This window comes from Rhizobium binae, from assembly GCF_017357225.1.
Classification (GTDB): domain Bacteria; phylum Pseudomonadota; class Alphaproteobacteria; order Rhizobiales; family Rhizobiaceae; genus Rhizobium; species Rhizobium binae.
Window position 1 is genome coordinate 179,945 of sequence record NZ_CP071604.1, and the last position, 56,149, is coordinate 236,093.

Genomic DNA, 56,149 nt, shown 5'->3' on the forward strand with positions numbered 1-56,149 from the left:
TAAGATTGTCGAGGGATGCCCGCTGGCCCTGGCTCATTCTCGTTCCGCGCCGGGCCGATATTACCGAAATCTTCGAGTTGACGCCGCTTGATCAGGTGCTGCTTGCCTTCGAGACGGAACTCGTCGCCAAGGCCTTGAAGAACATCACCGGCGCGACAAAAATCAATATCGGGGCTCTTGGCAATATCGTCCGCCAGCTTCATGTTCATGTCATTGCCCGCTTCGAAGGCGATGCCAATTGGCCGGGTCCTGTCTGGGGCTTCGGGCGCGCGGAGCCCTACGAGGACGGAAAGAGAGACGAATTGACAGCGAAGCTGCGGGAAGCCCTTTCATCATGAGCCATTCGCTTTTCGATTCGGATGTGCCGCATCCGGAACCCAGCAATCTCACGGCCTTTGCCGGCAACGACCTTAATCGCGATTCCGAACACCGCGACGAACATTCCGTCGAAAAGGCACTGGCAAAGGACGGCACCCATATCTTCGCCTTCGCCCGGGACAAGCTGGTGCTGAAACATGACGGCCAGGTGCTCGACCCGCTGTTTGCGCGTTACGAACTGCAGGAATTGCAGCCGAATTGGGACGAGACGGTGCTGCTCGGCTACCGCAAATCAGGCGAGCCGCGCCTTGCCGTTCCCGTCGGCATCGACGTCGACGACCTCGCCAGCCAATACAAGCCCGCCGACGGCCGCACGCTGTTTCGCGAGATGCTGATCGACGAGGTCTTGCTCGGCGAATTCGCACAGGCCGCGAGCCTCATCCGCTGGAATGGGGACAATCGCTTCTGCGGCCGTTGCGGCGCGGCGATGGAGATTCATATCGGCGGCTACAAACGCGTCTGCACCGCCTGCGAACACATGATCTTCCCCCGTACCGATCCCGTCGTGATCATGCTGACGATCGACGAGAGCCGCGGCCTCTGCCTGCTCGGCCGCAGCCCGCATTTTGCGCCCGGCATGTATTCCTGTCTTGCCGGCTTCGTCGAACCGGGTGAGACCATCGAGAACGCCGTGCGCCGCGAAACGCTGGAAGAATCGGGTATTCGCACCGGCCGTATCCGTTATCATGCCTCGCAGCCCTGGCCGATGCCGCATTCGCTGATGATCGGCTGCTACGCCGAGGCGAAATCCACGGACATCAACCGCGACGAGACGGAGCTCGAGGATTGCCGCTGGTTCACCCGCGAGGAGACGCTCGAAATGCTGGAGCACCCTGGCGCCAATGGCAAGGCATCGCCACCGAAAGGCGCGATCGCCCACCGCCTGATGCGCGACTGGGTGGAGTGGAAGCGCTAGCGTCATGCCGGTCGCCCGCTCGGAACGGCTGCTGACGCTGCTTCAGACGCTTCGGCGCTATCGGCGGCCGGTGACCGGTATCGTGCTTGCCCAGGAGACCGGCGTCAGCCTGCGCACGCTCTATCGCGACATCGCCAGTCTGCAGGCTCAGGGCGCGATGATCGAAGGCGAAGCTGGCATCGGTTATGTCCTGAAGCCCGGCTTCATGCTGCCGCCGATGATGTTCTCCGAAGAGGAACTGGAGGCATTGGTGCTCGGCTCGCGCTGGGTCGCCCGCGCCGCCGAGCCGCGCCTGGCCGGCGCCGGCGCCGATGCGCTCGCCAAGATCGCCGCGGTTCTGCCCGCCGACATGCGTGAGATGATCGATTCGGCCGCCCTTTTCGTCGGCCCGAAACGCCGGGATGAAGACAAGGCCGATGTCTCGGCCATCCGCAAGGCGATCCGCCTGGAGCGGATCCTCGAACTGCATTATGGCGACGAGCAGGGTCGCATCTCGCGTCGCCGCGTCTGGCCCTTCGCACTCGGTTATTTCGAGCATGTGCGCGTGTTGATGGCCTGGTGCGAATTGCGTCAGGATTTCCGCCATTTCCGCACCGACCGCATCATCGACATGGCTTTGCATGAGGTGCGCTATCCGCGCCGCCGCACCGTGCTTCTGAAGGAATGGCGCGAGACCCAGGACGTCCCGCTCGAGCGCTAAACACTGCTGCCATAAACTGTCAGCAGTCGGAGTTATAGTCAGTACCAATCGACGACAGGCCACGCGTCCTTGGGGGCGCAAAGGGCGCTGTCGCATCCAGGTTCTCAGCACATGCCGATGCGCCAGAGAAGGAGTACTGATCATGGTAACGCCTCCAGTCATTCAGCAGACCGGCGACCGCTTCGCCACCAATAGCTTTGCCGACATCATTTCGGCCGAAACCTTTGCCGATGCCGGATATTCGGCACGCTCCGGCCTGTTGCAGTTCGCCATCCGTCTTTTCCGCATCGCCGGGAGAGGTCACCCCAAACTCGATGTTGAGGCGACACCGGAATATACGAAGCGCGACCTCGGGTTCATGGATGGGCGCAACCCATTCCGAGAGGATCGCTTACCGCTCTAAGCAGCCTCTAAATCTCGACATTCCGCCCGACGAGACCGGGCGTTGCTCGGCAACGCCCGCTGCATGCTGCTGACATTCATTGGCAGCAGGCGCTCATCCGGCCTTTCACTTCAAAGGGAGAACCGAAATGACCAGCCCCAATCTGATTATCCTCTACGTCAAGGATCCCGGCGAGAGCGCCGGCTTCTACCGCAGCCTGCTGAACCGCGAACCGGCGGTGGAGGCGCCGAATTTTGTCGCCTTTCCGCTCGACGGCGGCTTCACCCTTGGCCTCTGGCGGCGCAGCAAGGTCGAGCCGCAACCCTCCGCCATCGGCAACCGCGGCGAAGTGGCCTTCATGGTGGCGGGAGAAAATGCCGTTGCCAAGCAATACGAGGACTGGCGCCAGCGCGGCCTGCCGATCGCCCAGGAATTGACCGAGCTCGATTTCGGCCCGACCTTCGTCGTGCTTGATCCGGATGGCCACCGGTTGAGGGTTTGTGAGCCGGATAAGTAACAGTCTCGCGAGGCCTGTCGCATGCAGGTCGCCGGAAGCCGCAGCTTCCGGCGACATGCAAAACAACATTAAAGGAGGCCCCGCATCGCATGCCCCCTGTAGACGCCGAGGATGCGCACCTTCTCGGAGAAGAACCGCAGTTCTTCCAAGGCCCGGCGAACGTTCGGATCATTCGGATGGCCTTCGATATCGGCGTAAAACTGTGTCGCCACGAATTTTCCGCCGAGTTGGTAGCTTTCCAGCTTCGTCATGTTGATGCTGTTGGTGGCAAAGCCGCCGAGCGCCTTGTAGAGAGCGGCCGGAATGTTGCGGACGTTGAAAACGAAGGTGGTGACGACCTTTTCTTCCGCCGAATTGCGCTGCGCCCATTCCTCGTCACGCGACAGGATGACGAAGCGGGTGACATTGTTTTCCGTATCCTCGACATTTTCGGCGACGATCTCGAGCCCGTAAAGATCGGCGGCAAGGCGCGGCGCCAGTGCAGCCATCGAGCGGTCGCCGGTCTCCTTGACGAGCTTCGCCGCCCCGGCGGTATCGCCAGCGATGACAGGCTTCCAGCCATGGGCGCGCACGATCTTGCGGCACTGTCCGAGCGCATGGATATGGCTGTGCACTGTACGGATCTCGTCCTTGGTGACCCCAGGCAGCACCATCAGCTGGAAACGGATCGGCATGAAGTATTCGCCGATGATGTGCAGCCGCGATTCCGGCAGCAAGTGATGGATATCGGCAACGCGCCCGGCGATCGTGTTTTCGATCGGAATCATGCCGATATCGGCGTCGCCGTTGTCGACCGCGGTGAACGCATCCTCGAAGGTCTGGCAGGGCAGCGGCTCCATGGTTGGAAACATGTCGCGGCAGGCCATGTCTGAATTGGCGCCGAACTCGCCCTGGAAGGCGATCCTGTTGGTCTTGATGTTCATGATGGTTCCGTCAGTTCGACTTTGCGAGGATGCGCCGCGCTTTTTCAAGGTCGGCGGGAGTATCGACACCGAGCGGAACCGTGTCAACGATCTCCACGTCGATGCGCATGCCGGCCTCCAGCGCCCGCAGTTGCTCCAGCGATTCGCGCTTTTCGAGCGTCGAAGGGCCGAGCGAGACGAATCGCTCCAGAGCCGCACGCCGATAGGCATAGAGGCCGATATGGTGATAGAGCGGCCCCTCGCCGTGCGGTGCTGTCGCGCGCGTGAAGTAGAGGGCGTGCAGGCGGGTGGCGGAGATGGGCGAACCGACGATCTTGACGATATGCGGCGCGGTCTTGTCGTCCTCATTGTCGATTTCGGTCGTCAGCGTGCCGATATCGACCGCTTCGTTCTCGAGCGGGCGCAGAGCCGCGCGCACGGTTTGCGGATCGATCGTCGGCAGGTCGCCCTGAACGTTGACGATGAATTTCGCCTTGCCGGCGGGATCGACTTTCGTCAGCGCTTCGAAGATCCGGTCAGAACCCGACTGATGATCGCTGCTGGTCATGACCACATCGAAGCCGGCGGCGGAAACGGCATCGAACACCTGTTGGTCGTCGACGGCGACGACCACGCGGCCGATGGCTGCCTCTTTGGCGCGCATCGCCACCTGTACGACCATCGGCCGTCCGCAAATATCGGCGAGCGGCTTGCCCGGAAGCCGGGTGGAGGCCATGCGCGCCGGGATCAATACGAGCACCTCGTCTAAATTTGAATCACTCATTGTTCGGGCCTTCTATTCCGGGCTGAAAAGTGTCAAAAAGTCTCACGCATAAGACCATTTAGACAGTTGCAACGATCAGTCAAAAGACATAGGTTCCGCGCGATTTCAAGATGGTCCGGTTCTGGTCTGCCGGCTGCAAGGGGAGCATTGCAGATGAATTCATACGTCAATACGGCCGTGGGAGCGCTGCTCGGAACGATTTTCGTTCTGATGTCGGTCTCCATCGCGTCCGAGGGGATCTTCCATTCCGAAGCGCCGGAAAAGGAAGGTTTCGCGATCGTTGCCGAAGAGGCGCCCGCCGCTGGCGGTGAAGCTGCGCCTGCCGCTGCCGTTCCGATCGCGCAATTGCTCGCTTCTGCAGATGCCAAGGCCGGTGAAGCGGTTTTCAAAAAGTGTCAGGCCTGTCATGACGGCACCAAAGGGGGACCGAACAAGGTCGGTCCCAACCTCTTTGGCGTCGTCGATCGCCCGATCGCCTCGCATGAAGGCTTCGCCTATTCCGCTGCCATGAAGGACTTCTCCAAGGGCGGCTCTGAAAAATGGACCTTTGAGGCTCTCAACAAGTTCCTGACGGCGCCGAAGAAGGACGTTCCCGGCACCGCAATGGGCTTTGCGGGCCTGGCGAAAGATCAGGACCGCGCCAACGTCATCCTTTACCTGCACACGCTCGCCGATTCGCCGGTGCCGCTGCCGGATCCGAAAACCGCGACTCAGTAAGGCGAAGCGCCATCGCATGACAATCAAAGCCCGGCCGCAAGCCGGGCTTTCGTTGTTGATGGGACAAGATCAGGCGCCGAGGAAATAAGCCCAGAGCGAAACGGTAATGGCGCCGAGCGCCGTTGTCACCGAGATCGTCGAGGCGGCGAGACTGTGGCCGACGCCGAAACGATTGGCGATCAGCCAGGCATTGACGCCTGTCGGCACGGAGGAGGTCAGCACGATCGCCGCCGTCCATTCGGGGCTGAGACCGAGGAGCCGGCTCGCTGTCCAGACGCAGCCGGGCAGCAGCAGCAACTTTAGGCCCGAGGTAACGCTGGCGATGCCGAGATTGCCGGAGACGCCGTATCTCTCCAGCGCCATGCCGAGCGAGATCAGCGCCGCCGGGCCGGCTATGCCGGCGATCTGGCCGACGACCGATGCCACCGCCGCCGGCATGGTGAGGCCGGAAAGATGCACGGCCATGCCGGCCGCAAGGCCGATCACCAGCGGATTGCGGATGAGATTGATGGCGATCTGGCGAAGCACGATGACCATGCTGCGGTCGCTTTTGCCGGCGATCTTTCGTTCCGCGTGCTCCATCAACACCGTGCCGGCGACCATCATCACCGGCAAATGCACGGCAAGCAGGATCGACAAAGCCACCAGTCCTTCGTCCCCGACGGTCCGCTGGACGAGCGGCAGTCCGATGAAGACATTGTTGGCGAAGGCCGAGGAAACGCCGGCCAGCACGCCGATCCGTTCATCGCGGTGAAAGAGGCGCGTGGCAGCGATATGGCCGGCCGTCCAGGTGATCGCGACGCCGGAGAAATAGACGATCCAGAGCCGAAAGGGCGAGGCGCCATGGAAATTCGCCTCGGCGATGGTGCGGAAGAGCAGCAGCGGCACAGCGATCTTGAAGACGAATTCGCTGAGCGCATCGCCGACGTTCGATGCCATCAAGCCGCTGCGAACGATGACCCAGCCGATGAGGATCAGGATGAAGATAGGAAGGACGTCGAGAATGATGGCTGACATAAGGGAGGATGCTCTGCGGGGAGGGAGTATCCGAGGTCTAGCAGCAAAAGGCTGGCGTTGAAAACGCAATCGACACTTAGCCGCGCTGGAATGCATCCGCACGCAAAAAAAGCGGGCATGGCCCGCTTTTCCGCTCCGGCCGTGCCGGATATCCGGATCGCGAGGCTGCCAGTTCATCCGTGGTCAGCGCCGCGCCTGTAAGATCGAAGGGATCATCCCTCGTCGCCCGGCTGCAACTGAAAGCTGCTCATGCCGGTCTTGCTGCGAGCATATGTAGGTTTCGAAAATGACGGGGGCATGACGAATAAGCGGCGCTTTTGCGAAGAATGGAGACTCAAATTACCATTTATCCTTCCAAACGGCGGAAATTCCGCTAAGACCGAACCCCTGATATCACAAATCCGGGACTCCCCATTTCATGACTAGATTCGATGTTCTGACAGTCGGCAACGCGATCGTGGATATCATTGCCCGCTGCGACGACCAGTTCCTCATTGATAACAAGATCACCAAGGCAGCGATGAACCTCATCGATGCCGAGCGCGCCGAACTTCTATATTCACGCATGGGACCCGCCCTCGAAGCCTCCGGCGGCAGCGCCGGCAATACGGCCGCCGGCGTTGCGAGCCTCGGCGGCAAGGCTGCCTATTTCGGCAATGTCGCCTCAGATCAGCTCGGCGACATTTTCACCCACGACATTCGCGCCCAAGGCGTCCACTACCAGACCCGTCCCAAGGGTACCTACCCGCCGACGGCGCGGTCGATGATCTTCGTCACCGAGGACGGCGAGCGGTCGATGAATACTTATCTCGGCGCCTGCGTCGAACTCGGACCCGAGGATGTCGAGGCCGATGTCGTTGCCGATGCCAAGGTCACCTATTTCGAAGGCTATCTGTGGGATCCGCCGCGCGCCAAGGAGGCGATTCGCGATTGCGCCCGCATCGCCCATCAACACGGCCGGGAAATGTCGATGACGCTCTCCGACAGTTTCTGCGTCGACCGTTATCGCGGTGAATTCCTCGATCTGATGCGCTCCGGCACGGTCGATATCGTCTTTGCCAATCGCCAGGAAGCGCTGGCGCTTTACCAGACCGAAGACTTCGAAGAGGCGCTGAACAGGATTGCCGCGGATTGCAAGATCGCCGCCGTGACGATGAGCGAGGACGGCGCCGTCATCCTCAAGGGCCGGGAGCGCTATTACGTCGATGCGATCCGGATCAGGGAAGTCGTGGACACGACTGGCGCCGGCGACCTCTTCGCCTCCGGCTTCCTCTACGGCTATACGCAGGGACGGTCGCTGGAAGATTGCGGCAAGCTCGGTTGTCTCGCTGCCGGCATCGTCATCCAGCAGATCGGCCCGCGCCCGATGACCTCGCTCTCCGAGGCCGCCAAGCAGGCAGGGCTTATTTGAAGGCTTCGCCGGGATAGGCGCCCCAGATTTCCGACTGCGCCACCCAGCCGGTGGCGCCGTCGGTTTCGGCGCGGCACCACTCGCCATTGCATTCGCCGATCGTCAGCATCACGCCGGGTTCCAGCTTGGCGATGATCGAGGCGGAGGGCTGCGCCTCGCGGCGCAGATTGACGAAGACGCCCTTGCCCTTTGTCTTCATCCAGGGTGCGGCGATCGCCGCACGCTGGCCTGACAGCAGCGACTGGTTGACCCAACCTTCGGTGCCGTCGGCATCACGGATGCGGCGCCAGTTGTCGTATTCCTGGATGATCTCCACCGGCAGGCCGGATTTCAGATACATCCATGAAACCGCGTAATCCGTTCCAGGGCCGATGCGCAGGTTGACGCGTTTGGATTTGAGCGTGACGAAGCGCGGCAATGGCAGGCCGCTCGGTCCCTTGGCCGCCTGCGCATGGGCAAATTCGACGGGGCCGAGCGATGCGGCCAGAGCGATCGCGAGGGCGAGGCAGGACTTCAGGACTTTGCTGCGCATGGAGGCTTCCGTTTGCTCGAATTCACGGGCAGGCCCGCCTGCACGCGGTCCGGGTTGTGACATTCCCCGGCTGCACCACGAGTTTTGTTTGTCTTCGCGTGCGGGTCTGGTAGAAATTGCCCGGAATGGGAAAATTATCACCCCTCTTGGTTAAAGACCTCTGAACAAGGCACCGCAGGCACCCATGACAGCGAAGAAAAAACCGAAGGTCTACATCACCCGCAAGCTGCCGGATGCCGTCGAAACCCGCATGCGGGAACTCTTCGATGCCGAGCTGAACATCGACGACGCGCCGCGCTCCGTGCCCGAGTTGATGGCGGCTGTCCGGACCGCCGACGTGCTGGTGCCGACCGTCACCGATCGCATCGACGCGGCGCTGATCGATGCGGCAGGGCCGCAGATGAAGCTGATTGCCAGCTTCTCCAACGGCACCGACCATATCGATGTCGAGGCGGCGGCGCGCAAGGGCATCACCGTCACCAACACGCCGAACGTCCTGACCGAGGACACCGCCGACATGACGATGGCGCTCATTCTGGCGGTGCCGAGACGGCTCGGCGAAGGGGCTCGCGTGCTGACCGACAAGCCGGGCGAGTGGGCCGGCTGGTCCCCCACCTGGATGCTCGGCCGGCGCATTCACGGCAAGCGCATCGGCATCGTCGGCATGGGGCGCATCGGCACGGCGGTCGCGCGCCGCGCCAAGGCTTTCGGCCTTTCGATCCACTATCACAACCGCAAGCGGGTCAATCCGGCCGTCGAGGATGAGTTGGAGGCGACCTATTGGGAAAGCCTCGACCAGATGCTCGCCCGCGTCGACATCGTCTCGGTTAATTGTCCGTCGACGCCGGCAACCTTTCATCTGATCTCGGCCCGTCGCCTGGCGCTGCTGCAGCCGACCGCCTACCTCGTCAACACCGCCCGCGGTGACGTGGTCGACGAAGGTGCGCTGATCAAAAGCCTGAGGGAGGGCAAGATCGCCGGCGCCGGCCTCGACGTCTTCGAAAACGAACCGGCCGTCAACCCGAAGCTCGTCAAGCTCGCCAACGAGGGCAAGGTCGTGCTGCTGCCGCATATGAGCTCGGCGACGATCGAAGGCCGCATCGATATGGGCGACAAGGTGATCATCAATATCCGCACCTTCATCGACGGCCACCGGCCGCCGAACCGGGTGCTGCCTGGGCGTTGATTCGGGTCAGACGATCGGGGTCCGAGGCGTAAGCGTCTTCCGCATCTCGATGAAGGTGGTTCTGGCAAAGCCTGGATGTGCCTTCTCGGCGGTTCTCGAAAATCCCCAGGCGGCAAAGACGGCATGATTTTCGGTGAGCTCGATGCGCGTCTCCAGCCGCAAAGCGGCAAGGCCGAGCGCCGCCGCGGTCTGCTCGGCGGTTGCCAGCAGCCGCTTGCCGAGCCCCTTGCCTTGCGCCTCCGGGAGAACGGCGAGCTTGCCGACATAGAGACAGTCGGCCTCCGGCCGCAGGAACAGGCAGCCAATCAGCTTTTCGTCTTCGATGACGACATGACCGATCTCGGCTTCGGCCTTTTCGGCTAGCAACCTCGTCGTCAGCTTGAGGGCGGACGATGGCGGGTCGATCCTGCCGTTCATCGAGGCGAAGGCGGCGAGGATGAGTGCCAGCAGTTCGTCCCAGCGCGTGAAGCTCCGATCCAGGCGGACGATCGTCATACGGCCTGCCCTTGCCTTTCCCGGCGGCGCTTATAGCGTATCGTGTCGAACCGGGCCGCGAGTGCGTCATAGAGCAGCAGCCGTCCGATCAGCGGTTCACCGGCGCCGGTGATCAGCTTGATCGCCTCCATAGCCATCATCGTGCCAATGACGCCGGTCAGAGCGCCGATGATGCCGGCTTCGGCGCAAGCGGGGATCAGCCCCGCCGGCGGCGCTTCCGGGAACAAGTCGCGATATCTCGGATTAGCTGTTCCGTCCTCGCCGGTTTCATAGGGCTTCAGGACCGTCAGCGAACCGTCGAAACGCCCGACCGCGCCGGTGACAAGCGCAATCTGTGCCCCTTCAGCGGCGTCGGCGGCGGCATAACGCGTGTCGAAATTGTCGGAACCGTCGATCAGCAGGTCGAAGCCGGAGAGTTGCCGCTGGGCGGTCTCCGCGCAAAACCGTTCCTCGAAGCGGATGAGCCGCACATGCGGATTGAGCCTGGCAATGGCGAGTGCAGCACTTTCGGTTTTCAATTCGCCGATCGTGCCGGAATCATGGATTACTTGCCGCTGCAGGTTGGAGAGCGACACCCGGTCATCATCGACGATGCCGAGCGTGCCGACACCGGCGGCGGCCAGATATTGCAGGATCGGCGCTCCGAGGCCGCCGGCGCCGATCACCAGCACGCGGGCGGCCTTTAGCCTCTGCTGGCCGGCGCCACCGATCTCGGGGAGCAGGATGTGACGGTGATATCGGGCGATTTCGTCGGGGCTGAGCGGTTCCATGGCGGCGATGCTATCATGACGCCCGACGCCCGGAAAAGCCGCCTCCCTCATCCGAACACCTTTCCGTCGGCGACCGTGAAGAACTGCGCCCGGTCCGCGAGTGCTGAAAACATTGTCTCATCCGTGCCCGTCATGAAAGCTTGGCCGCCGAGCCCGTCGATGAGATCAAACAGCGCGGCGCGGCGGCCCTCGTCGAGATGGGCGGCGATCTCGTCGAGCAGCAGGATTGGCGCATGGCCGGTGAGATTGCCGACGAGCCGCGCATGTGCGAGCACCAGGCCGACGAGCAGCGCCTTCTGCTCACCGGTTGAGCAGCGCTCCGCCTCCATCGCCTTTTCGCGGTGGTGGACGATGAGATCGGCTCGGTGCGGCCCGTCCAGCGTGCGCCCCGCACCGGAGTCGCGATACCGGCTCTCCGCCAGCATCGCCGCATATTCGTCCTCGAGGTCGACAGAGGGGCGGGAGAACTGGCCGTCCATGAAACCCGAAAGCTGCAGCGATGCCGAAGGGAAGGGGGAACTCTCCGGCCTTTCTTCGATCAGCCGGGTGAGCAGGCCGAGCATTTCCTGTCGGGCGAGCGCCATCGCAATGCCGAGGCTTGCCATCTGCTCCTCGATGCCGGCAAGCCAGGAAGGGTCGAAGCGGCCTTCGTCCAACAATTTGTTGCGGCTGCGCATGGCGCGCTCGAAATCGCTGGCGCGGCGGCCATGGGCGGGATCGAGCGACAGCACCAGCCGGTCGAGGAAGCGTCGGCGGTCGGAAGAGGCGCCGGTAAAGAGCCCGTCCATCGCCGGTGTCAGCCAGAGAAGACGCAGGTGATCCGTCAGTTCATCGGCGGTTTTGGCCGCGGTCCCGTTGATGCGAAGCCTGCGGGTGGTGGTCTCCTCACCGGTTTCGACGCCAGTGCCGATCTCGACGTCGCCCTCCATGCCGTCAAGCACGGCAAAGATCGAGAAGCCGCCGGCCGCGCCGACGCGGGTAATATCGCCATAGGCGGCGCGGCGGAGCCCCCGGCCCGGAGAAAGCAGCGAGACCGCCTCCATGAGATTGGTCTTGCCGGCGCCGTTGTTTCCCGTCAGCACGGCATGCCGGCCGTCGAGGGCAAGGCTCACTGCCGCATAGTTGCGGAAGTCTGTCAGCTTCAGACGGGAAAGAGAAACCTTGTGCGGCATCGCGTGTCCGGGTTGGTGAAGCCTGACAGCTATGCCGAAGCGGCGTCGATATCAAGGCTTGCGGCTCGGTTGCCATGGATCACGCGTAAAATAGCCGGCCGGTATTTCCGCATGTTCTCGCAAATGAGCCCCGATTCAGGAACTGTACGGTACGTTTTTCCGGTATGTCCCGAAAAAATACAACCGCGTCGAAGCGATCCGGCGTCGCGTCTCCAGTCGCCGACAGCCTTCGTCATTGCTTCAAACCACCTGGATACCAAGGGCTCCGCCTCATTCTTCCGGGGCCGCTGACGTTACGCAATGCCTGGAAAAAGTCGGTTGAATTTTGCAACTAACGGGTTGAGTTATGCAGTGGAAACGTTATGGTAAATGAACCGTTTGCGTATGAAAGAATGACGAAGTGCCAGATCCGGTCGATATTATCGTTGGTCGCAACATAAGACAGCTTCGCGCCCTTCGCCGGGTTTCCCAGCTCGAGCTCGGGGAAGCCCTTGGACTGACCTTCCAGCAGATTCAGAAATACGAAAAGGGGACGAACCGTGTTTCCGCCAGCAAACTGCACCAGATCGCGGTTTTTCTCGATGTCGAGATCTCGGTTCTTTTCGAGGGAGCCGACATGCCGCAATTCGGTAGCCGCATCGAGCTCAGCCCTGACGCCTATGCGCTTGCCCTGAGTTACGACAAGCTGAATTCACCAGCCGGCAAGGAAGCGGTCAAGACCATCCTCACGCTCATAAGCAGTGGGCAGGCGGCCGAAAACGCCGCTTGATCCGAACCCGCAACAGCTTCATCGCAGCCAATGCAATTTGTTTGAGTTCCTGCTCCGGGCAAGCCTGTGAACAGCGAGAGCTGACACTCCGCGTCATCCGCGTTCGATAAGAAGCGTCAGTGAAATTCGCGCTCGTGCAGCGCTGTCAGCAGGTCGTCCTGCGTCTGGTGGCCGGCATGATAGAGGTCGATCGCGATACTGGCGATCGAAAGGCCCTGTTGGCTGCGAAGCTTGATGTTGCGCTCGGCGCACCATGTGTAAATGGCGCCGGCGAGAACGTCGACATCGTCGTGCTGAGAGGAGAAGGCTGGCGCCATGGCAGTTACTCTTGTTTTGGTTGTTCCCGAACAGAGCGCAACGCCCGAAAGGACGGCTGGGATCGCTCCATCATTCCAAACTGCGCCTGATCCTTCGAAAACCGGTTCCGATCTCCGAGTCATGCGCTGGCGACAGAGACTGAATTCATTTGGAAAACTTGCAAGCACCATTATCCGGCTGCGTTAACGCCAGTCGACTTTCATCCCGCTGCCGTGTCAATGCGGTACAAATTGCTTAGTGCGCCACGCCAATGTGCCAAAACGGCTCGTCATCACGAAAAAGCCGGGGACGTTTCCGTGCCCCGGCCCTCTATTCGGCTTTTTCCGACCGCGGTCAGCCTTCGAAGAATTCCTTCATCCGGGCAAAGAAGCCCGTCGATTCCGGATTATTCTCCTTGGAGGAAATCTGCTCGAACTCCTGCAGCAGCTCGCGCTGGCGCCTGGTGAGCTTTTGCGGGGTCTCGATCTGGATCTGGATATAGAGATCGCCCGTCTGCGCCGAACGCAGCACCGGCATGCCCTTGCTCTTGAGGCGGAACTGTTTGCCGGGCTGCGTGCCCTCGGGCACGGTCACCCGCGACTTGGTGCCGTCGAGCGTCGCCACGTCGAAGGTCCCGCCGAGCGCCGCAGTCGTCATCGAGATCGGGACGGCGCAATAGAGATCGGCTCCGTCGCGCTGGTAGAATTCATGCGGCTTCACCGACAGGAAAATATAGAGGTCGCCCGCCGGTCCGCCGCGCGCTCCGGCTTCGCCCTCGCCTTGCAGGCGGATGCGCGTGCCGTCCTCGATGCCGGCGGGTATGTTGACGGAAAGCGAACGCTCCTCCGTCACCCGGCCCTGACCGTGACACTTCGGGCAGGGATCGGGAATGATCTGGCCACGGCCGTGGCAGGTCGGGCAGGTCCGCTCGATCGAGAAGAAGCCCTGGGCAGCGCGCACGCGTCCAGACCCCTGGCAGGTACCGCAGTTCTTCGGCTGTGTACCGGGCTTGGCGCCCGAACCTGAACAGACGTCGCACGTGATCGACGTCGGCACGCGGATCTGCGCCGTCTTGCCCGAGAAGGCCTCTTCCAGCGTGATTTCCATGTTGTAGCGAAGATCGGCGCCGCGTTCGCGCCCGCCCGACGAGCGCTGGCGCGCCCGGCCGCCGCCCATCATCTCGCCGAAAATATCCTCGAAGATGTCGGAGAAGCCGCCGCCGGCAAAGCCGCCGCCACCGCCGCCCATGCCGCCATGGTCGAAGGCCGCGTGGCCGTAACGATCATAGGCCGCCCGCTTCTGCGGGTCCTTGAGCATCTCGTAGGCTTCGTTGATTTCCTTGAACTTCCGTTCGGCGTCCTTGTCATCCGGGTTCTTGTCCGGATGGTATTTCATCGCCAGCTTTCGGAAGGCGCTCTTCAGCTCTTTCTCGTCCGCCGACTTGGCTACACCCAGAGTTTCGTAAAAGTCCGCTTTTGCCATTAAGGATTAAACCCCGGAAATGGATTTCCGGCTGCCATGGTGAGCAGCCGGATCAGGTGTTGAAGCATTACCACGCCGCCGCGGATTACGCGGACTTCTTGCGGTCGTCGTCCTTGATTTCCTCGTAGTCGGCGTCGACGACATTGTCGCCGCCTTCTGCGGAGGCATCGGCAGCAGCGCCGCCTTCGGCCTGCTGTGCTTCATAGATCGCCTGGCCGAGTTTCATGGAAACTTCCATCAGCGTCTGGGTCTTGGCCTTGATGTCTTCGGCGTCGGCTTCGGTCGCCTCGGTCGCGGACTTGAGCGCGGCGATCGCATCCGAGATCGCGGTGCGGTCGGCTTCGGAGACCTTGTCGCCGTAATCCTTCAGCGACTTTTCCGTGGAGTGGATCAGGCTTTCCGCCTGATTCTTGGCTTCCACGGCCTCGCGGCGCTTCTTGTCTTCGGCCGCATGGGACTCGGCATCCTTGACCATCTTCTCGATGTCGGCGTCGGAGAGGCCGCCGGAAGCCTGGATGCGGATCTGCTGTTCCTTGCCGGTGCCTTTGTCCTTGGCCGAAACCTGGACGATGCCGTTGGCGTCGATGTCAAAGGTCACTTCGATCTGCGGGACGCCGCGCGGCGACGGCGGCAGGCCGACGAGGTCGAACTGGCCGAGCAGCTTGTTGTCGGCAGCCATTTCGCGCTCGCCCTGCGAAACGCGGATGGTGACGGCCTGCTGATTGTCTTCGGCGGTTGAGAAGGTCTGGCTCTTCTTCGTCGGGATCGTCGTGTTGCGCTCGATCAGGCGAGTGAAGACGCCGCCGAGCGTTTCGATGCCGAGCGACAGCGGGGTGACGTCGAGCAGCAGAACGTCCTTGACGTCGCCCTGGAGAACGCCGGCCTGGATGGCGGCGCCGAGAGCGACGACTTCATCCGGGTTGACGCCCTTGTGCGGCTCCTTGCCGAACAGCTGCTTGACGACTTCCTGGACCTTCGGCATGCGGCTCATGCCGCCGACGAGAACGACTTCGTCGATTTCGGCGGCGGTAACGCCGGCATCTTTCAGAGCCGCCTTGCACGGCGCGATCGTGCGCTGGACGAGATCGTCGACCAGGCTTTCGAGCTTGGCGCGGGTCAGCTTCAGCGTCAAATGCTTCGGACCGGAAGCGTCAGCGGTGATGAACGGCAGGTTGATTTCGGTCTGCTGCGAGGAGGACAGCTCGATCTTGGCCTTTTCGGCAGCTTCTTTGAGGCGCTGCAGGGCGAGCTTGTCGTTCTTCAGGTCGATGCCGTTGTCCTTCTTGAATTCGGCGACGAGATATTCGACGAGGCGCATGTCGAAGTCTTCACCGCCGAGGAAGGTATCGCCGTTGGTGGACTTCACTTCGAAGACGCCGTCGCCGATCTCGAGGATCGAAATATCGAAGGTGCCGCCGCCAAGGTCGTAAACGGCGATCGTCTTGCCGTCCTTCTTGTCGAGGCCGTAGGCGAGAGCGGCAGCGGTCGGCTCGTTGATGATGCGCAGCACTTCAAGGCCGGCGATCTTGCCGGCGTCCTTGGTTGCCTGACGCTGCGCGTCGTTGAAATAGGCCGGAACGGTGATGACCGCCTTCTCGACCTTTTCGCCGAGATAGGATTCGGCAGTTTCCTTCATCTTCTGAAGGATCATCGCGGAAATTTGCGCGGGCGAGTAGCCCTTGCCATTGGCTTCGACCCAGGCGTCGCCATTGTCGCCCTTGATGATGCTGAAGGGAACGAGATGCTTGTCCTTCTCGACGGTCGGATCCTCGTAACGGCGGCCGATCAGGCGCTTGACCGCAAAGAGCGTGTTCGTCGGGTTGGTGACTGCCTGGCGCTTGGCCGGCTGGCCGACGAGGCGCTCGCCGTCATCGGAAAAAGCCACCATGGAAGGGGTCGTGCGCGCACCTTCCGCATTCTCGATGACCTTCGCGTCCTTGCCGTCCATGACTGCGACGCAGGAATTCGTCGTTCCAAGGTCGATACCAATTACTTTTGCCATGTCATTCTCTCCTTGAAGCAAGCTGTCGGAACCCCCAGAAGGCATTTCCCTGACAGCCCCTTACGGGATGGGTCTACTTAAGATTACGCAATCGTGATTGCGGTGATGCGGCGTATATAAGGAGCGGTTTTCTGGACTGCAAGGCGGGAAATAGCCCGGAATCCAGCAAAACGAATGTGTTGCCTCCAATTTTGACGGCAGCCGGGAAGAAGGTCTGCCCATAGCAGGGACGCGGCGGATTTCTGCGCATGTTCTGCAACGGCGTGCGGCGGTTTTACGGCAGAGACATGCGGCAGGCAAAGGCCTCGATTATGTAGGCGAATCTGAAGAGGCGCGATGCGTTTTGCAGATCGCGCCTGCTCGCAGGCGCGATGCAAACGTCTCATTGGCCCATGATCAGATCGAGCAGCGTCGTGCGCCGCGGCTGCACCGAAGAGGTCGTCTGCGGCGTCCCGACATCGCCGGGCGGCACAACATTTCCATAGCCGGAACCGTCGCCTTCGGCAATGTCGGCAGGCGGAACCGGACCGTTTCCTGACGGCGCAGTTTGCTGCCGGACGGGCGCCTGCGGATAGCGGTTGGCATTCTCGTTGCCGCCGAAGACACCGGAAATAATGCCGCCGATCGTCGTGGGCGGCGGCGCTTCGGCCGTAACCGGCTGCCCGCCGTCCGGTGCTGCCTGCGCCATCGGCTGGCCGTTGGGATCGCCGATCAGCTGGCCGTTGCCGAAGAGCGGCGCTGGCGAAAGACCCTTGTGGGCGGCGATCATGAATTCCTTCCAGGCCTTGGCCGGAAGGCCACCGCCGGTCACCTTCCTCATCGGCTTGCCGTCGTCATTGCCGAACCAGACGCCTGTCGTGAGGTTGCTGGTGAAGCCGACGAACAGCGCGTCGCGTGAATTCTGCGTCGTGCCGGTCTTTCCCGCCGCTTGCCACCCGGGGATCTTGGCGCTCTTGCCGGTGCCGCTTTCGATGACGCCCATCATCATCGCATTCATCTCGGCGGCGATCTGCTCGGACAGTACACGCGGTGGGCTATCATAGGTATTTTCGTAAAGAACCTTGCCGTCTGCGGTCGTCACCCGGCGGATGACGTGCGGCGTCGCCTTGTAGCCGCCGTTCATGAAGGCAGCATAGGAGGCGGTGAGTTCCATCAGCGACACTTCCGACGTCCCGAGCGCAATCGAGGCGTTCGGCTGCAGTTCGCTTTCGATGCCGAGCCGGTGGGCAAGCTTGATCACCTGGTCGGGCCCGTCGTACATGACCAGCTGCGCGGCGACCGTGTTCAGCGACTTGCAAAGCGCAGTGGCGAGCGTCACTTCGCCGTTGTATTTCTTCTCGTAATTCTCCGGTGTCCAGTCGCCGATGCGGATCGGGGCGTCGTTGAACACCGAAAAGGGCGTCAGTCCCTTTTCCAGCGCCGCGGCATAGACGAAAGGCTTGAACGAGGATCCCGGCTGGCGCTTGGCCTTGACGGCGCGGTTGAACTGGCTCGTTGCATAGTCCCTGCCGCCGACGAGCGCCCGGATGGCGCCGGTGCCATCGATCGAGACGAGTGCTGCCTGCGAGGCGTCGAGCTTGCCGCCTTCCTTGTCGAGCACATCGACCAGTGATTGCTCGGCCTTTTTTTCCAGCGACTTGTCGATGGTCGTATCGACGATGACGTCTTCCTTCACATCGCCGATCAGGCTCGGCAGTTCATCCATCACCATGTCGGCGACATAATGCCCGGCGCCCGACCAGTAACTCTTGGCCGAAGCCGGGGTCTGCGACATCGCGGTCTTGACCTCGGAATCGGTGATGAAACCCTGCTCGCGCATCGCCGTGAGCACGAGCTGGGCGCGCGCATTCGCGGCTTCGGGGTCGCGGGCCGGCGAAAGCCGCGACGGCGCCTTGAGCAAGCCGGCCAGCACGGCAGCCTCGCCGAGATTCACGTCGCGCGCCGATTTGTTGAAGTAGCGCCTCGACGCCGCCTCGACGCCATAGGCGTTCGATCCGAAGAACACTCGATTGAGATACATCGCAAGGATCTGGTCCTTGGTGTATTTCTGCTCCAGCCAGAGCGAGAGCAGCACCTCCTGCACCTTGCGCTCCAGGGTTCTTTCCGGGGAGAGGAAGAGGTTCTTCGCTAGCTGCTGCGTCAGCGTCGAGCCGCCTTGCACCATGTGGCCGGCCGTGAAATTGGTGACGATCGCCCGGCCGAGGCCGAGCGGATCAACGCCGAAATGCGAATAAAAGCGCCGATCTTCGATGGCGATGACGGCTTCGGGAATGTAGGGCGACATGTTTTCGAGCGACAGCGCCTCGCCGCCGGTGGCGCCGCGATTGGCGATGACACTGCCGTCGACGGCGGCAATCTTGACATTCGGCGGCCGCTCGGGAATTGCCCATGTGCTGGCGCTCGGCATGCGCGCGCCGTAATACACGACTAGCCCGGCAAGGCCGATGCCGGTCCAGATGAAAAGCACGACGCACCAGTAGACTGCACGGCGCAGAAAGCTGAAAAATCCCCCGCCTTCACGCTCGCGCGGCTCACGCCGCCGCTGGCGGGCGGCGCGCTGCGGCGGAGGCCTGGAACCGCCGCGCCGCGCCGATCTGCTGCCGACGACGCGGTCATCGGCATCGAGCGAAAATTCGTCATCGTCGCGGGCCGGGCGGCCGCTGAAGGACGGTTCTATTCTGTCGCTTGATCTGCCTCTGCCTGCCATCGCCGACCGGTCGCATCCCCTGTTCGATCGCAAAGCCCGCTTCGCGTAACGGCGCCCTGCAGCGCCGCATGTCTTTCCAGACGCGCAAGGAGCGCTGTAGCCCTTCGAAGAACTGCATGACTTGCCTTAAACCGATTCGGGTTCAAGAACGACACAACAGCCGACGCGATCATCCGGTTGAACTGTAATTGCGGCGATTTAACGGGGTGTTAAAGGGCGGCAAACGACGGCGCGTCGCATTGCCCCTTCAATATTGGCGGGCTTCGTAGTCCTCGAGCGTTTCCGGATCCTGCTTGTATTCCCACTCGCCCATATGAAAGCGGCGCCAGATCTGGCCGGAAGGGTTCAGGCTTGCTCCATCGGTCAGGCGCACAGGAAGGATGGGGTTGAATTTATGCCAAACGGTAACGTCCGCGGCCGCCGGCCGGGGGCCAAACAGCCCGAAGGGAGCCAGGTAGTCTTGCGTCATCAGGGTTCCAGCCTCGAACGGATCAGGATCGATCCGCATACCGCAAAATTGCTATAAGGAATCCGGCAAAACAAGAGCGACATGCTGCACTCACAGCAAATTGTCGTTGATCTCGCGCGGACCAGGGCTTGCCTCAGCCGCAGCCTCGCTGTCCCTCCGTCTCGCGCGCTGAAGCCGGCAGATCGCGCGCCTGCCGCGGACAGCCCTTCGCAGCCACGCGTGGCGTAAACAACGGCTGGTGACGCGTTGCAGCGATCAAATGCGATTTCTGATTTAAGGAATTATGCGCAGCGCGGAACCAATAGGCTCGACGATTGTTTAATGAGCAGCGGGACACCCCCCTCACGTCCCGCCTATGATCGGCCGTCTCCCCTCAACGCGCGCCGATCGACATCAGGCCCGGTGCATCCCCCCAAGGAGCGCCGGGCTTTTTTTCGGCTCCGCCGTCGCATTGAACCCGCCCATGCAGAGAGGGCGGCATTGCTGCCGCCCTCGATATTTCAATTGCCGCAGGACGGATCGCCCGGGCGGCAGACAAAGGGCGAAGTCCTGGGATCCGGGCGGTTGTAGGTATCGGGCTTACCGCCTCTGTGCTGCGGCAGATCACGGAAGTTCGAACTCCTGTTGTCGTCATACCTGCGGACCTCTCTGCGGCGTTCCTCCCTGCGGTCGTCGTCGCGCCGGTCCCGGTCACGATCCAGGTATTCGCGGGCTTGGTAATCCCGATCCCGATACTCGCGCGGCCGGTAATCCCGATCCCGGTAGTCGCGGTCGCGATAATAGTAGTCGGGACCGCGGCTCCAGCGGTCCCGCTCGCGATAGAAATCGCGGTGGCGGTAGTAGCGGTCCCAATAATTGCCGACGCTGAAGGTAACCATCGGAATGCCGAGCGGACGGTAATATTCCGGACCGACATAGACGCGGCGTTGCTGGTAGACGGCCTGCACATACTGGCCGGAAACCCAGCCGCGGCCGCCGTAGAATTCGACGTCGCACCAGTTGACGTCGGAAAGACATCCGCGGATTTCGACGGAAGAACCGGCGGGGATGACTGCAACGGCGGGATAGCGCGTGCTTGGTCCTGCACGCATGTTGACATTCGCCGTCGAGTAACCCTCGGCGGCATGGGCTATCGCCGGAGCCAGCACAAGCAGCGCGGCCGCGGCGATCTTGACGATGAGCTTTTTCACGCTTCTCACTCCTCGTTGGCGTGTTTTCAGCAGCGCTTGGCTGCGTTTCCTTGAGGCATATGCCATATGGCGCAAAGATAGAGCGATCGCCGGCATTTGTTGGCGCGCCACCATTTTCCTTGTCTTTCAAAGGCTTATATTGAGGTCGCGATGAACGCAGCTTGAACGAGGGGGATTTATGATGTGACATGGCGTCTCGATATCGCAGACGCTTGTGCAGGTGTCGTTAACCGCTCGTTAACCTTTCCAAGGCAGTCTCGTTGCAATACCGCTTTCTCCTTGACCACGGATGAACTGGCACTGAGACGAGCGGATGACGAAAGGCCGGTTTGAACCGGCCTTTTTGTTGTCGCGGGGAGGCGTGGGACGCGCCGGTTCCCCTCAGGCGGCAAGCGCCTGAAGAATCCGCACCCAGGAGCGGATGCCCTTGTGATAGGAGACAAGCTCGTATTTTTCGTTCGGCGAATGGATGCGGTCGTCGCTGAGGCCGAAGCCGACGAGCAGCGATTCCATGCCGAGCATCTTCTGGAAGTCGCCGACGATCGGGATCGAGCCGCCCATGCCGATGACGATGGCGGGTTTCGGCCATTCGTCGGAAAGCGCCGTCTTTGCCTTGGTCAGCAGAGGCGAGTCATAGGAGAGATGAATCGCCGGCGAGCCGCCATGCGGATGGAATTCGACCGAGCAGTCGGCCGGAATTTTCGACCTGATATAGCTGCGGAAAGCCTCGCGGATGGCGGTCGGATCCTGGGTGCCGACGAGCCGGAACGAAACCTTTGCCGAAGCCTTGGCGGCGATCACCGTCTTGAAGCCTTCGCCGGTATATCCGCCCCAGATGCCGTTGATTTCGGCGGTCGGCCGCGCCCAGGTCAGTTCCAGCACCGAGCGGCCCTTTTCGCCGGAGGGAATGGAAAGGCCGACTTCGCCGAGGAATTTTTCCGCGCTCTTGCCGAGGGTCTCCCATGACGCCTTGATGTTGTCGGGCGTCTCCTCGACACCGTCATAGAAGCCGTCCAGCGTGATGCGACCGGTCTCGTCATGCAGGCCGGCAAGGGCCTCGACGAGAATATGGATCGGATTTGCCGCCGCGCCGCCGAACAGACCGGAATGCAGGTCGCGGTCGGCGGCAGTGACGACCACCTCCTCGCCGACGAGGCCGCGCAGCGCCGCGGCGATTGCCGGCGTGTCGCGGTCCCACATGCCGGTATCGCAGACAAGCGCATAATCGGCCTTCAGCTCGGCGGCATTGGCTTCGAGGAAAGGTTTCAGCGACGGCGAGCCCGATTCTTCCTCGCCCTCGAAGAGAATGGTGATGCGGCAGGGAAGGGCGCCGTTGATCTCCTTGTAGGCGCGGCAGGCTTCGACGAAGGTCATCAGCTGGCCCTTGTCATCCGATGTGCCGCGGCCGGTGAGGATCTTGCGGCCCTCGCCGATATCCTTGATCGACGGCTCGAAGGGGTCGTTTTCCCAGAGCTCGATCGGATCGACCGGCTGCACATCGTAATGGCCGTAGAACAGAAGGTGCGGCGCATCGGCAGAGGCCCCCGCATGATGGGCGACCACCATCGGATGGCCGGGCGTATCACGCACCGAAGCGTCGAAGCCGATGCCCTGGAGATAGGCGACCAGCCATTCGGCGGCTTTCCGGCATTCCGCCTTGAAGGCGGGATCGGTGGAAATCGACTGGATGCGCAGAAGCTCGAACAGCTTTTCCAAACTTGAGGAAAGGTTCTGATCCGCGCGTGCAAGCACCTGTTGTACATCCGTCATTTTCGACTCCTTTTTGAAATTTGGCCGGACGATAGACCAAACCAGCAGAGCAGGCGAGGCGGAAAAGGCAAAACTGGCGTGGCGGACGTGGCCAGATATGGATCAGCGTCGGGAAGATTTGTCAGACGGTATAGAAGAACATCCTAATTCAATTTACAGTTATTTAGCACAACCAAAATAACCTGACCGAATACAGCTATACGAGGGGTGAGATGTTTTCGGTCATTACTTGTATTCGCGACGATCACGATTGGCGGCTGGTGCTCGCGGCGGTCGTGGTCTGCCTGATCGGCGCAATGGCAGCAATGCTGCCGCTTTCCCGCGCCCAGGAATGCGATGCCGCGCGTCGCAAGCTTTGGATCGGTGCGTCGGCTTTCGCCTTCGGCACCGGCGTCTGGGCAACCCATTTCATCGCGATGCTGGCCTATGACGGCGGCATGCCGATCGGCTATCAGCTGGGCCTGACGGCGCTTTCCTTCCTCTTGTCAGTGATCGGTTCGTGGGCGGCGATCCTCGTCGCTTCGCGAAACCGGGGCAGTTTTTCGCGCATCCAAGGCGGTGTGCTGATGGCGCTCGGCATCGCCTCGATGCACCTCACCGGCATGCAGGCGATCGAGACACAGGCGGAAATCCTCTACGATCCGTATATGACCGCGACTGCGGTTATCGCGGGGGCGCTGCTGTCGAGTATCGCCTTCCACGCCTTCTTCCACTTGAAGGGTCTGAGACGGCTCTTCGCCTCGTCGATCACCTTCGTCCTTGCGATCTGCGCACTCCATTTCATTTCGATGGCCAGCATCACGCTCCTGCCGGATCCCGGCAAAGAGGTTCCGGCAACGGTGCTGGACACCAGCCTGCTGGCCGCGATCGTCGTGGTGGCGGCCATAGCTCTCATCCTGGTCGCGATTGCCGTGGTTTTTTTCGAAAGCCACCTGACGGATCTGAGGGGACTGGCAAATGCTTCGCAGGAAGGATTGCTGATCCTGCGGGAAGGCCGGATTATCGATACCAACGAACGCTTTCAGGGGCTTTCCGGCTGGAAGCTTGCCGATCTCTCGGGCAAGGCGCCCTCCATGGTCTTAACCGCCGTCCAGGGACAGAACGGGCCCGGCGAAACCCTGCTCAACACCAGGAACGGCAGGGAGATCGCCGTCGAAGTGAACACCAGCAGGATCGTCTATCGCGGCCACAACTGCGACGTGCTGGCGGTGCGCGATCTCACCGAACGCAGGCAGGCCGAGGAGATCATCGAACACCTCGCCCACCACGATGTCCTCACCGACCTTCCAAACCGGTCGTTGTTCGACAAGCGCATGCGCCAGGCGCTGCAGATGGCCAAGGGAAAGAACAGCGAGGTTGCCCTCTTCTATATCGATCTCGATCGCTTCAAGACCGTCAACGATATTTTCGGCCACGCCGAAGGCGACCGCATTCTTTGCAAGGTCGCCTCGATCCTGCGTCGCGTGGCCGACGAACGCGATACGATCGCCCGTCTCGGCGGTGATGAATTTGCCATCATTCAAGCCGCCGGACAGCAACCGGCGGCCGCCCAGAAGCTCGCGGCCGCGATCCTCGACGAATTCGCCGCCGAGATGGATATGGCGCGCGACCCGACCGCCGTCGGCGTCAGCCTCGGCATCGCTCTTTATCCGGCCGACGGAAGCGATCCGGACGAGATCTGCAACAACGCTGATATCGCACTCTATCGGGTCAAGCACGGCGGCCGCGGCAAGGCCTGTTTCTTCAATGCGGAAATGGACGAGGCCACACGAGCCCGCCGCCAGATCGAAAGCGAACTGCGCCACGCCATCACCCGCAATCAGATCCATGTCAGCTATCAGCCGGTTCTCGATGCACAGAGCGGCGATATCAGCGGTTACGAGGCCTTGATGCGCTGGAACCGGCCGGGACACGGCCTCAGCGAGCCGGATATCTTTATTCCGATCGCCGAGGAAAGCGGGTCGATCGTCCAGCTCGGCGAATGGGTGCTGCAGCAGGCCTGCAGGGAAGCCGCTCGCTGGTCGGATCCGCTGAGGATCGCCGTCAATGTTTCGCCGGTGCAGTTCATGTTGCCAAACCTTTGCGAGCGGGTCGAGGCAATCCTCAAGGAAACGGGGCTTGCACCCGGCCGGTTGGAAATCGAGATCACCGAGGCCGCTCTCATCCGTGATCGCGACCGGGTGATGGCCACGCTGCAGCGTCTGCGCAGCCTGGGTGTTCACATCGTCATGGACGACTTCGGCACCGGTTTTTCGTCGCTATCCAACCTGCGAACCTTCCCTTTCGACAAGATCAAGGTCGACCGCAGCTTCACCGGCATGCTGGAGCATGACGCGGCCGCGCGTTCGATCGTGCGCGCGATCATCGGCCTCGGTCACAGCCTCGGCATGCCTGTCGTGACGGAAGGCGTCGAAACCGAGACGCAGCGCCAGATCGTCGTCGAAGAAGGCTGTGCGCAGGTGCAGGGGTTTTTGCTCGGCAGGCCGGATGTCGAGCCGAGCATCAAGCTCGCTGCCCGCGAAGGCTCCCTGGCCTCGACACCCCAAACGGACGATCCGTCGATGTCGTGGCGGCGACCCACCCGTCTTGCCGGCGAGTAATGCCGGTCAGAGCGCCTTGGCGTTTTCCAGCAGCCGGCGGATATATTCGAGCGTCAGTTCGCGCTCGAAAGCCCGAAAGCCCTTGAACAGCGCGAGGTCGGCCTCGCGCGCGCTTTCGATCGCCTCGGCTTCCATGGCACGCGCCTTCGGCGTCAGGAAGATCAGTTGCGCCCGCTTGTCCGACGGATGCGGCCGGCGTTCGATCAGTCCGTCGCGGACCATGCGCGACAGCGTATTGGCCATGGTCGCCTGCTCGATATCGACCCGCTCGAGCAGCTGTTTCTGGGTCAGGCCTTCTTCGCCCCAGAGTTCCAGCAGAATGGGAAACTGACCGGGAGAAAACCCGAGCCCGACCGCGCGCCGGTGCAGCGAGCGCGCAAAACCCTTCGCCAGCTGGCTGGCAAGGTAAGCTCCCGAATCCATGCGGTTAAATCCCATGATTGCAAGTTAGGCTCAAAACCATGCCGGAGACAATGCAGCAAATCGCATAGGACGCTCCAAAAAATGCAGGCTTCGCCATCGTTTCGATGAGCTGGAAAAACAAAAGTCGCCATGACCTGGAGGTTGGCCATGGCGACTTTAAAATGGGGACAAAGGCCCGGAGAGGGGGATAAGGCCTTTGTCCAAGCCTGACGCGGCGGGGGACAAGCCGGTAATCAGACCCGCGGCGCGATCAAGCGCCGGTGACATGGATTTGTAGCTGCGAATGTGGTTTTTCAAGGGTCACGCCACGTTACAAATCGGTAACAGTTTGGTGAGCGGCAATCCCTTCCGGGTAATTGCTTGAACCTGATGCCGGAATCGCTTGATGCGTCGAACTATATATGGACCTCGTTCCATGCCCGCGCTATCCATGCACGCATGAAAAAAGGCGATCACCTCTTCCTTGTCGACGGTTCCGGATTCATCTTTCGGGCGTTTCATGCATTGCCGCCGCTGACGCGCAAGACGGACGGCCTGCCGGTCGGCGCCGTATCCGGCTTCTGCAACATGCTGTGGAAGCTCTTGAGAGATGCGCGCAATACCGATGTCGGGGTGACGCCGACGCATCTTGCCGTCATCTTCGATTATTCCGCCAAGACATTCCGCAAGGATCTCTACGACGCCTACAAGGCGAACCGTTCGGCTCCGCCCGAAGAGCTCATTCCGCAATTCGGGCTCATCCGCGAGGCAACCCGTGCCTTCAATCTGCCCTGCATCGAAACGGAAGGCTTCGAGGCCGACGACATTATCGCCACCTATGCCCGCCAGGCCGAGGCAACGGGGGCCGATGTCACCATCGTCTCCTCCGACAAGGACCTGATGCAGCTCGTCACGCCGAATGTCCACATGTATGACAGCATGAAGGACAAGCAGATCGGCATTCCCGATGTCGTCGAGAAATGGGGCGTGCCGCCGGAAAAGATGATCGACCTGCAGGCGATGACCGGCGACTCCGTCGACAACGTGCCCGGCATTCCCGGCATCGGCCCGAAAACCGCCGCCCAGCTGCTGGAGGAGTACGGCGATCTCGACACGCTGCTCGAACGCGCCACCGAGATCAAGCAGGTCAAACGCCGCGAGACGATTCTTGCCAATATCGAGATGGCGAGGCTTTCGCGCGAACTGGTGCGGCTGCGCACCGACGTGCCGCTCGATCTCGATCTCGACGCGCTGGTGCTGGAGCCGCAAAACGGTCCGAAGCTGATCGGTTTTCTCAAGACAATGGAATTCACGACGCTGACGCGTCGCGTCGCCGAAGTTTGCGATTGCGATGCGAGCGCCATCGAACCGGCGGTCGTCCGCATCGAATGGGGTGATGCCGCCCATGGTCCCGATCTCGATGCGGCCGAGCCGGCGCCGGTCGCCGGCGGCATCCCTGATGTCTCGGGGCAAGCGGTGCCCGTGCCGCCGCGTGCGAAGGCAAAGGCCGCGGTCGAAGGCGCCTTTTCACCGGCCGATCTTGCCAAGGCGCGCGCCGAGGCCTTTGCGGCGCTGCCCTTCGATCATTCCGCCTATGTGACGATCCGTGATCTGGCGACGCTCGACCGATGGATCGCCGATGCGCGCGACACCGGCCTCGTGGCCTTCGATACCGAGACCACGTCGCTTGATGCGATGCAGGCCGAGCTCGTCGGCTTCTCGATGGCGATTGCCGACAATGTCGCCGATCCCACCGGCACGAAGATCCGCGCCGCCTATGTGCCGCTCGGCCACAAGAATGGCGTCGGCGATCTGCTCGGCGGCGGCCTGGCCGAAAACCAGGTCCCCATGCGCGATGCCCTGCCGCGGCTGAAGGCGCTGCTGGAGGACGAATCGGTTCTCAAGGTCGCCCAGAACCTGAAATACGATTATCTCTTGATGAAGCGCTACGGCATCGAGACGAAGAGTTTCGACGACACGATGCTGATCTCCTATGTGCTCGACGCCGGCACCGGCGCCCATGGCATGGATCCGCTGTCGGAAAAATTTCTCGGCCACACGCCGATCCCGTACAAGGATGTGGCCGGCAGCGGCAGGGCGAACGTTACCTTCGATCTGGTCGATATCGATCGCGCCACCCATTATGCCGCCGAAGATGCGGATGTGACGCTGCGCCTCTGGCTGGTGCTGAAACCGCGGCTGGCGGCAGCCGGGCTGACCAGCGTCTATGAACGGCTGGAGCGGCCGCTGCTGCCGGTTCTGGCGCGCATGGAAGCGCGGGGGATCACCGTCGATCGACAGATCCTGTCGCGTCTCTCCGGCGAACTGGCCCAGGGTGCGGCGCGGTTGGAGGATGAGATCTACACGCTGGCCGGCGAGCGTTTCAATATCGGCTCGCCGAAGCAGCTCGGCGATATCCTGTTCGGCAAGATGGGTCTTGCCGGCGGCAGCAAGACGAAGACCGGGCAATGGTCGACCTCCGCCTCGGTGCTCGAGGATCTCGCCGCCGCCGGGTTCGAACTGCCGCGCAAGATCGTCGACTGGCGCCAGCTCACCAAGCTGAAATCCACCTACACCGACGCGCTTCCCGGCTATGTGCATCCGGAGACCAAACGGGTCCACACCTCCTACTCGCTGGCTTCGACGACGACGGGTCGCCTGTCTTCCTCGGAGCCGAACCTGCAGAACATTCCGGTGCGCACCGCCGAAGGCCGCAAGATCCGCACTGCCTTCATCTCGACGCCGGGCCACAAGCTGATTTCTGCCGATTACAGCCAGATCGAACTGCGCGTGCTTGCCCATGTGGCCGAGATCCCGCAGCTGACAAAGGCCTTCGAGGATGGCGTCGACATCCATGCCATGACCGCCTCGGAAATGTTCGGCGTGCCCGTCGAAGGCATGCCGAGCGAAGTGCGCCGTCGCGCCAAGGCGATCAATTTCGGCATCATCTACGGCATCTCCGCCTTCGGCCTTGCCAATCAGCTTTCGATCGAGCGGTCGGAAGCCGGCGACTATATCAAGAAATATTTCGAGCGCTTCCCCGGCATCCGCGACTATATGGAAAGCCGCAAGGCGATGGCGCGCGACAAGGGGTATGTCGAGACGATCTTCGGCCGGCGCATCAACTACCCCGAAATCCGCTCGTCCAATCCGTCCGTGCGCGCCTTCAACGAGCGGGCAGCGATCAACGCGCCGATCCAGGGTTCGGCGGCCGACGTCATCCGTCGGGCAATGATCAAGATGGAGCCGGCGCTGGCTGAAGCCGGTCTTGCCGAGCGTGTGCGCATGCTCTTGCAGGTGCACGACGAGCTCATCTTCGAAGTCGAGGATGAGGATGTCGACAAGGCGATGCCGATCATCGTCTCGGTCATGGAAAATGCCACCATGCCGGCGCTCGAAATGCGCGTGCCGCTGCGCGTCGACGCCCGCGCCGCCACCAATTGGGACGAGGCGCATTGAGCGCCTCCCCAAACCGAAAAAGATTTTTCCGTTTCGCGCACCTTATTGAAATAACAACGATATTCCTCTGAGCGCTGTATCGGAACGATGCGGCTGGAAGGAACTTATTAACCTTCCTTTTCTATCCCGGTAGGGTCGTAATTTGTTAGGCATGAGTGAGTAGCGGACGCATGCGTTTTCCCAGAACCAATTTGACGGATGCCGCAGATTTTTCCAGCGGGCTTGAAACAGAGCTTGCTGAGGAAAATCCGGGCGAAAGGCCGGCGGCGCCGATCTGGCAGAGCAACTTCTCGCTCGCGCCGAATGTCCGCTTCACCCGCACCCCGGAAACGCTGATCAGCCGGCGCCGTTTGCCGAACGAGCCCGTTCGCGACGAACCGCAGCTCGAACAACAGGCGATACGGATAGAACCGGTCGCCGTCGATGTGCCTTTCGATATCTATCTGCCGGAGCCGGGCGAGCTTGCCGCAGCGCCGGTTCCGATGATCGAGACGCCGCAGCCGCCGGCTTCCGGCCGGGCGGAGGCGCCCGCCTTGCGCGCGGCTTCCGAACTGTCTTCGATTTCCGATTTCGCCTTCTGGGAAGTCATGGCCTTCGAAGAAGGCGAGCCGGTCCGCACGCCCTCGATCGTTGTTCCGAAAATCGAGACCACGCCCGAATCGATCACCGCCCTGTTCCGCGTCATGGAATGGCGTCCAGGCGCGCCGAAAACGGTTCCCGCCGCATCGCGCCCGGTCCAGCCGCCGGCCGCAAGCCCCGCATCGGCAGCCCCGCGGCCGCGGGCCGCGATATCCCTGGAAAAGCCGGTTCGTGCTCCGGAGCCGATCGTGCTGGCGCCGAGAGGCGTGCCCGAGGCACGCCAGACCGCGCCAATGCCGCAGGCTGCACCGGCGCCCCAGACTACACCATTGCCCCAGGCGACACCGCTGCCCCAGGCGGCGCCTCGGCCGACGCCTCCGGTGGCCGCCGTCTTGCCGTCGCCGCGCCTGATGGCAAGACCGGAAAAGGTCGATGCATCCGGCTATGAGTTCCCGCCGCGGGCCCTGTTGCAAGAGCCGCCGGAACGGCTTGGCGAGATCATGTCGCAGGAGACGCTGGAGCAGAATGCCGGCCTTCTGGAAAGCGTGCTCGAGGACTTCGGCATCAAGGGCGAGATCATTCATGTCCGCCCCGGCCCCGTCGTCACCCTCTATGAATTCGAGCCGGCGCCTGGCGTGAAGTCATCGCGCGTCATCGGCCTCGCCGACGACATCGCCCGCTCGATGTCGGCGCTTTCGGCCCGCGTCGCCGTGGTCCCCGGCCGCAACGTCATCGGCATCGAACTGCCGAATGTCACGCGTGAGACTGTCTATTTCCGCGAGATGATCGAGAGCCAGGATTTCGACAAGAGCGGCTTTAAGCTGGCGCTCGGCCTCGGCAAGACCATTGGCGGCGAGCCCGTGATCGCTGAGCTCGCGAAGATGCCGCATCTGCTCGTCGCCGGCACCACCGGCTCGGGCAAGTCGGTCGCCATCAACACGATGATCCTGTCGCTGCTCTACCGCATGACGCCGGAACAGTGCCGGCTGATCATGGTCGACCCGAAGATGCTCGAGCTCTCCGTCTATGACGGTATCCCGCATCTCCTGACGCCCGTCGTCACCGACCCGAAGAAGGCCGTCATGGCGCTGAAATGGGCGGTGCGCGAGATGGAGGAGCGTTATCGTAAGATGTCGCGCCTCGGCGTGCGCAACATCGACGGTTATAACGGCCGCGTCTCTCAGGCGCGCGAAAAGGGCGAGACCATCCATATCATGGTCCAGACCGGCTTCGACAAGGGAACCGGTGCGCCGATCGAGGAGCAGCAGGAGCTTGATCTTGCGCCGATGCCCTATATCGTCGTCATCGTCGACGAGATGGCCGACCTGATGATGGTCGCCGGCAAGGAGATCGAAGGCGCGATCCAGCGTCTGGCGCAGATGGCGCGTGCCGCCGGCATCCATCTGATCATGGCGACGCAGCGCCCCTCGGTCGACGTCATCACCGGCACGATCAAGGCAAACTTCCCGACCCGCATTTCCTTCCAGGTCACCTCGAAGATCGACAGCCGCACCATTCTCGGCGAACAGGGCGCCGAGCAGCTGCTCGGCCAGGGCGATATGCTTCACATGCAGGGCGGCGGCAGGATTGCCCGCGTGCACGGTCCCTTCGTTTCGGATGCTGAGGTCGAGAAGGTCGTTGCCCATCTGAAAACGCAAGGGCGTCCCGAATATCTCGACACAGTCACTGCTGACGAAGAGGAAGAGCCGGAAGAGGAAGAGACCGGCGCCGTGTTCGACAAGAGCGCCATGGCCTCCGAGGACGGCAACGAACTCTACGAGCAGGCGGTCAAGGTGGTGATGCGCGACAAGAAGTGCTCGACCTCCTACATCCAGCGCCGCCTCGGCATCGGTTACAACCGCGCCGCCTCATTGGTCGAACGCATGGAAAAGGAAGGCATGGTCGGCCCGGCCAATCATGTCGGCAAGCGCGAGATCGTTTCCGGGCGGGGCGATGGCGACTGATCGGAGGCGAAGGAGTGCAGCGGCACTCCGATCTCAGGCCAACTTCGCCAGCCGCAGCGTCTCGTTGACGAACTCGGTCTTGCCGCCGGTGTAGAAATCGCTGTCGCCGTGTGCCTCCATAGCCAGCCGGCGTTTCAGCCCTGCGTAGGCTGTGGCCCTTCCGGGGTGATCCCGGAGATAGTCGCGAAACAGGAGCCGCTCCCGATGGGCGTGGTTCGCGGGGCCGCAGAGATAGAGCCTGAATCCGTATCCGTCGTGATCTCGGGTAAAGGCCCAGCGTTTCTCTCCCCGATCGCCGTGGAAGACGAAATCGACAGCGCTGATCGCGTCGATCGCCATCGGCAGAACGTCGTCGGAGATCGCGACGACATCGAGGTCGATCTTCGGTTTGGCGGCGAGGCCGGGCACCGACGTGCTGCCGATATGGTCGATGGAAAGCGCCAAGCTGCCGAGCAAGGCGGCGACCTCGCCACGGATTTCCCCAAAGAGGCGTGGCCAGGAGGGATCGTAGTCGACCACTTTGATGGCGCGCATGTCTTCGAGCCCCGGTCAGTGCACCTCGGCCAGCAGCCCGTCGAGGATCGCGATCATCTTCTGCTCTGCCTCTTCGATGGAGCCGCTGTTGTCGAGCTCCGTCACATCGTAATCGCCGCGCACCGTCAGCGGTCCGCGGGCGAGTCTCGCCATGATATCCTCATGTGTCTCGCGCCCACGCGCCTCCAGCCGGCTGGCGAGCACTTCGGCGGTGGCGGTGACGTTGATGACCTTCAGCCGCGGGAAGGCGGCCTGGAAGCGATGCAGCGCCGAGCGCGAGCCGTTGGCGACGACGATATCGCCCCTCGAAAGCGCCACCGAGACCTCGGCCGGAATGCCGTATTTCAGACCATGCGCTTCCCACCAGACGGCAAAGGAGCCAGACTGCTCCATCGCCGCAAACCCTTCGAGGGAAACGGAAAGATGGTCCTCGCCGCCGGCGCCGCGGTGGCGGGTAATGACGCGGCGGGTGAAATGAACGTCGGCGCGGCCCGAAAAATGCCGAGCGGCAAGGTTCATCAGCGTGTCCTTGCCGGCGCCGCTCGGCCCGACGACGACGACCATGATGCCGCGCTCGGCTCCGGCACCGGGATGGGGTTCGTGCGGCGTCATGCGACACGGCGTCCCTGGCGCCAGACGGAGCGTGTCACCGGCACGCCGTGCGAACGGTGGACGCGGACGAGATCGGCGCGCAGCCCGGTCGCGATGCGACCGCGATCGTCGAGGCTGACGGTGCGGGCAGGCGTCAATGTCACCATGGCGATCGCCTTCGGCAGCGTGATGCTCTCGACCTCGTCGGCGAGGATGAAGGGTGCGTGCAGCAGGCTGAGCGGCACGTAGTCGGAGGATAGCACATCGAGCACGCCCATTTCGGCGAGGTCGCGGGCGGCGATGTTGCCGGAATGGGATTTGCCGCGCACGATGTTGGGCGCGCCCATCAGTACGCTCATGCCATGCTCGTGCGAGGCGCGGGCGGCGTCGAAGCTGGTCGGAAACTCGGCAAGCCGCACGCCGTTGTCGATCGCCTCGTCGACATGGGCGAGTGTGGCGTCGTCATGGCTTGCAACCGTGATGCCGCGTTCGGCACAGACCTTGGCGATGGCGTTGCGGTGCGGCGTCGAATTGCGTGCCGATTCCGCCTGGCGCTTGGCGACGAAACGGGCAAAGACCTCGTCACTCAAGCCCCGCTTCTTCTGGTAGTAGAAGATATATTGATCCATCGTCTGGAACTGACGCTGGCCGGGCGCATGATCCATCAGCGAGACGAGCCGCACATGCGGATCGTTTTCGAAGTCGGCGAAATGTTCAAGCACATTGTCGGCGGAGACCTCGCAGCGCAGGTGCAGAAGGTGCTCGGCGCGCAGCCGGCCTTCCCGCTCTGCCGACTGGATGGCATCGGCCATCTCGCGCATCTCGCCATGTTCGAAGCCGCCGTCCTCGTCCGCTCCCATGCGCAGGCAGTCGAACACCGTGGTGATGCCCGATGTGACGATCTGCGCATCATGTGCCTGGACCGCGGCGGTCTTGTTCCAACGAATGCCGGGGCGCGGCTGATAATGGCCTTCGAGATGGTCGGTGTGCAGCTCGACGAGGCCCGGAATGATAAAGTCGCCTTCGAAATCTTCGCCGGCTACCGAATTCCCTTCGGAAATGTCGGCGATCTCGCCGTCGCGGATGAGGATCGATCCGGCGAGGACGTCATCCTCGAGAACGATGCGGGCATTCGAAAACACGGTCTCTTTGCTCATCTCGTCAGGTCTTTCAGCTTTTGGCGCCGGAAAGCGGCAGCCAGGAATGAACTTTGAACGGGGCGCCGCGCGTCTCCTCGACGAAGACGGCAAGGCTGGAAATCGACAGCGGCCGGCCGGTGAAACCGGCAAAACGCTCGGTCAGAATCGCCTTCATCACCTCGGCGCGGGTTTCGGGCACTTGCCCGCTCAGCGTCATGTGGAAGCCGAAATCCTCCATGACGTAGGGATAACCCCAGCGCTGCAGATTGGCGCGCTGGCTGTCGCTGAGCTTCTGCGGATTGCGCCTGGCGATATCGGCCTCCGACAGCGCCGCGCGAAACGGTTCGAAAGACTTTACCACCTTCGCGGCGAAATCCTGAAGAGGTTGATGAAGGGAACTGGGGACGAGCGCAAAAAAACGGCCGAGCTGGCCGAGCACGAGTTCGGGAATCTCGAAGGCCGGCGTGCGCGCGGCAAAATCCTCGGCAAAGGCCATCAGGTCCTTTTCGGTGACGGAGGCGGCAAGCGCAAACGGTGCCTTGATCGTGGCATGGAAGCCGTAGCGGCGTGGATCGGCGGTCAGTTCGAACTGCTCTGCCTGGCCGAGCTGCTCATAGGCCGGGGCAGGATAGGTCTCGCCGGTAAAGGCGTCGCGGCCGAGCCAGCGCGAGGCCGCGCCGGTCAGGGGATCATCCTTCGGCGGCGAGAAATAGAGAGCGTAGCGCAAGGCTTTTGTCCTGGGGATCATCGAAACGGGGGAGCGCAATGTGCAGTGATTTGGCGGCGAACCGCAAGCAGGCTCCCCGGCTAAAAGATTTCCGTGACAGAATGATGATGGCGGCATCGCCACCACTGCCTTGTGATCGATCAGTGAGCCCTGGGCCCATCAGCCGATGGCGCCGATGATGGTGGCGTCCCGCGGTTCGAATCCCACTGGTAGCGCATCTGGGCTGAGGATAACGGAAACGATCTGCGGCATAATGCCGTAACGAGGGACGAGCACGCTTTGAGCGCCGGTCGATTTGATGCCTTCAAGCAGCCCGTTGTCGATATTCTCCCAGCCCTCGGAATGGAGATTTCCGAACGTGCCGGTCTCGGTGAGAAAGATCACGCCGCTGCCGGCAAGCGGCCCGCGGCCGAAGGCGTGCGTCAACAGCGCCCAGATCAGGCTGAACCCCCGATAAAGGGCCACATCTCGCGACCGCCGCTCGATGCGGCTCTCTCGGGGGACCGCGTCAGGGCCGCGGCGCCTTCCCGAAGGGAAGATGCACAAGCCTCGACGCCCCGGCGTCTTCGAGGCGGTAGTCATTCGGCTGACTCTGCGTCGCTTGCATTCGGCAGCACGTTGGCGATCTAGGTGGTCAAACACGCAGGAAGCGCAGGTTGATCCTATCGCGTCCAGCCGACCCAGCTCGCCATTGTCACAAGGCTCCTCACCCTGAAACGCCAATCAGCCGTAGCGGCCGGTGATGTAGTCTTCCGTGCGCTTGACCTTCGGCGACTGGAAAATCTCAGCGGTCGGGCCGTATTCGATCAGTTCGCCGAGATACATGAAGGCGGTGTTGTCGGAGATGCGGCTTGCCTGCTGCATGTTGTGAGTGACGATCACGATCGTGAAGTCGCGTTTGAGCTGTGAGACCAGCTCTTCGACCTTGGCGGTCGAGATCGGATCGAGGGCCGACGTCGGCTCGTCGAGAAGCAGCACCTCAGGGCGCAGCGCCACACCGCGGGCGATGCAGAGACGCTGCTGCTGACCGCCGGAAAGGCCAAGCCCGCTGCCCTTCAACTTGTCCTTGACCTCATCCCAGAGGGCGGCCTGACGCAGCGCCTGCTCGACACGGTCATCCATGTCGGCCTTGCTGAGGCGCTCATGATGGCGAATGCCGTAGGCGATATTGTCATAGATCGACATCGGGAACGGCACCGGCTTCTGGAATACCATGCCGACGCGGGCGCGCAGCTCGTTCATCGAAAAGCCCGGATCGAGGATGTTCTTGCCGTCGAGCTTGATCGAGCCGGTGGCGCGCATCTTCGGATAGAGCATGTAGATGCGGTTGAGGATGCGCAGCAGCGTGGACTTGCCGCAGCCGGACGGACCGATCAGGGCCGAGACCTGGCGCTCGGGGAAGGTGAGGCTGACATCCTTGATCGCGTGGGCTTCGCCATAATAGAAATTGACCTTCTCAAGCGCGATCTTGTCTTTGGCGAGCAGCTTTTCCGGCTTGCTGGCAGTTTCGAACGTCTCCGAGGACTGAAGCATCATTTCCCACCTTTTCGGTTCAGGACGGAGCGCGAGAGGACGCTCAGGATCAAAACAACAGCGGTCATCACGAAGGCGCCGGCCCAGGCGAGATTCTGCCATTGCTCATAGGGGCTCATAGCAAACTGGAAGATGACGACGGGAATGTTCGCCATCGGCTGCGACATATCCAGGCTCCAATACTGGTTGTTCAGAGCCGTGAAGAGGAGCGGCGCGGTTTCGCCGGAAATGCGGGCGATCGCCAGAAGGATGCCGGTCAGAATGCCGGTGGAGGCGGCGCGATAAAGCACGTTGACCGTGACCTTCCAGCGCGGAATGCCGAGCGACAATGCCGCCTCGCGCATGACATCGGGAACCAGGCGCAGCATCTCGTCGGTCGTGCGCACCACGACCGGCAGGAAGATGAAGGCGAGCGCGATGCCGCCGGCAAAGCCGGAGAAGCGTGCCGTCGGGCGGACGACCAGCTCGTAGACGAACAGGCCGATAATGATCGACGGCGCCGAGAGCAGGATATCGTTGACGAAGCGGATTGTTTCGCCAAGCTTCTTGCCGCGCGCGAATTCCGACAGGTAGGTGCCGGCCAGCACGCCGATCGGCGTGCCGATGACGACGGCCAGGCCGACCATCAGCAGGCTGCCCATGAAGGCGTTGGCGAGGCCACCGCCGTCTTCGCCGGGCGGCGGCGTCATTTCAGTCAGCAGAGCGGGGCTCAGCGCGGCCAGGCCGTGGATCAGCGTCGTCCAGAGGATCCAGACCAGAAAGACCAGGCCGAGCACGGTCGCGAAGCCGCAAAGCGTCAGGGCAATTGCGCTGCCGATCTGGCGGCGGCGATAAAGGGAACCGGAAGAACTGGCCATACTACTCCCCTCTCTGCTTGGCCATGCGCAGCAGCATGAGCTTGGCGGCCGCCAGAACGATGAAGGTGACGACGAAGAGGATGAGGCCAAGGGCTGCGAGCGACGACCGGTAGAGATCGTCCGAAGCCTCGGCAAACTCGTTGGCGAGCGTGGCGGCGATCGAGGTGCCGGGCTCCATCAGCGACAGCGCAATATTGTGGGTGTTGCCGAGGACGAAGGTCACCGCCATCGTCTCGCCAAGGGCGCGGCCGAGACCGAGGAAGATGCCGCCGACGACAGCGGTGCGGGTGTGCGGGATGACGATGTCACGCACCACTTCCCACTTGGTCGAGCCGAGCGCATAGGCCGATTCCTTCAGCTGCGCGGGCACGACGAGGAAGACGTCGCGCATGACCGAGGAAATGAACGGGATGATCATGATCGCCAGCACGATGCCTGACGTCAGCATGCCGATTCCGAGCGGAGCGCCGGAGAACAGCGCGCCGATCCCCGGAATCGGGCCTAGCCAGTCGATCAGTACCGGCTGCACATAATCCGACATGAAGGGAGCGAAGGTGAAGAGACCCCACATGCCGTAGATGATCGACGGGATGCCGGCGAGAAGTTCGACCGCCCCGCCGATCGGGCCGCGAACCGAGCGCGGTGCGACTTCGGTAATGAAGACGGCAATACCCAGGCTGATCGGAACGCCGATGATCATGGCAAGCACCGAAGTGACCAGCGTGCCATAAATCGGGACAAGCCCCGAGAACTGCTGGGCAACGGGATCCCATTCCGTGCCGGTGAGGAAGCCCAGACCGAAGGTCCGGAATGCCTGAAACCCGCTCAAGGCCATGGAAGTCGCCGCGGCCAGCAGCGCTGCCAGAACGAAGAGACCGCAGCCCAGAACTATCCAATAGAAAATACGATCGCCGGTCGCGCCGTGGCGACGCTTCACGCCCACTCCCGCGGGCAGCGATGCCGATGCTTCGCTCATATCAATTGCTCGACTGCTTTGAGGGGCGTCAAAAGCATACGGGGCGGCAAGCCTCGCTTGCCGCCCCGACCGCAGGCTCGTCTGTATCAGCCCTTGAAGGAAGCTGTCCAGTAGTCTTCGATCTGCTTCACCAGGGTCTCCGGAAGCGGAACGTAATCGAGGGAAGAGGCTTCCTTCTGGCCCTTTTCCAGCGCCCACTTGAAGAAGGCGAAGGCAGCCTTGGAGCGCGCCGCATCCTTCGGATCCTTATACATGATCGCCCAGGTCGTGGCGGTCACCGGCCAGGCCTTTTCACCCGGAGCATTGGTCATGATCAGGTAGAAGTCCTGAGCCTTGGTCCATTCGGCGCTGGCGGCAGCGGCCGAGAAGCTTTCGGCATTCGGCTTCGGATACTGGCCGGCAGCGTTCTGGATCAGCGCGTAGGACAGCTTGTTCTGCAGGGCGTAGGCATATTCGACATAGCCGATCGAATCCTTGACGCGGGTAACGTAGGCGGCGACGCCTTCATTGCCCTTGCCACCGATGCCGACCGGCCAGTTGACGGCGGTGCCTTCGCCGACCTTGCTCTTCCAGTCTTCATTGACCTTGGAGAAGTAGTTGGTCCAGTTGAAGGAAGTGCCCGAACCGTCCGAACGGTGGACGACGGCGATCTGGCTGTCGGGCAGCTTCAGGCCCGGGTTCAGATCGGCGATGGCCTTGTCGTTCCACTTGGTGACGTTGCCGAGATAGATGTCGGCGAGAACCTTGCCGGTCAGCTTCAGCTCGCCCGACTTGATGCCCTTGACGTTGATGACGGGAACGATGCCGCCGACGACGAGCGGGAACTGGCCGAAGCCGCCATCGGTCAGTTCCTTGGGATCGAGCGGCTTGTCGGATGCGCCGAAGTCGACCGTTGCCGCCTTAATCTGGGCGATACCGCCGCCCGAACCGATCGACTGGTAGTTCAGCTTGTCGCCGGTCTGCTTGTTGTAGTCTGCAGACCACTTGGAGAGTACGGGATAGACGAAGGTGGAGCCGGCGCCGGTTATATCGGCGGCGGAGGCCGAAACCGCCAGAGCGGCAACAAGGCCCGCGCCGAAGCAGGCCGAGAGAATTTTGCTGGTGAGCATGAGAAACGCTTCCTCAATAAATTGTGTTCGATTGCGTGCCGTCATCGGGGCAAAGCGGCGAGTATGTTCAGCTAGTGGCGGCACATTGCAGAACGATGACGTTTGGATGACAGTTTCGTGACAACCGCCAGAGGATGAGCTCAACCGGGATGCAAAAAATGAAACAGTTCGAAATAGGAAGAAGACGAAATAACACCCTTGGCGATTGAGGCGCAATTCAAGCGATGACGAACGGACGCGTTTAAGAATAACGCATTTAATCAAGTCACTGAGACCGAGGCAGTTCACGCGGGCAAGACCGACGATCACGGTCGTTTGCACAAGCGGCTGGCGCTTCAGCTCGACCAAGCCGAAGGCGCCGATGGACCCATCGGCGTGGCCCTTATGTGCCACCCGAGCTCCTAGCCCAGATCTCTCCCCCGGCGACCATTCAAATGCCGATCCGGATCGCCGATCAGCTTCGGTTTATCGGTCGCCTATCAGACGACGTCTCAAAGCATTGGAGCATGCATCGAACACGAAGACCACCAGCAACACCAGGAGAACCATATAGCCGACATTTTGCCAGTTTGAGTTGGTGCGCATGGCCTCCCAGAGCTTAAGGCCGATGCCGCCCGCGCCGACGGCGCCGATGATGGTGGCGCCACGCACGTTCGATTCCCACTGATAGAGCGTCTGGCTGACGATAACCGGAACGATCTGCGGCATGATGCCGTAGCGATGGACCAGCATGGTCGATGCGCCCGTGGATTTGACGCCTTCGCGAGGCTTGTTGTCGATATTTTCCAGCCCTTCGGAATAGAGCTTGCCGAGCGTGCCGGTCTCCGTAAGAAAGATGGCGCCGGAACCCGCAAGCGGGCCGGGGCCGAAGGCGCGCGTCAGGAACAGCGCCCAGATCAGCATGTCGACGGAGCGCAGGAAGTCGAAGAAGCGCTTCAGCGCCTGATTGAGGAACCTGTTCGGGGTGATGTTGCGCGCCGCCATGAAGGCGAGAGGGAAGGCGGCAAGCGAACCGAGCAGCGTGCCGAGGAAAGCCATCACGATCGTCTGAAACAGCTTGGTCCACACGTCGCCATGCTGCCATGCGCTGTTGTTCCAGATATTGTCGAAGGCGAGCGACAGGTTGGACTTATCGGGCTCGATGCGCGGAGCGGAGACGATGAGACTGAGGACCTCGCCAACCGGCTTGTCAAAGAAGGTCGACTGCGTATCAAACACGAAATTCGGCCAGCCGATGAAGCGTTTGCGCACCTTTACGCGATCGGCGGAGACGCTGACGTTCCCAGCGAAACCGAGATCGGCAAGTACGTTGTCATCATAAACGGTCATCCAACTCGGCACCGGTCCGACGACTTTTGGCGCGCCGCTGGTGACATCGACCGGCACCGTCATGCCATGGGCAACGATCGTCGTCTGGCTCTTGCTTACGGTGACAATCCGGTTGCTGCCGCCGACGTCAACCGTGATGCTGCCATCGGCATTGGCCTTTACCCAGTCCGGATGCGGATCGTCACCGAGCGGCGAAAAGCGCGGATAGCGCGTCTGGATCGTGCCATCATCCTCGATGCGGAATTCCGGCTGCACGTCATAGCTGATCCACTGACTCATGTAGATGCCGAAGCGTTCCCAGTGGGCTTCGGCGATGAGCTTCGGCAGGTCGAAGAACCAGACGGCGTAGAGGCCGTAGAGCAGCGTAGCGATGAGGAGCATCAGCCCGCCGAAACGCTGGCGGAACGACCGGTGCAGATATTCCGGATAGCGCGCTTCAATTTCGTGCATGCGGTTAGCGTCGATCACCGTCATGGCGGCCTCAATGTTGCAGAAGAAAGGCGTGTTCGCCGACGAGCCGGCGGCGCAGCCAAGCGGAAAACTGGTCGACGGCAACGATCGTCACGAACAGCAGCAGAACGAGTGCCACCGTCTTGGCGCCGAATCCGCGCGAGATCGAAAGCTTCAATTCCTCGCCGATGCCGCCGCCACCGACGGCTCCGATAATGGTCGACGCACGCACATTTATCTCAAGACGCAGCAGCGCATAGGAAGCATAGTTCGGCATTAGCTGGGGCAGGGCGGCGAAGCGCACGCGCTCCAGCCAGTTCGCACCGACGGCCCGCATGCCTTCGTCCGGTTTCATGTCGATGTTTTCGGCAACTTCATAGAAGAGCTTGCCGAGTGCGCCGATTGTGTGGAGCGTGATCGCGATAATGGCGGCCACCGGACCAATCGAAAGGATCGCCGAAAACAGACCGGCAATGACGATCTCCGGGAAGGCGCGCAGAAATTCCATAGTGCGCTTGGTAAAGATGCGCAGTGGCCAGTTCTTCGTCAGATTGCGGGCGGCAAAGAAGCTGAGCGGAACGGCAAAGAGGAAAGCGATGACGGTCGAGACGAGCGCAATATTGATCGTGACGATCATCAGCTCGAAATATTCAGGGATGTAAAAGGCGCCCCAGACGTAGACGCGACCATTGGCGAAGTTGAACTCCTCGCCACCCTTGTCGTTCGGGCTCGCTATGTCGAACAACGCCCGCCAGACATCGTTCCAATCCTTGGGAATGAGCCAGCTCAGGAAGTCGAAAAGATGCGGCAGGCGGTCGAAGAAATGGCCGGCATTGCTCTCGTCGGCGAACCGTACGGAACTGGTAAAAGCCGCAACGAGGATGATCACGCCAAGGACAGTGTAGAAGCGGCGCTTGGCGACCATACGGTCCCACGCAAACGCTATGTCCTTACTGCTCGCGGCCAGCATTCGCGTCGATGCTTCGGCAATGGTCATGAACGCCTCATCTCTTCAATCAATAGGGCGGCCCTCGCCGGCCGCCCTATTGACGTCATCTCAATCAGCCGCCGATCGTCGCACGACGCGTTTCAATGACCGCGTTGTAGAATTCGGGGGTTACCTTCACATAGCCTGCGTATTCGCCGCCTTCGATTGCTTCAAAGCACTTCTTATCCTTTTCAGGTAACGCCATGAAGAAGTCGGCGAGCTTGCCCTTCCATTCGTCGCCGAGCTTATTGCTGACGACGATCGGGCCATTCGGGATAAGCGGCGACTGCCAGAGCTGAACGACGTCATTCATGTTGAGCGTGCCCTTATCGACCATCTTGCGCAGGTTGCCGGAGGTGTACCCGTCCTTGAAGTCGCCGACACCGGAGGCCCATGTCACGCCGACGTCAACCTTCTTGTCGAGAACGGCAAGTACGTTGTTTTCATGACCCCCGTTGAAGGAGGTCGAGCTATAAAACTGGTCAACTGGCATGCCGAGGTCCTTCGGAAGCGTTACCTTCGGAATGAGATATCCGGAGGTCGAATCCGGATCGGCGTAGCCGAGTTTCTTTCCCTTGCTGTCGGCTAGCGTCTTGAAGCCCGAATCCTTGCGGGCAATAAGAACCGAATAATAGCCAGTCGCGCCATCCGTCTGCTTCGTCGTCAAAATCGGTGTGACAGCGTTCGCATCCTTGATGTAGGTTGCCGCGTAGCCGGATGCGCCGAGCTCGGCGAAGTCCAGCGTGCCGCCAAGCAGGCCCTGGATGACGCCGTCATAGTCGGCAGCCGGGAAGAGCGACACTTTCTCGAAGCCGAATTCCTTCTTCAGGTCTTCCTGCAGGCAAGCATAGTTGCGCAGGCGGTCGGCTTCGTTTTCGCCGCCGAGGATGCCGATGCGGAATTCCTTCAAGTCTGCGGCATTGGCGGCGCCGGCGAGCGCGAAGAGCGCCGTAGCTGCAAAGAGTGCTTTCTTCAACATGAGTTCTCTCCTATTGACCGGTGTCCCCGGCTTTCCGTTACGAAGATGTGTGCCCTTGACGCGGGCGCTCGATCGCGGCCGCCTCTCTCAGAGGCCGGCCAGCGCCAGCGGTTGGACGCCGGCGGATTGATTGTCTGACCGCTCGGGAGCGAGATTGATCGAGGTCGAGGTCATCGTTTCGTCGATGCCGGCACCGTCCTTGTCCGTGCCGTAGATTTCCTTCACCGCTTCGGCCGTGAGTTCCGAGGGCTTGCCGTCGAAGACGATGCGGCCGCCGGCCATGCCGACGATGCGCTCACAATAGTTGCGGGCGGTATCGAGCGTGTGAAGGTTGGTGACGACGGTGATGCCCTCGCGCTCGTTGATATCGCGCAGTGCATCCATGACGATCTTGGCGTTCAGTGGATCGAGCGAGGCGATCGGCTCGTCGGCGAGCACCATCTTCGGGTTCTGCATCAGCGCGCGGGCGATCGCCACACGCTGCTGCTGACCACCGGAAAGCGTGCCGGCCGCCTGCAGCGCCGTCTGCTCGATGCCGAGGCGTTCGAGGGCTGCGATCGCGTGCACGCGTTCCTCGCGGGTGAAGATGTTGAGGAGGCTCAGAAGCGTCGAGCGGTGATTGAGGCGGCCGAGCATGACGTTGGTGAGAACATCGAGGCGCGGTACCAGGTTGAACTGCTGGAAGATCATCGCGCAGTCGCGCTGCCAGTTGCGCAAGGCCCGGCCGCGAAGCGCGGAGACTTCGACGCCGGCGAAATGGATGGAGCCGGAGCTCGGCTGCTGCAGCCGGTTGATCATGCGCAGCAGCGTCGACTTGCCGGCGCCGGAGCGCCCGATGATGCCGACCATCTGGCCTTGGGGAATGGTGAGCGTGACGGTGTCGACGGCGAGCTTCTTTCCGAAACGACGGGTGACATCCTTCAGCTCGAACATCATGCTTTTCCCTTGCATTCCAGGTCCTGGTCAGCATCGATTAGCTCTGCTTCATGAAGCTCGCGTGTCATATTTGTGTAAGTCGTGTCACAAATCCCTGCTTCCTGACGAGCGCGTCTAGCCCTCGTAGCGGGACAGAAAATCTTCCGCGCTCAGGTTGCGGAAATCCTGCAGCGCCAGGCGCAGACGGTCATGGTCCCAGTCCCACCAGGCAAGCCTGTCCATGCGCTCGCCGATCTCTTTCGGAAAGCGCTCGCGGATCAACTTAGCCGGCACGCCGCCGACGATCGTGTAGGGTGCGACGTTCTTCGAGACGACGGCGCCGGCGCCGATCACCGCGCCGTTGCCGACGCTGACGCCCGGCAGGATCGTCGCCCCATGGCCGATCCAGACGTCGTTGCCGATCGTCACGCGGTTTGCGCGCCGCCAGGCGAAGAAATCATTCTCCATGTCGGCGTCCGGCCAATAGTCGGCGGCGCGATAGGTGAAGTGGTGCAGCGTCGCGCGCCAGGTCGGATGGTTGGTGGCGTTGATGCGCACGGCGGCGGCGATATTGACGAAACTGCCGATCGTGGCGCACCAGACCGAGCCGTCCTGCATGATGTAGGAATAGTCGCCGAAGGTCGCCTCGCTGATGCGGCAGCGCTCTGAGACCTCCGTATAGCGTCCGAAGCTGGAATCGCTGACGGCGGCCGTCTCGTGGATATAGGGGTCAATGCCTAGCCCGCGGGTCATGCGGCGATCTTTCTCGGCGAGAACTGCTGGACGTCGAGGATGCGGTCGGCGACGGTTTCGCGCACTTCTTCGTCGTGGAAGATGCCGAGAAGGGCGACACCCGCCTGCTTCTTTTCCGAAATCATGCTGACGACGACGGCACGGTTGCGGGCATCGAGGGAGGCCGTGGGTTCATCGAGAAGCAGGATCGTATGGTCGGTGATGAAGCCGCGCGCAATGTTGACGCGCTGTTGTTCGCCGCCGGAGAAGGTGGCGGGCGGAAGCTGCCAGAGTGCTTCCGGCAGATTGAGCTTGGCAAGCATGGCGCCCGCCTTCTCCTTTGCCGCACCGGCTTCCTCGCCGCGCGCCACCAGCGGTTCCGCCACCACGTCGATTGCCGCGACGCGCGGCAGGGTACGCAGGAACTGGCTGACATAGCCGAGCGTATTGCGCCGCACATTGAGGACGGTGCGCGGATCGGCGGCGGCGAGATCGATGACGCGCCCGTCGTGGCGGATGAGGATCTGGCCAGTGTCGACGGCGTAATTGCCGTAGATCATCTTCAGCAGCGAGCTCTTTCCGATGCCCGACGGGCCGCCGAGCACGACGCATTCGCCGGATGCGACCGAGAAGGCGACATCGGAGACGACGGGCAGCCGGATGCCGTCGCGCAGGTGCATGGTGAAGCTCTTCGAGACTTCGGAAACGACGAGAGGCGTTGGCATGATGTCTTCTTCCCTGGTTTTGGACCTGCAGTGGCGCTCAGACCTGCAGGATCGAGGAAACGAGCAGTTGCGTGTAGGGTTCGCGCGGATCGTCGAGCACCCGGTCGGTCAGCCCATGTTCGATGACATAGCCGTCCTTCATCACCATCATGCGGTGCGACAGAAGCCGGGCGACGGCGAGGTCGTGGGTGACGATGATGGCCGAGAGGCCGAGATCGTTGACGAGGCCGCGCACGAGATCGAGCAGGCGCGCTTGCACCGAGACGTCGAGGCCGCCGGTCGGCTCGTCCATGAAGACCAGGCGCGGGCCGGTGACGAGATTGCGGGCGATCTGCAATCGCTGGCGCATGCCGCCGGAAAAGGCCCGCGGTTGATCGTCGATGCGGTCGGCGTCGATCTCGACGCGTTTCAGCCAGTCGATGGCGGTGGAGCGGATCTTGCCGTAGTGCCGGTCGCCGATCGCCATCAGACGTTCGCCGACATTGGCGCCGGCGGAAACCGTCATGCGCAGGCCGTCGGCCGGATTCTGGTGCACGAAGCCCCAGTCGGTGCGCATCAGGAAGCGGCGCTCGGCCTCGTTCATATGGTAGAGGTCGCGGTAGGTGCCGTCGCGCATACGGTATTCGACACTGCCGCTGGTTGGCATCAGCCGGGTGGAGATGCAGTTCAGCAGCGTCGTCTTGCCCGAACCGGATTCGCCGACGATGGCGAGCACTTCACCGGGCCAGAGCTCGAAGGACACATTGCGGCAGCCGATCCGGTTGCCATAGAATTTCGAGAGGTCGTTGACCTTGAGAAGCGGCGTATCGGTCATTCTGCAGCCTCCCGGGCCAGCATTTCGCCGGCATGTCCGTGTGCCCGGCGCTCTTCGCAATGATCGGTATCGGAGCAGACGAACATGCGCCCGCCTTTGTCGTCGAGGATCACCTCGTCCAGATAGACATCCTCGGCGCCACAAAGCGCGCAGGGCTTGCCGAAGCGCTGGATTTCGAAGGGATGGTCTTCGAAATCCAGGCTGACGACGTCGGTATAGGGCGGCACGGCATAGATGCGCTTTTCGCGGCCGGCGCCGAAAAGCTGCAACGATTCCGATTGATGCATCTTGGGATTATCGAATTTGGGCGTCGGCGACGGATCCATGACGTAGCGCCCATGCACCTTGACCGGATAGGCATAGGTCGTGGCGATGCGGCCGTTGCGGGCGATATCCTCGTAGAGCTTCACGTGCATAAGGCCGTATTCTTCCAGCGCATGCATTTTGCGCGTCTCGGTTTCGCGCGGCTCGAGGAAGCGCAGCGGCTCGGGGATCGGCACCTGGTAGACGAGCACCTGGCCGGCCTTGAGCTTTTCCTCGGGAATGCGGTGGCGCGTCTGGATGATCGTCGCCTCGCCCGTGTGCGTCGTCACCGCGACATTGGCGACCTTTTGGAAGAAGGCGCGGATGGAAACGGCGTTGGTCGTATCGTCGGCGCCCTGGTCGATGACCTTCAGCACGTCATCAGGTCCGATGATCGAGGCCGTCACCTGCACGCCGCCGGTGCCCCAGCCGTAGGGCATCGGCATTTCGCGCGAGGCGAAGGGCACCTGGTAGCCGGGAATGGCGATCGCCTTCAGGATGGCGCGGCGGATCATCCGCTTGGTCTGTTCGTCGAGATAGGCGAAGTTGTAGCTGGCGAGATCGTTCATTCGGCGGCTTCCTTCAAATCTTCGCCCCTGTTGCGGGCTGCTTCGAATTGGCGGCGCATGCGGCGGACGAGATCGAGTTCGGCCTGGAAGTCCACATAATGCGGAAGTTTCAGATGCTCGACGAATCCGGTCGCCTGGACGTTGTCAGAATGGGAGATGACGAATTCTTCGTCCTGGGCCGGCGCAGTGATATCCTCGCCGAGCTCTTCAGACCGTAATGCGCGATCCACCAGTGACATCGCCATCGCCTTGCGCTCGCTCTGGCCGAACACCAAGCCGTAGCCACGGGTGAATTGCGGCGGCGCCTTGGCCGAGCCCTTGAACTGGTTGACCATCTGGCATTCGGTGATCTGGATGACGCCGAGCGAGACGGCGAAACCGAGTTCCGGCACGTCGAATTCCACCTCGACCTCACCGATGCGGATCTCGCCGGTGAAGGGATGGTTGCGGCCATAGCCGCGCTGGGTGGAATAACCGAGCGCCAGCAAAAAGCCTTCGTCGCCGCGGGCGAGCGCCTGCAGGCGAAGGTCGCGGCTCATCGGAAATTCCATCGGCTCGCGCGTCAGGTCGCCGACCTCGTGATCCTCGGGCATGTCGCCGTCGGCCTCGATCAGGCCTTCCTCGCCGAGAATTTCGGAGACGCGCATGACGCGGCCGGCCTCGGCGGCGCGCTGGGCCGGTGTCTCGACCGCCTCGTCGGCAAGCAGCGAAGGATCCAGCAATCGGTGCGTATAATCGAAGGTGGGCCCGAGAAGCTGGCCGCCCGGCAGATCCTTGTAGGTCGCCGAGATGCGCCGTTCGATCGTCATACCAGCCGTGTCGAGCGGCCTGGAATAACCGAAACGCGGCAGCGTCGTGCGATAGGCGCGCAGCAGGAAGATCGCCTCGATCATATCGCCGCGCGCCTGGCGGATGGCCAGAGCGGCGAGCGTCCGGTCGAAAAGCGAGGCCTCGGCCATGACGCGGTCGACGGCGAGCGCCAGCTGCGCGACGATCTGGTCGATACCGATCGCCGGCAGCGAACGGTCGCCGCGGCGGCGGTCGGCGAGCAGGCGGTGGGCATTGGCGATGGCGGCCTCGCCACCCTTGACGGCAACATACATCAGCTCAGATCTCCGTTGCTGTGATCTTGGTGGTGCGCGGCAGGCAGAGGAAGCGCTCGGCCGATGTCAGCACGATGTCGATGCCGCGCGGAAAGAGCGCGCGGTTCTCGGTCCAGAGCCGCAGAAAGGTTTCCGGCAGCCCGAGGGGCGCAATTTCGGCGACGCTCTGGATGCCGGGACCGATCAGCGCCAGCCTGCGCCCACCCTCGAGTTCGGAAAGTTCGATGACGAGCGTCGTCGAACGGTCGGGATATTCCTGCGTGCCTGAGGCGAAAAGGCCGAAGGGGCAAAGCGCGGCGCCGGCTTCGGTGAAGGCGAAGCGTGCCTCGGCCTTCTCCGTGGTCACCGGCGCGCCGGTGTGGAAGCCGAGCCACTCCGGCACGGCCGATTTCGTCAGCCCCTGGGAAAGCCAGACCGGCGTATCGTGGTCGCAGAGCGTCAGCGCGATCGCGCCGGCGGCAACGCCGAGCGGCACAGGCGGCGCGACATCGGGCTGAACGGTCTGGATCGTCCCGGGACGGGCGGTTCCGTCCATCAGCATCTTGAAGACGCTCTGGGCATGGAAGACCGGCTCGGCAAAGCCGCCGGTCAAGGCTTCCGTCTTGAAGTCCATCAGTTGTCCCCCCGCACCATGGTGAAGAAATCGACGCGGGTCGCCGCCGTCTCGTCGGCCTTGCGGCGTTCGGCATCGGCGATCCGCTCAGTGATCGGCAAAAGCAGCGCCCGTTCGACGAAATCCTTCGTCGCCTCCTCCTGCCAGAGCGCATCGAAGATCGCTGCCAGCCGCGCCTTCTCGCGGTCGGTGCCGAGCGCCTGCGCGTGGCCGACCGAGCCGGAGTCGAGTCGGACCGTCGCGCGCGTCACCGTCACCTCGCCAAGATTGAAGGGAGCGCCGCCGCCGCCGATGCGTCCGCGCACCATCACCAGCCCGGTCTCCGGTCCGCGCACCGCATGCGCCGAAGGCTTTTGCGGCAACGCATTCCAGGCCGCCGAGAGTTCGCTGCGTTCTGCGCGCGCCAGCAGATCGGCGGCGCGCTTGCGCCCCGATGCCGTCTGTGACGCAGCGTTGTTGCTGTCCGCTGATATCATCGCCGCTTCCCTTCAAATGTCTATTGATATAGACAACCATACAAGCTATACTTAGTCCTAAATCGATGCCGTGACAAGCGTGTGACATTCTGCAGAGCGGCGGTCTTCTCAGGCGCGTGAAGGATGCTGTAATTCCTCGAATTCGATCGAAGGCGTGAAATGGCAGGGCAGGGGATGGAATGGCGGGACTGACTCAGGTGCAAAGGCAGACCGGCGTGGCGCTCTGGCGCCAGATCGCCGACCGGATTCGTGAGGCGATCGGCAATGGCGCCTATGATGAAACCGGAATGGTGCCGCCCGAAACCGTCCTGGCGCTGCAATTCGGTGTCAACCGGCATACGGTGCGCAGCGCTTTGGCAGCCTTGGCTCAGGAAGGCATCGTCCGTGCGGTGCAAGGTCGCGGCACGCTGATTGAACGCAAGGAGCGACTGAATTTCCCGATCACCAGACGCACGCGGTTTACCGCCGGCATCGGCGATCAGGCGCGCGAGATGCGCAGCCTGCTGTTGGATGAGGTGAAGGAGGAGGCGAGCGCCGAGGTCGCCCGCTGGCTGGGGCTGAAGGCGGGCGCAAGGGTGATCCGGCTGGAAACGCTGCGCGAGGCCGACAAGCGGCCGGTGTCAAAGGCGACGAGCTGGTTTCCCGCCGAGCATTTCGCCGGGATCGGCGAGGCCTATCGCAAACATCAATCGATCACCAAGGCTTTCGCCGACCTTGGACTGGGGGACTATGTCCGGGCGACGACCGAGGTGACTGCGGCGCATGCCGACACGGCTGATCTGGCCGATCTCGAACTCACCCCCGGTGCGATTCTGCTGATCGCCAAGGCGATGAATACCGATCTCGACGGCGTGCCGGTGCAATATTCAATCAGCCGGTTCGCGGCCGACCGGGTCCAGTTCACGATTGAGAACTAAGGACGGCCTTCCCTGTCGGTGCAGGGAAGGCCGTGGGATTCAGTGTGCGCCGGACATGTCGCCGAGCACTTCCTTGGAAGCGACGGTGGAATCGGCGTTCAGCTTGTAGACCATGGGAACGCCGGTCGCGAGATTGAGGGCGAGCACGCCTTCTTTGCTCAGCTTGTCCAGCACCATGACGAGCGAGCGCAGCGAATTGCCGTGTGCGGCGACCAGCACTTTCTCGCCGCGCAGCACCCGCGGCAGGATTTCGGTGAGGTAATAGGGCCAGACGCGGGCACCGGTATCGCGCAGGCTTTCGCCGCCGGGAGGCGGTACGTCGTAGGAGCGGCGCCAGATATGGACCTGTTCCTCGCCCCATTTGGCGCGGGCATCGTCCTTGTTGAGCCCGGAGAGGTCGCCGTAGTCGCGCTCGTTCAGTGCCTGGTCGCGGATCGTCTGCAGGTCGGGCTGGCCGACCTTATCGAGGATGAGCTTCAGCGTGTGCTGGGCGCGCACCAGCGCCGAGGTATAGGCGACGTCGAATTTGATCCCGTATTCGGCAAGTGCGGCGCCGCCGGCATTGGCTTCCTGAATGCCGAGCTCGGTCAGATCGGGATCCTTCCAGCCGGTGAAGAGATTCTTCAGGTTCCAGTCGCTCTGGCCGTGGCGAACGAGGACGAGAGTTCCGCTCATGAATATATCTCCGAAATGTCATTATTGGGAGGAAAGCCCGAGCACGTCGAGCATGGAATAGAGACCGGGCTTTTTGTCGCGCGCCCAGAGAGCTGCCTTGATGGCGCCACGCGCGAAGATCGAGCGGTCGGTCGCGCTGTGCGACAGGCTGACGATTTCGCCTTCTCCGGCGAAAAGCACGGAATGCTCGCCGATGACGGAGCCGCCGCGCAGCGTCGCAAAGCCGATCGTGCCGGCTTGCCGAGCTCCGGTATGGCCGTCGCGGACCCTCACCGATTTCGAGGCGAGATCGATATTGCGGCCCCTGGCGGCGGCCTCGCCGAGGAGAAGGGCGGTGCCGGACGGCGCATCCACCTTGTGTTTGTGGTGCATTTCCAGGATTTCGATGTCCCAGTCTGCGGGATCGAGCGCCCGCGCTGCCTGTTCGGCCAGCACGCTGAGCAGATTGACGCCGAGGCTCATATTGCCCGACTTGACGATACGGGCATGGCGGGCTGCGGCGGCGATCCGGGCATCGTCGTCCGTCGAACAGCCTGTGGTGCCGACGATGTGGACGATGCGGGCCTGGGCAGCAAGGCCCGAAAATTCCACCGTTGCTGCCGGTGAGGTGAAGTCGAGCACGCCTTCTGCATGCAGGAAGGCAGTGAGCGGATCGTCGCCGATGATGACGCCGGTCGGGCCAAGCCCGGCGATTTCGCCGGCATCCATGCCGATAAACGGCGAGCCGGCGCGCTCGACGGCGGCGTGCAGCATCACGCCTTCGATCGAATGGATGAGCCGGATCAGCGTCTGTCCCATGCGCCCCGCCGCGCCGACCACCACCATTTTCATCGCAGCATCGCTCATTTCGGTCTCACCAGGTCAGTTTATATCGGAGGCCGAAGGCCTCTGCAGATTGTTGAGGCGAGCGTAAAGACCGTCGCTGACCTTCGCAAGCGTCTCGTGATTGCCTTCTTCCACGACCCGGCCCTGCTGCATGACGACGATCTTGTCGGCGCGCACCACGGTCGAAAGCCGGTGGGCAATGACGACCACCGTGCGTCCGGTCATCGCCTCGTCGAGCGCCCTCTGCACGGCGGCTTCGGATTCGGTGTCCAGCGCCGACGTCGCTTCGTCGAGAAGCAGGATCGGCGCATTGCGCACCAGCGCGCGGGCGATCGACAGCCGCTGGCGCTGGCCGCCCGAAAGCGTCACGCCGTTTTCGCCGACCGGTGTATCGTAACCCTGCGGCTGGGCGCAGATAAAATCATGCGCATAGGCAAGCCGCGCAGCCTCCTCCACCTCGGCATCGGTCGCTTCCGGCAGGCCATATCGGATATTGTCGCGGATCGTGCCCTCGAACAGATAGGGCTGCTGCGAGACGTAGGCGAGCTGCTGGCGCAGTGACTTCTTGGTGATGTGGGCGATGTCCTGTCCGTCGATCAGGATCTGGCCCTCGCGCGGATCGTAGAAGCGCGGAATGAGGTTGATGACGGTGGATTTGCCGGCACCCGAGGGACCGACCAGCGCCGTCGTCTCTCCGCCTTCGGCGACGAAGCTGACGCCGCTCAGCACGCTCTCTTTACCATAGCCGAACGAGACGTTGCGGAATTCGATCCGCGCCTGCGTCACCGTCAGCGGCCCTGCATCCGGCAGGTCGCGCTGGCGCGGCTCCATGTCGAGCAGTTCATAGATCATCCGCGCATTGACGACGGCGCGCTCCATCTGCACCTGCAGGCGCGCAAGCCGACGAGCCGGGTCATAGGCCAGCAGCAAGGCGGTGACGAAAGAGAAGAAGGCGCCCGGCGGCACGTTGTAATAGATCGAACGGTAGGCGGCATAGGCAAGCACGCTGGCAACGGCAAAGCCCGCGAAGCTCTCGGTCAGCGGCGAGGTGCGTTCGGAAAGCCGGGCAATCCGGTTTGCCCGGTTTTCGGCGCCTTTGATCAGTTTGTTGACCTTGCGCTCCAACTCCTCCTCCATCGTGAAGGCCTTCACGATGGCAATGCCCTGGATCGTCTCCTGCATGGCGCCCAGCACGTGGCTGTTCAGATGCACGGCCTCGCGGGTTGCCGAGCGCAGCCGCTTGGAGACGTAACGCAGCGCATAGAGCAGCGGCGGCGCCATGATGAACACGGCAAGGCTGAGCAGCGGGTCCTGAAGGACCATCACGCCGATCAGCGAAGCGAAGGTCAGAAGGTCGCGCACCGTCGACGTGATCGTCAGGTTGAGCACGTCGCGGATGCCGCTGACGTTCTGGCTGACCTGTGCGGCGATATGGGCCGAGCGCGCCTCGCTGAAGAAGCCGACGGAAAGTGTCATCAGATGCGCGTAGAGGCGGCGCTGATATCGCGCGACGATATCGTTGCCGACCTTCGAAAGCGCCACTGCCTGGCCGTAACTTGCAAAACCGCGCAGCACGAAGGCGATAAAGATCGAAAGACAGATGATCCAGACGACATCGGCGCGGCGATTGGCGAAGGCCTCATCGATGATGGCCCGCATGATCCAGGCGGTGAACGCCGTCGAAAGCGCCACGATGATGAGGCAGGCGATCGCGAAGACATAACCCCAGAGATGGTCGCGGCCGTTTTCAGCGATGATGCGCTTCAGGATGCCGGTGACGGTATCGCTGTTGACGCTCTGCTTTCTGCTTTCCGCCGCTTCCAATAATGAGCTTTCCTGTCTCGACCAAAACGCGGCGCAGGGGCGACGCGTGCTTTTGGCGGGTCTATAAAGAGTTGGGATCGGTTTGGCTAGAGCGCCCCGCATCAGGGTGGGGCGCGCGCCGGGATCAGCGCCGCCAGCGGCGGCCTTCCGTCGAGACGCCGAAATTTGCCGGCATGCGCGCATAGGAGGAAAGCCCGGCAAGGGCCGCCAGCGGATGCGTCACCACATAGGTCGGGATGGTGCGAAGCAGCGCGGTGTGCGGCGCCTTGTCCTCGAAAGCCTGCCGGAATTCCGGTTTCTTCAGGGCCGGGAGGATCTTCTGCGAGATGCCGCCGGAGAGGTAGACGCCACCGCGCGCCATGAAAACCATCGCCATGTCGCCCGCCACCCGGCCGAGATAGGTGGCAAACAGCGAGACGGTCTCGACGGCGGCCTTGTCGCTGCCGGCAAGCGCGTGCGAGGTGATGTCGGCCGGTTCCTTCATCGTCGGCTGGATGCCGTCGACGATACAGATGGCGTTATAGAGGTTGACGAGGCCGCGCCCGCAGAGGATCTGCTCGGCCGAGACGCGGCCTTCGATCGTCTCGATATGCGGAAAGATATCATAGTCGCGCTTGCTGCGCGGCCCGAGATCGATATGGCCGCCTTCGCCGGGGACCGGGATCCAGCTGTGCTGGGCATGCACGAGGCCGCCGACGCCGAGGCCGGTGCCGGGTCCAAGCACGACCCGCGAGGCGACCATGTCGCCGGTGGCGCTGCCGATACGTTCGCGGTTTTCATCCGAGAGGGCGGCAATCGCCAGCGCCTGCGCCTCGAAATCGTTGACGACGAGCACGTCCTCGATGCCGAGGCCCTCGATCATCGTCTTCGGCCGCACCACCCAATCACAATTGGTCAGCGGGATCTCGTCGTCGTTGATCGGGCCGGCGACGGCGAGGATCGCCGAGCGCGGCTGCACGGCGGTCTTGTCGAGCACGCCTTTTTGGATCGCCTCGTCGATCGTTACGAAATCCGCCGTGCGCACGTTCGGAAACTGTTTCGGTTCGGCATAGGCATCGGTCAGGATGGAAAAACGGGCGTTGGTGCCGCCGATATCGCCGATCAGGATCGGGAAGGGCAGCGGAGCGATGCTGTGGTGAGATTTTGGCATGGCCGGTTCCGTGCTGATCAGGCTTCGAGAGTGGGAAGGAGCTTTATCGCGGTCGCATGGTTGAGCGCCATCGGAATGTCGTAGACGATCGCCAGCCGCATCAGCGCCTTCACGTCGACATCATGCGGCATCGGCGTCAGCGGGTCGACGAAGAAGATCAAGGCATCGACCTCACCGGTCGAAATCAGCGCGCCGATCTGCTGGTCACCGCCGAGCGGCCCGCTTTTCAGCCTGGTGACGTCGAGATCGGGAGCGGCATCGAGCACGCGACCGCCGGTCGTGCCTGTCGCGACGATCTTCCAGCGCGAGAGAAGGTCCCTGTTGGCGCGGGCAAATGCGGCCATGTCGTCCTTCTTCTGATCATGCGCAATCAATGCGAGGCATTTGCCGCCGGCCATCAACCCCTCCGAACCACAATTCAATCGATTTGACCGCTTCTATACCAAGAATTTCCGATTTGAAAGACAGCGCCGGGGCGCTCCTCATTGGATCGTCGGCTTGTCGTTCGGAACCGGGCCGACATCCGGCAGTGCCTCATCGTCATCAGCAGTTGGTGCCGCTGCCGGGGCGGCAGTGAAGGCGGTTGCGGCGGAGGTTTCGCCGTCATAGGTGGCGGCCTGAATCGAAGCGACGGAAGCGGCGTCGAGCACGGCGGCGCAGGCCTTCGGCAGGTCGGAAACCATCATCTCGCGCGGCGGCTTCGGCGGCTTGGCGTCCGCTTTCGGCGGTTTCGGCGGCGCCCATGGCGCCGGCGTGAACCACCAGGCGAGCGACTTGTCGCAGCCGTCGCCGGCGGCGACCGGGGCCTGCGACGTGCATCCCGCAGCGCCGGGCGGGCATTTGAGACGGATGTGGAAATGCGAGTCATGGCCGTATTCCGGCCGTAGCTTGCCGAGATTGGTGCGGTCGCCCGTCCAGGTGTCGCACATCTTCTTCTTGATCGCCGGATTGACGAAAATGCGCTCCACCTGGGGATAGCTCGCGGCCAGCATCAAGAGTCGCGCGTGCGATTCCGTCCAGACCCGGGGATCGATCGTCAGGAACTTGTTCTTCTGCAGCATCGAGGTGAAGGGCAGGTCCTCGCGCTCGTCGGCCGTCATACGGTGCGGCGGCATCGGCGTCAGCCAGACGTCGGCATCGAGGCCGATCTGGTGCGAGGCATGACCGCTGGGCATCGGCCCGCCGCGCGGCTGGGCGATGTCGCCGACAAGAATGCCCGGCCAGCCGGCATATTTGGCGGCATCTTGCGAAAACCGTTCCAGCAGCGCGATGGTTACCGGGTTGCCCCAACGGCGATTACGCGAAAGCCGCATCGCCTGCCATGTCGGCCCGTCGGTAGGCAAAGCCACAGCGCCAGCCATGCAGCCCTTGGCATAAAAGCCGATCGGCTGAGCCAGCCCCTGTGTCGGCAGACTGACGCCGCCGAACAGCGCCTTGGCGCTGCCCGGGCTCGGCGTCTTCTGCTCGGCGCCGACGTCGCCGGCGGCAAGGCCCGCACCGATTGCGCCGGCAAGCGCCAGTCTGCCGAATCTCCTGAAAGCCTGAGCGAAGCCGAATGCCATGCTGTTCCCCTGAGAAGTGATTTGCCTGCGAATCTAACGTGAAAAAAGATTTCGGTGAATCGATGATTTGCCGGGTGGGCGCTGGAGGAGGCGGTGACGGATCGCCGCAGCGCCTCAGGCATCGAGGATCTCAGACACGGCCTGGCAGCTTGAATATTTCGCGGG

53 protein-coding genes and 1 pseudogene (1 of these 54 only partly in view) are annotated in these 56,149 nt (G+C 62.3%); 13 read left to right on the forward strand and 41 right to left on the reverse strand.

Annotation, left to right across the window (positions count from 1 at the left end; translation table 11 throughout):
* The 5 genes from J2J99_RS00820 to J2J99_RS00840 form a co-directional block, all read left to right on the forward strand.
* On the forward strand, window positions 1–338 hold the 3' portion of the coding sequence (locus tag J2J99_RS00820) for an HIT domain-containing protein (RefSeq protein ID WP_168295701.1). The gene continues 73 nt to the left of window position 1, outside the view; only the last 338 of its 411 coding nucleotides appear in the window; its start codon lies beyond the left edge, outside the window; it ends in the stop codon at window positions 336–338.
* The gene (gene nudC, locus J2J99_RS00825) at window positions 335–1,294 is read left to right on the forward strand and encodes an NAD(+) diphosphatase (RefSeq protein ID WP_168295699.1); all 960 of its coding nucleotides are present in this window, start codon (window positions 335–337) and stop codon (window positions 1,292–1,294) included. The genes J2J99_RS00820 and nudC overlap by 4 nt, the downstream gene beginning before the upstream one ends.
* A gap of 4 nt (window positions 1,295–1,298) precedes the next feature.
* Complete coding sequence (locus J2J99_RS00830; protein WP_168295697.1) at window positions 1,299–1,994, forward strand: helix-turn-helix transcriptional regulator; 696 nt, start codon at window positions 1,299–1,301, stop codon at window positions 1,992–1,994.
* Window positions 1,995–2,136: 142 nt separating this feature from the next.
* Window positions 2,137–2,397, forward strand: a complete 261-nt coding sequence (locus J2J99_RS00835; RefSeq protein WP_168295694.1) for a hypothetical protein — start codon at window positions 2,137–2,139, stop codon at window positions 2,395–2,397.
* Window positions 2,398–2,524: 127 nt separating this feature from the next.
* A complete protein-coding gene (locus J2J99_RS00840; protein WP_004672651.1) occupies window positions 2,525–2,893 on the forward strand; it encodes a VOC family protein in 369 nt (122 codons plus the stop codon).
* Window positions 2,894–2,961: 68 nt separating this feature from the next.
* Here the strand turns inward: J2J99_RS00840 and J2J99_RS00845 are convergent, their stop codons facing one another.
* Window positions 2,962–3,816: a prephenate dehydratase gene (locus tag J2J99_RS00845; protein WP_168295692.1), complete on the reverse strand. Its 855-nt coding sequence runs from the start codon at window positions 3,814–3,816 to the stop codon at window positions 2,962–2,964.
* Window positions 3,817–3,826: 10 nt separating this feature from the next.
* Window positions 3,827–4,579, reverse strand: a complete 753-nt coding sequence (locus J2J99_RS00850) for a 3-deoxy-manno-octulosonate cytidylyltransferase (protein WP_168295690.1) — start codon at window positions 4,577–4,579, stop codon at window positions 3,827–3,829.
* 153 nt (window positions 4,580–4,732) lie between these two features.
* Between J2J99_RS00850 and J2J99_RS00855 the strand changes: the two genes are divergently transcribed.
* Window positions 4,733–5,296, forward strand: a complete 564-nt coding sequence (locus J2J99_RS00855; protein WP_168295688.1) for a c-type cytochrome — start codon at window positions 4,733–4,735, stop codon at window positions 5,294–5,296.
* Between the two features lie 69 nt (window positions 5,297–5,365).
* Here J2J99_RS00855 and J2J99_RS00860 read toward each other — a convergent pair whose 3' ends face one another.
* Entirely contained in the window at window positions 5,366–6,313 is a 948-nt protein-coding gene (locus J2J99_RS00860) for an AEC family transporter (RefSeq protein WP_168295686.1), read from the reverse strand.
* A 418-nt stretch (window positions 6,314–6,731) separates the two neighbouring features.
* On the opposite strand from J2J99_RS00860, the gene J2J99_RS00865 reads away from it, so the two are divergent.
* Window positions 6,732–7,724, forward strand: a complete 993-nt coding sequence (locus J2J99_RS00865) for an adenosine kinase (RefSeq protein WP_168295684.1) — start codon at window positions 6,732–6,734, stop codon at window positions 7,722–7,724.
* Here the strand turns inward: J2J99_RS00865 and J2J99_RS00870 are convergent.
* Window positions 7,717–8,256, reverse strand: a complete 540-nt coding sequence (locus tag J2J99_RS00870) for an SH3 domain-containing protein (RefSeq protein WP_168295682.1) — start codon at window positions 8,254–8,256, stop codon at window positions 7,717–7,719. The two genes, J2J99_RS00865 and J2J99_RS00870, sit on opposite strands and share 8 nt — an antisense overlap.
* Before the next feature lie 184 nt (window positions 8,257–8,440).
* Here J2J99_RS00870 and J2J99_RS00875 point away from each other — a divergent pair, with 184 nt between their 5' ends.
* Window positions 8,441–9,442 carry a 2-hydroxyacid dehydrogenase gene (locus J2J99_RS00875; protein WP_168295680.1) on the forward strand — a complete coding sequence of 334 codons (1,002 nt, stop codon included), beginning with the start codon at window positions 8,441–8,443 and terminating at the stop codon, window positions 9,440–9,442.
* 6 nt (window positions 9,443–9,448) lie between these two features.
* On the opposite strand, the gene J2J99_RS00880 is transcribed toward J2J99_RS00875, so the two are convergent.
* The 3 genes from J2J99_RS00880 to recF are packed head-to-tail and all read right to left on the reverse strand — an operon-like array spanning window position 9,449 to window position 11,879.
* A complete protein-coding gene (locus tag J2J99_RS00880) occupies window positions 9,449–9,937 on the reverse strand; it encodes a GNAT family N-acetyltransferase (RefSeq protein WP_168295677.1) in 489 nt (162 codons plus the stop codon).
* Window positions 9,934–10,758, reverse strand: a complete 825-nt coding sequence (locus J2J99_RS00885) for a molybdopterin-synthase adenylyltransferase MoeB (protein WP_168295675.1) — start codon at window positions 10,756–10,758, stop codon at window positions 9,934–9,936. The genes J2J99_RS00880 and J2J99_RS00885 overlap by 4 nt, the downstream gene beginning before the upstream one ends.
* Window positions 10,755–11,879, reverse strand: coding sequence for a DNA replication/repair protein RecF (recF, locus tag J2J99_RS00890; protein WP_168295673.1), 1,125 nt, complete (start codon window positions 11,877–11,879; stop codon window positions 10,755–10,757). The genes J2J99_RS00885 and recF overlap by 4 nt, the downstream gene beginning before the upstream one ends.
* 400 nt (window positions 11,880–12,279) lie before the next feature.
* Between recF and J2J99_RS00895 the strand changes: the two genes are divergently transcribed.
* Complete coding sequence (locus J2J99_RS00895) at window positions 12,280–12,648, forward strand: helix-turn-helix domain-containing protein (RefSeq protein WP_168295671.1); 369 nt, start codon at window positions 12,280–12,282, stop codon at window positions 12,646–12,648.
* 116 nt (window positions 12,649–12,764) lie between these two features.
* Here J2J99_RS00895 and J2J99_RS00900 read toward each other — a convergent pair whose 3' ends face one another.
* From J2J99_RS00900 to J2J99_RS00930, 7 genes are all read right to left on the reverse strand, one after another.
* The gene (locus tag J2J99_RS00900) at window positions 12,765–12,965 is read right to left on the reverse strand and encodes a hypothetical protein (protein WP_004672628.1); all 201 of its coding nucleotides are present in this window, start codon (window positions 12,963–12,965) and stop codon (window positions 12,765–12,767) included.
* 334 nt (window positions 12,966–13,299) lie between these two features.
* Window positions 13,300–14,427, reverse strand: a complete 1,128-nt coding sequence (gene dnaJ, locus J2J99_RS00905; protein WP_168295669.1) for a molecular chaperone DnaJ — start codon at window positions 14,425–14,427, stop codon at window positions 13,300–13,302.
* 85 nt (window positions 14,428–14,512) lie between these two features.
* Complete coding sequence (gene dnaK / locus J2J99_RS00910) at window positions 14,513–16,429, reverse strand: molecular chaperone DnaK (RefSeq protein ID WP_168295667.1); 1,917 nt, start codon at window positions 16,427–16,429, stop codon at window positions 14,513–14,515.
* 382 nt (window positions 16,430–16,811) lie between these two features.
* A complete protein-coding gene (locus J2J99_RS00915; protein ID WP_168295665.1) occupies window positions 16,812–19,136 on the reverse strand; it encodes a transglycosylase domain-containing protein in 2,325 nt (774 codons plus the stop codon).
* Window positions 19,137–19,383: 247 nt separating this feature from the next.
* Window positions 19,384–19,605, reverse strand: a complete 222-nt coding sequence (locus tag J2J99_RS00920; RefSeq protein WP_168295821.1) for a hypothetical protein — start codon at window positions 19,603–19,605, stop codon at window positions 19,384–19,386.
* A 500-nt stretch (window positions 19,606–20,105) separates the two neighbouring features.
* Window positions 20,106–20,795 carry an SH3 domain-containing protein gene (locus J2J99_RS00925; RefSeq protein WP_168295663.1) on the reverse strand — a complete coding sequence of 230 codons (690 nt, stop codon included), beginning with the start codon at window positions 20,793–20,795 and terminating at the stop codon, window positions 20,106–20,108.
* Window positions 20,796–21,176: 381 nt separating this feature from the next.
* Window positions 21,177–22,565 carry a dipeptidase gene (locus J2J99_RS00930; protein ID WP_168295660.1) on the reverse strand — a complete coding sequence of 463 codons (1,389 nt, stop codon included), beginning with the start codon at window positions 22,563–22,565 and terminating at the stop codon, window positions 21,177–21,179.
* Between the two features lie 212 nt (window positions 22,566–22,777).
* Here J2J99_RS00930 and J2J99_RS00935 point away from each other — a divergent pair, with 212 nt between their 5' ends.
* Window positions 22,778–25,165 (forward strand): bifunctional diguanylate cyclase/phosphodiesterase, encoded by a 2,388-nt coding sequence (locus J2J99_RS00935; RefSeq protein ID WP_168295659.1) that lies wholly within the window; start codon window positions 22,778–22,780, stop codon window positions 25,163–25,165.
* 6 nt (window positions 25,166–25,171) lie between these two features.
* Here the strand turns inward: J2J99_RS00935 and J2J99_RS00940 are convergent, their stop codons facing one another.
* Window positions 25,172–25,588: a MarR family winged helix-turn-helix transcriptional regulator gene (locus tag J2J99_RS00940; protein WP_168295657.1), complete on the reverse strand. Its 417-nt coding sequence runs from the start codon at window positions 25,586–25,588 to the stop codon at window positions 25,172–25,174.
* 438 nt (window positions 25,589–26,026) lie between these two features.
* Here J2J99_RS00940 and polA point away from each other — a divergent pair, with 438 nt between their 5' ends.
* Window positions 26,027–29,026, forward strand: coding sequence for a DNA polymerase I (gene polA / locus J2J99_RS00945; protein ID WP_168295820.1), 3,000 nt, complete (start codon window positions 26,027–26,029; stop codon window positions 29,024–29,026).
* Between the two features lie 170 nt (window positions 29,027–29,196).
* The gene (locus tag J2J99_RS00950) at window positions 29,197–31,569 is read left to right on the forward strand and encodes a DNA translocase FtsK (protein ID WP_168295655.1); all 2,373 of its coding nucleotides are present in this window, start codon (window positions 29,197–29,199) and stop codon (window positions 31,567–31,569) included.
* Between the two features lie 33 nt (window positions 31,570–31,602).
* Here the strand turns inward: J2J99_RS00950 and J2J99_RS00955 are convergent, their stop codons facing one another.
* From J2J99_RS00955 to phnG, 20 genes and pseudogenes are all read right to left on the reverse strand, one after another.
* Complete coding sequence (locus tag J2J99_RS00955; protein ID WP_168295653.1) at window positions 31,603–32,103, reverse strand: GrpB family protein; 501 nt, start codon at window positions 32,101–32,103, stop codon at window positions 31,603–31,605.
* Window positions 32,104–32,118: 15 nt separating this feature from the next.
* Window positions 32,119–32,715, reverse strand: coding sequence for a phosphonate metabolism protein/1,5-bisphosphokinase (PRPP-forming) PhnN (phnN, locus tag J2J99_RS00960; protein WP_168295651.1), 597 nt, complete (start codon window positions 32,713–32,715; stop codon window positions 32,119–32,121).
* A complete protein-coding gene (locus tag J2J99_RS00965; protein ID WP_168295649.1) occupies window positions 32,712–33,851 on the reverse strand; it encodes an alpha-D-ribose 1-methylphosphonate 5-triphosphate diphosphatase in 1,140 nt (379 codons plus the stop codon). Before J2J99_RS00965 ends, phnN begins: the two co-directional genes overlap by 4 nt.
* Before the next feature lie 13 nt (window positions 33,852–33,864).
* The gene (locus tag J2J99_RS00970; protein ID WP_168295647.1) at window positions 33,865–34,560 is read right to left on the reverse strand and encodes a DUF1045 domain-containing protein; all 696 of its coding nucleotides are present in this window, start codon (window positions 34,558–34,560) and stop codon (window positions 33,865–33,867) included.
* Window positions 34,561–34,722: 162 nt separating this feature from the next.
* A pseudogene (locus J2J99_RS00975) lies at window positions 34,723–35,001 on the reverse strand (PhnE/PtxC family ABC transporter permease); the annotation flags it as partial.
* A gap of 282 nt (window positions 35,002–35,283) precedes the next feature.
* Complete coding sequence (gene pstB, locus J2J99_RS00980) at window positions 35,284–36,093, reverse strand: phosphate ABC transporter ATP-binding protein PstB (protein ID WP_168295819.1); 810 nt, start codon at window positions 36,091–36,093, stop codon at window positions 35,284–35,286.
* The gene (gene pstA, locus J2J99_RS00985) at window positions 36,093–36,950 is read right to left on the reverse strand and encodes a phosphate ABC transporter permease PstA (RefSeq protein WP_168295645.1); all 858 of its coding nucleotides are present in this window, start codon (window positions 36,948–36,950) and stop codon (window positions 36,093–36,095) included. Before pstA ends, pstB begins: the two co-directional genes overlap by 1 nt.
* A 1-nt stretch (window position 36,951) precedes the next feature.
* Window positions 36,952–37,926, reverse strand: a complete 975-nt coding sequence (pstC, locus tag J2J99_RS00990; protein ID WP_168295643.1) for a phosphate ABC transporter permease subunit PstC — start codon at window positions 37,924–37,926, stop codon at window positions 36,952–36,954.
* Window positions 37,927–38,012: 86 nt separating this feature from the next.
* A complete protein-coding gene (gene pstS, locus J2J99_RS00995) occupies window positions 38,013–39,035 on the reverse strand; it encodes a phosphate ABC transporter substrate-binding protein PstS (protein WP_168295640.1) in 1,023 nt (340 codons plus the stop codon).
* A gap of 465 nt (window positions 39,036–39,500) precedes the next feature.
* On the reverse strand, window positions 39,501–40,838 hold the full coding sequence (gene phnE, locus J2J99_RS01000) for a phosphonate ABC transporter, permease protein PhnE (RefSeq protein ID WP_168295638.1): 1,338 nt from the start codon (window positions 40,836–40,838) through the stop codon (window positions 39,501–39,503).
* A 7-nt stretch (window positions 40,839–40,845) separates the two neighbouring features.
* On the reverse strand, window positions 40,846–41,811 hold the full coding sequence (gene phnE, locus J2J99_RS01005) for a phosphonate ABC transporter, permease protein PhnE (protein ID WP_168295636.1): 966 nt from the start codon (window positions 41,809–41,811) through the stop codon (window positions 40,846–40,848).
* Between the two features lie 64 nt (window positions 41,812–41,875).
* Complete coding sequence (gene phnD / locus J2J99_RS01010) at window positions 41,876–42,781, reverse strand: phosphonate ABC transporter substrate-binding protein (RefSeq protein WP_168295634.1); 906 nt, start codon at window positions 42,779–42,781, stop codon at window positions 41,876–41,878.
* Between the two features lie 87 nt (window positions 42,782–42,868).
* Window positions 42,869–43,714, reverse strand: coding sequence for a phosphonate ABC transporter ATP-binding protein (gene phnC, locus J2J99_RS01015; protein WP_205918711.1), 846 nt, complete (start codon window positions 43,712–43,714; stop codon window positions 42,869–42,871).
* Between the two features lie 117 nt (window positions 43,715–43,831).
* Complete coding sequence (locus J2J99_RS01020) at window positions 43,832–44,449, reverse strand: DapH/DapD/GlmU-related protein (RefSeq protein WP_168295632.1); 618 nt, start codon at window positions 44,447–44,449, stop codon at window positions 43,832–43,834.
* Window positions 44,446–45,153, reverse strand: coding sequence for a phosphonate C-P lyase system protein PhnL (phnL, locus tag J2J99_RS01025; RefSeq protein ID WP_168295630.1), 708 nt, complete (start codon window positions 45,151–45,153; stop codon window positions 44,446–44,448). The genes J2J99_RS01020 and phnL overlap by 4 nt, the downstream gene beginning before the upstream one ends.
* A 37-nt stretch (window positions 45,154–45,190) precedes the next feature.
* Complete coding sequence (gene phnK, locus J2J99_RS01030) at window positions 45,191–45,967, reverse strand: phosphonate C-P lyase system protein PhnK (RefSeq protein WP_168295628.1); 777 nt, start codon at window positions 45,965–45,967, stop codon at window positions 45,191–45,193.
* Complete coding sequence (locus tag J2J99_RS01035; protein WP_168295626.1) at window positions 45,964–46,839, reverse strand: alpha-D-ribose 1-methylphosphonate 5-phosphate C-P-lyase PhnJ; 876 nt, start codon at window positions 46,837–46,839, stop codon at window positions 45,964–45,966. Before J2J99_RS01035 ends, phnK begins: the two co-directional genes overlap by 4 nt.
* Window positions 46,836–47,942 carry a carbon-phosphorus lyase complex subunit gene (locus J2J99_RS01040; protein ID WP_168295625.1) on the reverse strand — a complete coding sequence of 369 codons (1,107 nt, stop codon included), beginning with the start codon at window positions 47,940–47,942 and terminating at the stop codon, window positions 46,836–46,838. The genes J2J99_RS01035 and J2J99_RS01040 overlap by 4 nt, the downstream gene beginning before the upstream one ends.
* Before the next feature lie 4 nt (window positions 47,943–47,946).
* Window positions 47,947–48,555 (reverse strand): phosphonate C-P lyase system protein PhnH, encoded by a 609-nt coding sequence (gene phnH / locus J2J99_RS01045; protein ID WP_168295623.1) that lies wholly within the window; start codon window positions 48,553–48,555, stop codon window positions 47,947–47,949.
* Entirely contained in the window at window positions 48,555–49,031 is a 477-nt protein-coding gene (gene phnG / locus J2J99_RS01050; protein WP_168295621.1) for a phosphonate C-P lyase system protein PhnG, read from the reverse strand. The genes phnH and phnG overlap by 1 nt, the downstream gene beginning before the upstream one ends.
* Window positions 49,032–49,210: 179 nt before the next feature.
* Here phnG and phnF point away from each other — a divergent pair, with 179 nt between their 5' ends.
* Window positions 49,211–49,948 carry a phosphonate metabolism transcriptional regulator PhnF gene (gene phnF, locus J2J99_RS01055; protein ID WP_168295620.1) on the forward strand — a complete coding sequence of 246 codons (738 nt, stop codon included), beginning with the start codon at window positions 49,211–49,213 and terminating at the stop codon, window positions 49,946–49,948.
* A gap of 39 nt (window positions 49,949–49,987) precedes the next feature.
* Here phnF and J2J99_RS01060 read toward each other — a convergent pair whose 3' ends face one another.
* From J2J99_RS01060 to mepA, 6 genes are all read right to left on the reverse strand, one after another.
* Complete coding sequence (locus J2J99_RS01060; RefSeq protein ID WP_064681556.1) at window positions 49,988–50,623, reverse strand: 2,3-bisphosphoglycerate-dependent phosphoglycerate mutase; 636 nt, start codon at window positions 50,621–50,623, stop codon at window positions 49,988–49,990.
* 21 nt (window positions 50,624–50,644) lie between these two features.
* Window positions 50,645–51,469 carry a 4-hydroxy-tetrahydrodipicolinate reductase gene (dapB, locus tag J2J99_RS01065; RefSeq protein ID WP_168295617.1) on the reverse strand — a complete coding sequence of 275 codons (825 nt, stop codon included), beginning with the start codon at window positions 51,467–51,469 and terminating at the stop codon, window positions 50,645–50,647.
* A 15-nt stretch (window positions 51,470–51,484) separates the two neighbouring features.
* The gene (locus J2J99_RS01070) at window positions 51,485–53,272 is read right to left on the reverse strand and encodes an ABC transporter ATP-binding protein (protein ID WP_168295615.1); all 1,788 of its coding nucleotides are present in this window, start codon (window positions 53,270–53,272) and stop codon (window positions 51,485–51,487) included.
* A gap of 124 nt (window positions 53,273–53,396) precedes the next feature.
* Entirely contained in the window at window positions 53,397–54,422 is a 1,026-nt protein-coding gene (locus J2J99_RS01075) for a glucokinase (RefSeq protein ID WP_168295613.1), read from the reverse strand.
* A gap of 17 nt (window positions 54,423–54,439) precedes the next feature.
* Window positions 54,440–54,820, reverse strand: a complete 381-nt coding sequence (locus J2J99_RS01080; RefSeq protein WP_004673532.1) for a methylglyoxal synthase — start codon at window positions 54,818–54,820, stop codon at window positions 54,440–54,442.
* A gap of 84 nt (window positions 54,821–54,904) precedes the next feature.
* Window positions 54,905–55,984 (reverse strand): penicillin-insensitive murein endopeptidase, encoded by a 1,080-nt coding sequence (mepA, locus tag J2J99_RS01085; protein ID WP_168295611.1) that lies wholly within the window; start codon window positions 55,982–55,984, stop codon window positions 54,905–54,907.
* Window positions 55,985–56,149: the final 165 nt, after the last annotated feature.

Excerpts from the sequence above, each read along its gene's own strand:
- phnE (WP_168295638.1), bottom strand. The coding sequence starts at position 40,838 with ATGACGGTGATCGACGCTAACCGCATGCACGAAATTGAAGCGCGCTAT.
- J2J99_RS00855 (WP_168295688.1), top strand. The coding sequence starts at position 4,733 with ATGAATTCATACGTCAATACGGCCGTGGGAGCGCTGCTCGGAACGATT.
- J2J99_RS00860 (WP_168295686.1), bottom strand. The coding sequence starts at position 6,313 with ATGTCAGCCATCATTCTCGACGTCCTTCCTATCTTCATCCTGATCCTC.
- pstA (WP_168295645.1), bottom strand. The coding sequence starts at position 36,950 with ATGGCCAGTTCTTCCGGTTCCCTTTATCGCCGCCGCCAGATCGGCAGC.
- J2J99_RS00965 (WP_168295649.1), bottom strand. The coding sequence starts at position 33,851 with ATGAGCAAAGAGACCGTGTTTTCGAATGCCCGCATCGTTCTCGAGGAT.
- dnaJ (WP_168295669.1), bottom strand. The coding sequence starts at position 14,427 with ATGGCAAAAGCGGACTTTTACGAAACTCTGGGTGTAGCCAAGTCGGCG.
- J2J99_RS01060 (WP_064681556.1), bottom strand. The coding sequence starts at position 50,623 with ATGAGCGGAACTCTCGTCCTCGTTCGCCACGGCCAGAGCGACTGGAAC.
- phnG (WP_168295621.1), bottom strand. The coding sequence starts at position 49,031 with ATGATATCAGCGGACAGCAACAACGCTGCGTCACAGACGGCATCGGGG.
- phnF (WP_168295620.1), top strand. The coding sequence starts at position 49,211 with ATGGCGGGACTGACTCAGGTGCAAAGGCAGACCGGCGTGGCGCTCTGG.
- J2J99_RS00830 (WP_168295697.1), top strand. The coding sequence starts at position 1,299 with ATGCCGGTCGCCCGCTCGGAACGGCTGCTGACGCTGCTTCAGACGCTT.
- phnL (WP_168295630.1), bottom strand. The coding sequence starts at position 45,153 with ATGCCAACGCCTCTCGTCGTTTCCGAAGTCTCGAAGAGCTTCACCATG.
- phnC (WP_205918711.1), bottom strand. The coding sequence starts at position 43,714 with ATGTTCGAGCTGAAGGATGTCACCCGTCGTTTCGGAAAGAAGCTCGCC.
- J2J99_RS00845 (WP_168295692.1), bottom strand. The coding sequence starts at position 3,816 with ATGAACATCAAGACCAACAGGATCGCCTTCCAGGGCGAGTTCGGCGCC.
- J2J99_RS00875 (WP_168295680.1), top strand. The coding sequence starts at position 8,441 with ATGACAGCGAAGAAAAAACCGAAGGTCTACATCACCCGCAAGCTGCCG.
- phnH (WP_168295623.1), bottom strand. The coding sequence starts at position 48,555 with ATGGACTTCAAGACGGAAGCCTTGACCGGCGGCTTTGCCGAGCCGGTC.
- J2J99_RS00880 (WP_168295677.1), bottom strand. The coding sequence starts at position 9,937 with ATGACGATCGTCCGCCTGGATCGGAGCTTCACGCGCTGGGACGAACTG.
- phnN (WP_168295651.1), bottom strand. The coding sequence starts at position 32,715 with ATGACGCCGCACGAACCCCATCCCGGTGCCGGAGCCGAGCGCGGCATC.
- J2J99_RS00835 (WP_168295694.1), top strand. The coding sequence starts at position 2,137 with ATGGTAACGCCTCCAGTCATTCAGCAGACCGGCGACCGCTTCGCCACC.
- J2J99_RS01040 (WP_168295625.1), bottom strand. The coding sequence starts at position 47,942 with ATGTATGTTGCCGTCAAGGGTGGCGAGGCCGCCATCGCCAATGCCCAC.
- J2J99_RS00865 (WP_168295684.1), top strand. The coding sequence starts at position 6,732 with ATGACTAGATTCGATGTTCTGACAGTCGGCAACGCGATCGTGGATATC.
- polA (WP_168295820.1), top strand. The coding sequence starts at position 26,027 with ATGAAAAAAGGCGATCACCTCTTCCTTGTCGACGGTTCCGGATTCATC.
- J2J99_RS00940 (WP_168295657.1), bottom strand. The coding sequence starts at position 25,588 with ATGGATTCGGGAGCTTACCTTGCCAGCCAGCTGGCGAAGGGTTTTGCG.
- J2J99_RS00900 (WP_004672628.1), bottom strand. The coding sequence starts at position 12,965 with ATGGCGCCAGCCTTCTCCTCTCAGCACGACGATGTCGACGTTCTCGCC.
- pstS (WP_168295640.1), bottom strand. The coding sequence starts at position 39,035 with ATGCTCACCAGCAAAATTCTCTCGGCCTGCTTCGGCGCGGGCCTTGTT.
- dapB (WP_168295617.1), bottom strand. The coding sequence starts at position 51,469 with ATGAGCGATGCTGCGATGAAAATGGTGGTGGTCGGCGCGGCGGGGCGC.
- nudC (WP_168295699.1), top strand. The coding sequence starts at position 335 with ATGAGCCATTCGCTTTTCGATTCGGATGTGCCGCATCCGGAACCCAGC.
- J2J99_RS00950 (WP_168295655.1), top strand. The coding sequence starts at position 29,197 with ATGCGTTTTCCCAGAACCAATTTGACGGATGCCGCAGATTTTTCCAGC.
- J2J99_RS01080 (WP_004673532.1), bottom strand. The coding sequence starts at position 54,820 with ATGGCCGGCGGCAAATGCCTCGCATTGATTGCGCATGATCAGAAGAAG.
- recF (WP_168295673.1), bottom strand. The coding sequence starts at position 11,879 with ATGCCGCACAAGGTTTCTCTTTCCCGTCTGAAGCTGACAGACTTCCGC.
- phnE (WP_168295636.1), bottom strand. The coding sequence starts at position 41,811 with ATGACCATTGCCGAAGCATCGACGCGAATGCTGGCCGCGAGCAGTAAG.
- J2J99_RS00870 (WP_168295682.1), bottom strand. The coding sequence starts at position 8,256 with ATGCGCAGCAAAGTCCTGAAGTCCTGCCTCGCCCTCGCGATCGCTCTG.
- J2J99_RS00915 (WP_168295665.1), bottom strand. The coding sequence starts at position 19,136 with ATGGCAGGCAGAGGCAGATCAAGCGACAGAATAGAACCGTCCTTCAGC.
- pstB (WP_168295819.1), bottom strand. The coding sequence starts at position 36,093 with ATGCTTCAGTCCTCGGAGACGTTCGAAACTGCCAGCAAGCCGGAAAAG.
- J2J99_RS00920 (WP_168295821.1), bottom strand. The coding sequence starts at position 19,605 with ATGACGCAAGACTACCTGGCTCCCTTCGGGCTGTTTGGCCCCCGGCCG.
- J2J99_RS00955 (WP_168295653.1), bottom strand. The coding sequence starts at position 32,103 with ATGCGCGCCATCAAAGTGGTCGACTACGATCCCTCCTGGCCACGCCTC.
- J2J99_RS00850 (WP_168295690.1), bottom strand. The coding sequence starts at position 4,579 with ATGAGTGATTCAAATTTAGACGAGGTGCTCGTATTGATCCCGGCGCGC.
- J2J99_RS01075 (WP_168295613.1), bottom strand. The coding sequence starts at position 54,422 with ATGCCAAAATCTCACCACAGCATCGCTCCGCTGCCCTTCCCGATCCTG.
- phnD (WP_168295634.1), bottom strand. The coding sequence starts at position 42,781 with ATGTTGAAGAAAGCACTCTTTGCAGCTACGGCGCTCTTCGCGCTCGCC.
- J2J99_RS00935 (WP_168295659.1), top strand. The coding sequence starts at position 22,778 with ATGTTTTCGGTCATTACTTGTATTCGCGACGATCACGATTGGCGGCTG.
- J2J99_RS01020 (WP_168295632.1), bottom strand. The coding sequence starts at position 44,449 with ATGACCCGCGGGCTAGGCATTGACCCCTATATCCACGAGACGGCCGCC.
- dnaK (WP_168295667.1), bottom strand. The coding sequence starts at position 16,429 with ATGGCAAAAGTAATTGGTATCGACCTTGGAACGACGAATTCCTGCGTC.
- J2J99_RS00930 (WP_168295660.1), bottom strand. The coding sequence starts at position 22,565 with ATGACGGATGTACAACAGGTGCTTGCACGCGCGGATCAGAACCTTTCC.
- J2J99_RS01035 (WP_168295626.1), bottom strand. The coding sequence starts at position 46,839 with ATGAACGATCTCGCCAGCTACAACTTCGCCTATCTCGACGAACAGACC.
- pstC (WP_168295643.1), bottom strand. The coding sequence starts at position 37,926 with ATGAGCGAAGCATCGGCATCGCTGCCCGCGGGAGTGGGCGTGAAGCGT.
- J2J99_RS00885 (WP_168295675.1), bottom strand. The coding sequence starts at position 10,758 with ATGAGGGAGGCGGCTTTTCCGGGCGTCGGGCGTCATGATAGCATCGCC.
- phnK (WP_168295628.1), bottom strand. The coding sequence starts at position 45,967 with ATGACCGATACGCCGCTTCTCAAGGTCAACGACCTCTCGAAATTCTAT.
- mepA (WP_168295611.1), bottom strand. The coding sequence starts at position 55,984 with ATGGCATTCGGCTTCGCTCAGGCTTTCAGGAGATTCGGCAGACTGGCG.
- J2J99_RS00840 (WP_004672651.1), top strand. The coding sequence starts at position 2,525 with ATGACCAGCCCCAATCTGATTATCCTCTACGTCAAGGATCCCGGCGAG.